The following is a 57,671-nucleotide window of genomic DNA, read 5'->3' on the forward strand; positions in this document are numbered from 1 at the left end:
ATTGAGTAAATCTCCACAATTTAAGGAGAGCGTACTTTACAAAATCATTTAAACTCTGTCACACAGCCTTGCCGGAAGGACACGATAATATGCAGTATATATACGCATTTATGGAGCTTATGCATGACCTCATCATCAATGGATATGAGTTTAGAGGAACGACAGAAAATCTTAGAAGAATGGAATCAAACCGAATCTAAATATCCGTACGATAAAATCATACCCGAACTGTTCGAAAAACAAATTGAAAAGGTCTTCCATCAAGTAGCGTTGATCTATAAATCGAATACACTGACCTACAACGATCTTAATGATCAAGCCAATCAGTTGGCGCATCATTTAAGAGAAATAGGTGTGAAACGAAATACCTTAGTCGCAATCTGCATGGAACCCTGTTTTGAATTATTAATCGGTATCTTGGGGATTTTAAAATCGGGAGGTGCCTATATTCCATTAGATCCGAACAATCCTGCTCTACGTCAAAAAATTATATTATCTGATTCATGCGCAAAAATTCTAATTACTCATTCCCAACTCGCGAATCAATTTGAAGAAATAACAACATCACAAATGATCTGTTGGGACGCAATTAAATCAAAGTTAGCAACATATCCAACTACCAATCCAAAACATGTTAACCAAACGAGTGATTTAGCTTATGTAATCTACACGTCCGGATCGACTGGAAAACCTAAAGGCGTAATGATTACCCATCGTAATGTAAATCATTTTATGCATTGGTTTGGTAAGGCCATTTCAATTTCATCAAAAGATATTTTTGATTTTTCATCTTCCATTTCATTTGATTTTTCAGTGGCATGCACCTTATTTCCCTTGATAAAAGGAATAAAAATAGCAATTTGTTCTGAAACGGATAAAAGAGATCCCTATTTATATATAAATCATTTGCAAGATACACATGTTTCGATCATTAAAATCACCCCAAGTCGTTTCAGACAAATCAACGGTATTGTCTTGGGCGAGAATAAGATACTGAATTTAAAATACATTGTCTTTGGTGGCGAGACTTTGTTAGCACGAGATATCGAGGATTGGTTAAAAAAATTTCCAAAACATAAGTTATTTTGTGAATATGGCCCCACGGAAGCCACTGTTGCGTCATCATGGATGATCATTGATAAAAATAATATTGATCAATATAAGCATCGAATTCCAATTGGAAAACCTGCATTAAATACGAGCTTGTTTATCTTAGATAAAAATATGCATCCAGTATCTGTTGGAGTTTTGGGTGAGTTATATATTGGTGGTGATGGTATTGCTAAAGGATACTTAAATAAAAAAAAACTAACTGAGAAAAAATTTGTTAAAAATCCTTTTAACTCAGGCAAATTATATAAAACTGGAGATTTATGTTGCTATTTAAAAGATGGAACTATTGAGTTTGTTGAAAGAAAAGATCATCAAATTAAAATTAGAGGATTCCGAGTTGAAATTGGTGAAATTGAAAAATGTTTGGCATCATATACGGGTATTCAACATATTGTTATTCTAGCGAGATCAGAACGTGATGAGTTTGAAGAAAAACAATTGGTTGCCTATTGCGTTCCCACCGGGTCTGCAAAATTAAATACAAATGATTTGCGTGATTATCTTAAAAATCGATTACCTGATTACATGGTACCCGCATTTTTTGTGATTTTAGATGAACTTCCCTTGTCCGCAAGCGGTAAATTAGATACCCATAAATTACCTGAACCTGGGCCCGAAGCGAAGGAATCCAATCAAGTTATAAAACCACGAAATGAAATTGAAATCACTCTTAAAAAAATTTGGTCAGAAACATTGAATTTAAAGCACATTGGTATCCATGATAATTTTTTTGATTTAGGTGGTAATTCATTATCAGCGGCTCGATTGATCACAAAGATTCGAAAAGTCACGCATAAAAATATTTTATTACAGGATTTGTATAATACAGAAACGATTGCTCATCTTGCTAATGTTATCCATAATGCAGCAGATATTTTCGAAGATGAAAATGGAAATCATCGTCCGCCACCTTTAAAAGCAATGCCATTAAATGAATTGCAATTCTTATTCTGGTTAATGAAATTATTCTACCCCAGGTCGAAAGTAACCAACATAGTGACTCGAAAACGTATCGCGGGAAATTTGGATAAAAAGAAATTAGATAGTGTCTTTGAATTATTATGTAAAAATCATCCAATGCTATGCTATCGCATAGCAAGATATTCACCTTTGCAATATCCACAGAAAATATTCTTCAATTTAAAGTCATTGAAAAGGACCTTAGTGACTTGAAATTGGAAGAACAAGAACACGAATTACATGCATCGTTAGATGAATTAGAAAATCGCAGGTGGAAGAATAGATTACCATTAATTCTATTTAAATTATTCCAACTCGGAAATAATTCTTGTGAAATACACATCGCGTTATCCCATTTTATCAGCGATGAAATATCAGCGGAAATTGTGTTGAATGAGATGTCTCATGCATATGTTGAGTATAAGGCAGAATCTGAGACAGTCGGACAACAGGAATTAGTTTTTTATGATTATATTCTCCATGAACAAAAAGATCTTAATAGAAATTTATCAAAAAACATCGACTTCTGGGATAATTATTTAAAAAATATTCCCTTGCTGGTTTTTCCACAAAATCAAATTTTGAATCGCATGAATTCATCGTGTACTACTTATTTTGAGATACCAGAAAATACCTTGAAAGGATTACGTAGCTTTTGCAAAAAAAATCGAGTCGGTATTGGAGATACATTAATCGCAGCGACTGGTTCTATTTTGTCTCCATATATCAATGATAAAAATAAAATAGCAGTCATTAATTTTGTTAAATCAATTCGTGAAAATGAGACCTATGATAATGCGGTAGGGCTTTTTGTTCGAAATGATGTGATTAAAATCAACTTAAATCAACCGAACACCTTACTCGAATTAACAAAGCAAGTACAGGATTCGCGAATTGAAAATTATTATTATCAATCATGTCCCGCTATAATAAAAATTGCTTTTCTTTTGAAAAAAGATTGGAAAAATAAAAAACTCGGTAATTTCCTTATAAAACTTTTCGCAAAAATATATACCCGTGTTTTTTATAAATATAAATTAAATTATGAAATTTTATTGATGTTTGGTCGAGTTTTTTTAGCACGTAAGAAACATAGTTTTTTTGTTAATATCAATATCCTGAATCATTTTATTTATGATAACTCTGAAACAAAATTGTTTGGGTTTCAGCAAAAGCCACTTAAAGCGTATCATAATGATAAGTTAGTTGAACGAAATGTACTCAATATTTGGTTTGATCGAGACGAGCATGGTAAGTCATATCTCATAATATCAGGCAATTTAAGATCTGAATTTCGAAATGTTATTGGTTTCAATTTATTAAAACTACTTGATTCGCGCTCATTACAGTGAGCTTTAAACCTAGAAAAAGCAGTTGAGTATGATGTTTTGGCTATCCATTATCCCTAAGTAATTTTGCTTTACATTGTTTGAAATAATCTATGTACTTAAATAACATGCTCCAACATTCTGGACGAACATTCGAGTCATTTATATTAGCTGGATAAACTGCATCTAAATCAGTAACTTTTTCATGAGTAACATAGTAACATTTGTTATCCTTCAATGAAGAAATAACCCGCACTAAATTAAAATTCTCAAAATGGAGCATACAATCATCTGGCACAGCAAAACCTGATGGTAATAATCCTTGTTTCACTGCAAAGATGTAAGCATCCATGCGTTCTAAATATTGATTATCACTATAAACGCAAAGCGACTTTCTTTTCGAATTAGCATGTGGACAAAAACTTTCTTTAAACCAACCTAAGCAAGATAATGCCTTATATTGTCCAGGTGTCGCATCGCTTAATCCTGAATGAAAAGGATACATTCCGCCAGCACTTACACCGGCTAAAATGGGTAACCGTTTTTCGGATTTCAATTTATTTAGGACAAAAATAAATCCCGATTTTTCCCATATTTCCAACATTTTTTCTGTATTGCCCCCACCAACAAAAAGGATATCTTGTTGCGTAAGATGGGTTTCAAGTTGTTCTTTTGTTAACCGGGATTTTGTCAAAACTAATTTTGAAGTAATGGCAGTTTTTCCAAATTTTGCACGAACAAATCGAGTAAAGAAAACTCGTTCGATCACGCTGTCGTTACCGGCTGTGCCTATATAACAAAAACGAATACTCGACTTTTTAATTAAATCAAAAGCGTACTCCATAAATCGATTAAGCGTACGATTTAAGTTCATGAAATTGCTATCATCAAAGCTCATTAACAACATATGACTCATGCTGGACCACTCTTAGAGAAGGGAATTAATAGGAATATATGTAATTTTTTGCGCATACATGCTTCACTTATAATTATAGCATGTATTATATAAGACAGCTCAAAGCGGTGGGGTATTACTCATTTTTGTCAGTCTGCTAAATCAAAGTCAAATGTTTTTTTTATAAGCATTTTCTCATCAGGCAAATGAGCTCTCCCTGAGCCAATAAGGGATTACCAGCCATCTTTTCAGCTAATTCCTCGTGCCCCCAAACAGCGATTTGTTCAAAACCCAGCGGCTTAATCCAGGCAGAAAGATCCGCCCTTGCGATTCCCCATAAAAAAGGCTCTTTGATTACTTGGATCCAGCGATTAACAAAAGGATGGGCTGTTTTAAATTGAATGGGCATTCCTTTTTCTTTATTCATAAAGGTAAAGATACAAGCAAGCTCATTAGAGGTAAGCATCGACAGATTAACAAACAGTTTCTTAACATCGTCTTCCCTAAGATACATCAGCACACCTTCAATTATGACTAGAGTCATTTTAGTTGGGTCAAAAATTGAACATTGCTGCAGCACCTCCTTAATACTTTGCTGTCTCAAGTTAGCATTAAGCCAATAAAGATTTTCCGGTTTTTTAATTGATTGCAATGCAGCGCATTTATGCTTTGCTGTATCAGGATGATCGATTTCAATACAGGTTATCGCAGACTCGGTCGCGGCTATTCGAAATCCCAAAGTATCATACCCAGCACCCAAAATAATAATTTGACTTACCCCATGCTCTATTGCTTCTCTGCTTAATTGTTCTATGCATTGTTTTCTGGCAGCGACATGAAGAAAAAATCCGGGATTCGTTCTTCGTTCAAACCAGGCAATAACAGCTCGACATTGTTTATTTTTAATAGCAAAACGTAATAACCCAGGATACTTAAAAAGCGATTGCACAAATATAAGACTGAGTCGTGTTGATTCACCAGGGATCATTTCTGCATATTGCTTATCATATGACACAAAAAGAATGGCTTTTAAGATAAGCAAAGCCGTTGAACTGGGTTTATTTTTTTTCATTCTCTAACTCTTTTTTAAAAAGATTTTGATAGTAACGATACCAATCGGATTGAAATACCCCTGTTGGATCATATTTTTGTTTTAATCTTAAAAAAGAAATAAACTGGGGATAAGCACGCAGCACCTGATCCTTGCTCGCCCAGCGATGATATGTAAGAAAGTAACTTCCACCGTAATGGAGTGCCCGGTCTATCAGTAATTGAAAATCCTGTTGTGCTTTTGCTATTCCTTCAGGGCTATGGTCAACATGAAAATTAACAACGATTGAGGCATAATCAGCTTTTGCCCAAGGCAAGTAACTTTGATTGTCTTTGAGAATCAAGCGAACCGTACCGTATATCAGATTGACTTTATTTTTTCTAAAATCATAACGCAAATCAGCAAAAAGAGCGGCCAGTTTATTTCGCGGAACATAAATTTCACTGATCATTTCTGAAGAGTTGGGATCAAACTTATCATGATAATTATCGATATACACACTCAATTGAAAGGTGTCTGAGCGATAAAGTTGACCATTAGAAGTCAGATAAAATTTTGAATACTGCTCAAACGCTTTTGTTTTATCGGTATGGGCTAAATACAACAAGCTGCTCCAATCTTTCTCAGATAATTCTTTGATGGCTTGATTTGAAGTTAACTCGGTGTTGACTGGCTTATAAAATGAAGCAATCCCCTCGTTCATAAACGCATCTGAGTCAGCATCAATGGCGAATTGAAAATCACCATAAGTAAATCCCTCTTGAGTACGTTTTGTTACCAGAGGAATAAAATCATTAATCGTAACCAGTTGCACATTTCGCTGGAGAGTAACTACCGGTGCGAGTCTGATTTTGACTGTAGCAATTATGCCAAATAAACCATAACCTCCTATCACTAATTTAAAAAGCTCAGGGTGCTCTTTTCTACTGCAAAATAGAAGCTTTCCATTGGCATCGACAAGGGTAAACGCTTCAATATCATAAATGATTGGTCCCATATTTAAGCCTCTGCCATGCACATTTGATGACAAGGCACCGCCAATACTTAATGCATCGGCGCCCGTTTGTTTTTGTTTAATTGCCCAAATGTATTTATTGCCTTGTTGATGCGTTTGTAACCAATGGATTAATTGCGGCCACTGTATCCCTGATTCAACCTCGACGATACCTCGTTGGGAGTCGAGAGAAAGCACTTTATTATACTCAGACATATTGACATTGATCGTTCCTGTACCAAATTGCTGCCCTCCCATCGAGTGCTGCCCGCCACTAATACTAATGGATTGTCCATTTTTTCTTGCCTGGTGAATAATCGCTTGAATCTCAGCAATCGAACGCGGCTTGACTACTTTTAACACTTGGGTTGCATTTAATTTGGAATGAATATCGTTGAGTTTTACACCGGTTTCAATTGCAACAACTGCATTGCTATACAGAAGTGAACTAATCCAGAGGCTAAGGAAAGGTAGCGTATTTTTTTTCATCTAATTCCTTGATATAAATTATTTTTTTGCTCCGATATAAATTAAAAACAAAGCAATTCCCTCTAACAGGTGATATGTAGAATTATAGTTGAAATAATAGGGGTTAATTCCAATTTGTGCTTGTTGGAACACCGCAGCAACAAAACTTAAGATAATTCCCAGGGTAATTAATAAAAAATTATAATCCTGTGTTTGGATATATTTTCGACTAACGATAATAAGTAAGAAAATCAAAGGTGGAACATAATTAATGATGGTAATAAGAAAATTTTGTGAAACGAACAAAAGAATCAAGGCATAGATCATAAACAAGACGAATACGCAAAGACTCCAAAGACCCAACTCCTCCTCACCACGCCAAAGTACCACACCAATCATCCAACAACTTGCTGCAGTGATCCCTATTGCCAGTAAAGAGCCAGTCCAAAGTATTTGACAAAGACGCGTCTCAGCAGAGCATATACCATGGACAGTGCCTCCCATTACTGCTCCAACTGCGATAGAAGAGAAAAAAAGAACCCACAACAGATTGAGTGTTTGCTTATTTTTTTTAAAGAGTGATACGGCAAAAATACTGCAGATCACCGCCAATATATAATCAGTCACCATGACATCAAATTCAGGCATATTCCATCCCTCCAGGATCCAACCAAATTACAATTAATTACCAGCGAGGAAGCCTGGTTGCTTACAACTGAATCTTCTATACAATTCACCGAAAGCCCACAACTGTTTATTACGATCAACAACATAAACCGTACCATCATTGAACGCGGGAGTAATTGTATGGCTTTTCGAGCGATACATGGTTTTAATAATTCAGAACTTGTTATCAGATCATAAAAGCTAAAGTACCAGATAACCACTTTCTTTTGCTATGGAAAATCCAGGTAAATTTAAGATAAGATTTTGTTTTGACACTTTAGTTTTCTTTTGATCGTCAAATTAAGAAGTTAGATTACACTAATCTAACTAAAGTGCCCCTAAATTGGCATAGAGCCTGTGAATAAGCTTAGACCAATTTAGGTGCACTATTTAGGCAGTAATCGCGACGCATCGCAAGGCCTTTATGAAAGAGAAGGGGATTATACTCGGACAGGACTTTTATCAAACAATAAACAGCGTAACGATCTCTTGCTCCTCCTCGTGCTGGGGCTTATTAGCAAAATGGTTATTGGCCTTGAAGAACTTGTTCTTGTTTTTTTCGACAGAGACATTCGCCTTTGCAAAAGAGCTTATTTCTACTGCATGAACCCCAGTTTCTTTCTCCAAAATCAGATTAACCAAAACCTCGGGTAACGGTATATTTGTTAGTTGTGCATGCGCTTCATTAATCCATGCGCCCATGTGTTTTTGCAGCTCTTGCGTTTTTGCATGCTTGCTGGGTTCATTGTTAGAATCGACAATTTTAATGAGGGTATGCGGTAATGCCTTTCCCAGGTTAATAAGCTCCGTTGCAGAACGATTTACAATATCTCGTTCAGATAAAGTAATCGTTGTTACTGTAGCTGGAATTGCGACTAAAGCTTGGATTAGTTCAGCCGTAGTTTTCTTATAAAAGTCATTCTCGCGCAAATTAAGTGCGGTCACGCCGGCTGGAATTGCCGCGAAAATTTGGGCTAGTTCGACGCCGGTTTTGTTGTAAAAGAGATTCCAGCTCAAATCAAGTGAGGTCACGCCCGCTGAAATTGACGCAAACGCTTTGGCTAGTTCGGCAGCGGTTTTTTTACCCAAACCATTCCAGCCCAAATCAAGTGAGGTCACGCCTGCTGGAATTGCCGCGAAAATTTGGACCTGGTCGGCATTGATTTTTTTGTAAAGGAAATTCCCGCACAAATTAAGTGAAGTCACAGTCGCAGGAATTGCTGCGAAAGCCTGAGCTAGATCAGCGCCGGTTTTCCTGTAAAGGGAATTCCAGCTCAAATCAAGTGAGATCACGCTCGCAGGAATTGCCGCAAACGCTTGAGCTAGTTCAGAAGTAATTTTCTTGTAAAGGTCATTCTCGCTCAAATCAATCGTTGTCGTGTCCTCTGGAATTGTGGCGAAATCCTGAGCTAGTTCGGCGGCGGTTTTATTGCCAAGATCAGTTAATAGGTAATACATCATTTAGCGTCTTGTTTAAATTAAAATCTAATTGTATTTTTTGAGTTCTTATATTTGAATCGGTGAAATTCACGCATTGACATATATTCATAACTCTGAAAGCAGGTTGATTGGGATTATTGATAATGACGTACGACAGGGAGATAAAGTCTTGTAGGAATTTTAATTTTATCTAACTTTGGAAAAGATAGGGTATTTGAGAGTGTCTATGATTTTATTCGGCAATTGGTGACAGAATCTAGAAATAATTTATTTTTTATATCAGTGAGTTGGGATGCTTTTTCTATCAAGTCACTTCGATGATAACAATTTAATTTGGTTTTAGCGTTATTTATATGATGTTCAACCGTTCGGGAGGAAATTTGCAAAACATGAGCGATCTGTTTTAAAGCGAATCCTTTGATTAAATAATAAAGACATTGTAACTCTCTTTGAGAAAGCATACCGTTGTTAGAGATACTGGCCAAAGGAATTTTGCTAGTAATTTTTATAAGAATTAAAACACCATTTACTTTATCCCTTATATAAACAGGCGATTTAACTGCTGTACAAGTATATTTATTGTTTTGATGTACCATGTCCTCAGTAAATTCTATCGACTTTTGTGAGGACATCACTTTAAAATCATTTTCACGCCATTCGGCTGCGTTTTCTTTCCAGGGTAAATCAAAATTTGTTTTGTACAATAACTCATCTTGTGACAGTTCCAAAAATTCACACGATTTTTCATTGCAATTGATATATTTGCCTTCTAAATCTAAATGATAAACATGCCAATTCGGTAAAAAGAATAAACTTTCCATGCTAATAGATGGTACTAAGTCATTGATTTCAGTTTTATTCTTATCACTCAATAGATGCATATTAATTTCGCTGAAGACTACAAAGAATAATTAGAGCTATTATAAATTAAGAACGATTAATTGTCCATATATTGCCCATATTGTTTTTATTGTATCACATGCCCGATACCGTTTCACTTAATCGCCAATATGAGGAAGAGTCCAAATATCTCTTGTTCAAGCATCATTGCTTTTGCTAACTTTAGGGTATGTAAACAGACCCTATTGTTTTTTACGTTTTTTAATTCATAGATTCTCCTAAATCAACATATAATAGAGAGTATCCATAAAATAAAGGATGATTGATGGAAATTCAGTTCTTAGGTGCTACTCAAACAGTCACAGGTTCAAAATATTTAGTACAAACTGAACATATGAAAATCCTTGTCGACTGTGGTCTTTTTCAAGGTTATAAAGAACTTCGCTTAAGAAATTGGGCTGCAATACCTATTAAGCCTCAAAATATTAATTATGTCTTGCTTACACATGCTCATATTGATCATAGTGGATATATTCCGCTACTGGTAAAAAATGGATTTCATGGAAAAATAATTTGTACTGAAGCTACATATGATTTGTGTAAAATATTACTACCTGATAGTGGTTATCTTCAGGAAGAGGAAGCTTTTTATGCAAATAAAAAAAGCTATTCGAAACATCATCCAGCCCTTCCTCTTTACACTCGAGAAGATGCCGAATTATCACTTAACTACTTTCATCCTATAGACTTCAATAAACACTTTAAAATGCATGATGATTTTTATGCAAGCTTTCATTATGCGGGTCATATTCTTGGCGCATCTTCTATACGAATTTGCCATCATAATGTATCTGTACTTTTTTCAGGAGATCTTGGGCGAGTACAGGATCCCATTATGAATGCTCCTGAGGCTCCAGTAGAATCAAATTACCTAGTTTTAGAATCAACCTATGGCAACCGTTTGCATGGTACAACAAATCCCGAGGAACAACTTGGAGAAATAATTAATCGTACAGTAAAACGTGGCGGTATCGTTTTAATCCCTGCTTTTACGGTCGGTCGTACACAATGTTTGTTATATTACATTCAACAATTAAAATCAAAAAAAGTAATTGCAGATATTCCTGTTATTGTTGATAGTCCGATGGCTACAAATGCGACAGAAACCTTCTCTCGTCATGCAAATGAAAATCGCTTAACCGCCCAGCAATGTGCTGAACTTTGTGGTATTGCTCGCTATGTGCGCAGTACAGAGGAATCTATTGCACTAAGTCAACAAAAAATGCCCATGATTTTAATCTCTGCTAGTGGAATGGCCACCGGGGGTCGAGTGATACATCATATACGAAATTTTGCTCCCGATTATAGAAACACGATACTCTTCAGTGGCTTTCAGGCTGGAGGGACACGTGGCGATAGAATGATTCGTGGCGAGAAAGAAATAAAAATGTTTGGGCAAATGGTTCCGATTCGTGCTGAGGTAACACAGATGGAAAATATGTCCGCACATGCTGATTATACTGAAATACTGTCCTGGTTAGCATATCTAAAAAATGCGCCCCGAAAAATTTTTATTACTCATGGGGAAAAAGAGTCAGCCGAATCTCTTAAAATGAAAATAGAACAGCGATTTGGTTGGAGTTGCATGATTCCTAATTATTTAGATCAAGAAAAATTAAGATGAATAATAAATCACATAAAAGATCAAATAAATTAAAATTAGTTAAATTAGGTATTGATACGAGACAAGAGTTTATTCTTTTTATACGTTCAGATTGTTTTATTTGTATCTCGGAAGGATTCGAAACACAAGCCCGGGTTATCGTTCAGTTAAATAAAAAATCGATAATTGCAAACTTGAATATTATTCATTCTGATATTTTGCAAAAGCATGAAGCCAGTCTTTCCGAAAGTGCTTGGGAACAAATTGGTGCAAAAGAAGGTGACTTGATTAATATATCTCACCTGCTTCCTGTAACATCAATAAACTATGTACGCTCTAAAATATACGGTAATACACTCACAGCATCCCAATTTTATGAAATTATTAGTGATATTGTAGCCGGTAAATACTCCAATATTCATTTATCAAGCTTTATTACTGCTTGTGGCCATGACAATCTCAGCATTGAAGAAATTATTTACCTCACACAAGCCATGGTGAAAACAGGCAAGCAATTGCATTGGAACCATCCTATTATTCTGGATAAGCATAGCGTTGGAGGTATTCCTGGTAATAGAACAACCCCCATTGTTGTAGCTATTGTAGCTGCAGCTGGACTTATTATTCCCAAAACCTCGTCACGATCAATTACGTCTCCTGCAGGTACTACCGATACGATAGAAACAATGACCGCAGTAAATCTGCCTCTTTCAAAAATTCAAAAGGTAGTAGCACGTGAAGGAGGCTGCATGGTTTGGGGTGGTGCATTAGGTTTAAGCCCGGCAGATGACATCCTTATTCGAGTAGAAAGAGTATTGGATATTGATCCTATGGGACAAATGATAGCATCTGTACTGTCTAAGAAAATTGCGGTTGGTGCTACGCATGTGCTTATAGATATTCCCGTGGGGCCGACAGCAAAAATTCGCTCTGAGCTTGAGTTTTTAAAATATCAAAATTATTTTTCTTTAGTAGGTAATGCTCTTAAACTGAATGTTATTACTTTAAAAACAAATGGAGATCAGCCTCTTGGAAAAGGTATTGGCCCAGCTTTAGAAGCAAAAGATATCCTAGCAGTGCTGCATAATGATAAGGATGCACCTATCGATTTAAAAAATAAAGCAATTGCACTTGCTGCGATCTTGCTTGAATTGGGAAAAAAAATACCCTCTCAGCAAGCCACAGAGCTAGCAATTAAACTATTGGAAAGTGGTACTGCATTAAAAAAATTCTTAGCCATTTGTGAAGCCCAAGGTGGTTTTAAAGTTCCCCCTACTGCATCATTTACACATGAGGTTGTTGCAACCCAAAATGGACTTATTACTGAAATTGATAATAGGAATCTAGCTAAAGTAGCAAAATTGGCAGGAGCTCCTTATGAGCCTGCAGCAGGCATTGAATTTTTTGCAAAATTAAATACTCCTGTAGAAAAAGGGCAATTGTTGTATCGAATCCATGCAGAGTCAAAAGGAACATTGGATTACGCCTGTGCCTATGCTTTGTCTATGCCCAGTATTATTAAAATCACACCTGAAAAAACATAAGGGTAACAATATGGACAATCCCATTCTTTTTTCATTACCGGGCAACAAAGAACTTACTCAAGCGTTAAGCAACAAACTATCTTTTGAAATTGGCAATGCAGAAATACATACGTTCCCTGATAGCGAATCTTATATTCGAATTAATTCAGCAGTTAAAAATAAAACCGTTATTTTAGTCAGTACCCTTGATCAACCTAATAGCAAAATACTACCACTGATATTTATGTCTAGAACGCTTAAGGAACTGGGAGCAAATAAAATTTGCTTAGTAGCCCCTTATCTCCCTTATATGCGGCAAGATAAACGTTTTCATTCTGGTGAAGCAGTTACATCGACTATTTTTGCTCAATTACTCTCAAGTTGTATCGACGGAATGATTACTATTGACCCGCATTTACATCGCATCCATCAGCTCTCTGAAATATACAGTATGCCCTCGCTGCTCACACTTCATGCTACAAAAAATATTTCTGAATGGATATCTTCCCATATTAAAAATCCTATTTTGATAGGACCTGATGAAGAAAGTAAGCAATGGGTTTCTGAAATAGCCAATTTTAGTAATCTTTCTTTTGTAATTGCTCAAAAAAAACGTCTAGGTGATAAACAAGTTATTGTATCTTTACCTAAGATAAAGAACATTAAGCATACCGCTGTTCTTGTTGATGACATCATTTCTTCAGGAGTAAGCATGTTAGAAACGTTAAAGCAATTAACAAGCTATGGTTTTAAAAATCCAATATGTATTGGTGTACATGCCCTTTTTAATATCCAAACAGAAAATATGCTTTTACGTGCAGGAGCAAAGCAACTAATTACCTGCAACACTATAATACACCCCACGAACCAAATAGATATTTCCAATATTCTTGCAAAAGGAATTGTTGAACTATGTTAAAAAAATTACTTAACTCAATGGAATATGATGGCTTCGATTCAATATAAATACCAATGGCAATCGTATATTGCATTTTTTTCATTAATTGCTATTAGTGCACACCTCTTGATGCGTTTTTTTGCTCCCTCATCCTCATTGATTCCACTGTTCTTTCTCATCATTATCGGTGGAATACCACTATTTTTACAAATTTTGTTTAAATTATTACAGGGCAACTTAGGGGCTGATTTATTAGCAGCAATTGCTTTAATAACCAGTGTTATTTTAGATGAATATCTTGCCGCTTCCCTAATTATCTTAATGCTAGCGAGCGGTCAAACTTTAGAAATTTTCGCAATGCGTAAAGCCTCTTCAGTGTTACACACCCTAGTAGAACGTATGCCATCAATTGCTCATCGAAAAATAGCAACAGGTGTGGAAGATATTCCATTACAAGAAATTCAAATTGATGAGGAACTATTGATTTATCCTCATGAAACGTGTCCAGCGGATGGTATCGTTATAGAAGGACATGGCTCAATGGATGAGTCCTACTTGACTGGTGAGCCTTATCAAATATCAAAAGCACCAGGCACTCACGTTTTATCTGGGGCTATTAACGGGGAATCTTTGTTGATAGTAAAAACAACCTCCCTACCCTCAGATTCGCGATTTGCCTCTATTGTCAAAGTACTCGAAGAGGCGGAACAAAAACGACCTTCAATTAGGCGTTTAGGAGATCAAATTGGGGCGATTTTTGCGCCAGTTGCACTTACTTTTGCATTTGCTGCTTGGTATTTTACCGGCGACTCATTACGTTTTCTTTCTGTTCTGGTGATTGCCACACCTTGCCCATTATTAATAGCTATTCCGATTACGTTGATCAGTGCTATCTCAAGGGCCGCGAAACAAGCAATTATCGTTAAAGATCCAACTGTTTTGGAACGATTAATCACCTGTAAAACTGCTATTTTTGATAAAACAGGTACTCTTACTTACGGAAAACCTACTTTAACAGATATTATGCCTGCCCCAAATTATCAATCAGCAACAATTCTACAATACGTTGCAAGTATAGAGCGATATTCTAAACATCCTCTAGCGAATGCTGTATTAAATGCGGCGAAAAAAGAGAATATAACATTACTTAGCTCAGTAAATGTTTCTGAGGAACCAGGACAAGGATTGCAAGGAACTATTAATCACCATCTCATTCAAATTACCGGACGAAAAAAATTATTAGAAAGCCACCCTCAATATGTCAATTTACTTCCTCCTACAACACCTGGTTTAGAGTGCATTGTCTTAGTTGATAACGAGTATGCTGCCGCATTACACTTTCATGATGCTCCCCGACCAGATAGCAAATCATTTATTAGTCATCTCGCACCCTATCATCAATTTAAAAAAATTATGCTCGTATCAGGTGACCGTGAATCTGAAGTGAGTTATTTAGGTAGCTTATTAAATGTGACTGAACTGCATGCATCCCAAAGTCCTGAACAAAAACTTGCTCTTGTGCGGCAGGAACGATTAAAGAATCCAACGGTTTTTATGGGAGACGGCATCAATGATGCACCCGCATTAACAGCTGCTACAGTTGGAATTGCTTTTGGAAAAGCCAGCAGTGTCACAGCTGAAGCCGCTGGGGCGGTAATTATGGGCAATACATTAAGCAAAGTAGATGAATTAATACACCTCAGCTTAAATACACGTAAAATCGCCTTACAAAGTGCTCTTGGAGGAATGATTCTGAGTCTTATTGGTATGATATTTGCCGCAATGGGATTCATTAATCCTGTAACCGGTGCACTTTTGCAAGAACTAATTGATATTCTTGCAATTCTTAATGCATTAAGATTGACCTGGGGCACAAAAATTAAAATCGATTTAACTAATAGCGCAGAATAAGCCTTTCATAAAAATTTTTAAATTGTAATCATGTGAACTATATACTGCTGAAAAAGAAGAATAATGATGCAAAAAACACTCTGGCTTTCTATTATAATGGCGTACTTTTTAGGTGTTCGCCATGGTTTTGATCTGGATCATTTGGCAACTATAGATTCTATGACACGAATCGTTGGCCCCAATCGGAATCTCTCAAAAGTTGTGGTTTTTTTATTTTCATTGGGACATGGCATGGTAGTCATTTTAATCGGTCTCATCGTAGGTAATGGATTTACACCATCATATATTCCAGAATGGCTAAATGGAGTTGGAGACAGTATCTCCATTACTTTTCTCTTCATATTTGGCTCCTAAACTCTTTGGAATGTTTTTCAATCCCCATCAAAATCACCGCTACCTACCAGCTTAAAAAATTATTTATCAAGAAATTAATCAAAAAAAATATGAATCCCATCTATATTGTATCTATTGGAATACTCTTTGCCATTTCTTTTGATACAGTAAGTCAGGTTTTTATTTTCACTTTCAGCGAAAGCAATGGCAGGATTTTTATTTTCAGGATAATTAGGTATGGTGTTTATGTTGGGAATGATGACATCAGATGGACTGAATGGTTTATTTATCTCAACGTTGCTACATCGCGCTGATAGAATGTCTTTATTATTGTCACGCATGTCGGGTCTAATCATTGCTTTTTTTACTTTCATTGTTGGCATAATGAATTGCCTCACAATATATTGTTCATAGAGTATTGATATGCACGAATTATGGTTTTGCCAAAACATTCTCGAGATTATTAAGCAAAATACAGTAAAAAAAGAGTGCGCTCATGTAAAAAAAGTGATTTTAGAAATTGGTCAGCTTGCTGCAGTTAAAAAAGATGCTTTAATTTTTAGTTTTAACATAGCAAGTAAAGGAACAGTGGCGGAGGTATTAGCTCCCCCTTTGGGGACGATCAGGCTGGATGGAAAGTAATAGAAATCTTAAAGCAGCAAATCGCCTTACCTTCTAAGATCGCTCAATATGTGATGATAGAAAGTCACGACCGACCGGGATTCGTCTGATTGAATTAATAAATAATGCGAATACGGTGTTTCTCATTGATGCAATAAAATCAAATAAAGAAATAGGAACGATACGTCAGTTTAAAAAAGACGAGATCATTGCCCCAGAGAATCAATTCTCAACACATGGTATAGGGGTTTTGCAAGCACTCCAATTAGCCAATGCTCTTAATGTCTTACCCAACAATATTATATTTTATGGAATTGAAATAGATGTTATTGTTTTAGACTCTACTCTTTCTCCATGCGTCCAAAATGCGGTTGAGCAACTTGCTGCTCAATTAAAAAATGAATTAAATAATTATAGTAACTAAACACCTCAAATTCACTCTCAAATTTAATACATCAATCATGAAACTTCTGGATTTTGCTATAATAAGCCTTGGATAGTCACTACGGTTACAGTACTCAATTTAGACTATTATTTAATATAATTAGTATCAGATTCTGGACCATTTATGATATTCGCTATAAGTGACTTAGAAAAGGATATCTATCTTGAAGCGAAAGGACCGCTTGCGCAACGTATTGATTTTGCCTGGGAAGTATACAGTGATGAAAAGTCCAATGAGCAAAACAAGAAACATGCACTAAAATTTCTCATTTACGCATTTGATCTTACAAAAACTGAAGATATAAATAAGCACCTGATATCTTTGATGGAAGATCGAAATAAATACAAAGATCAAAACCCACATTATATCCCCGGTAAAGCGCCAAAATCACTAAGTCAGCTACTCGAGCCAGGCCAAAGAAATCTAGAGGATGCTGAAAAGCAAGATGCTGCTATGAGAAAGGCTCTAAAGGAAGCAAGAGCTAAGAAGGAGATTCTTAGCATAAATAAAGAATCACAAGAAGCAGATCGTGAACAACATATTAGATATCTTTCTCCAGAAGAGCGAACTCAACATAGGATAGTAATAAGAGATAAACGTTTCCTGCAAAATGCTGAACCCGTTAATACAAGCAGAATGATTTCGCATGGTAAACGAGGATATGCTGCATTTACCTTGAATGCAAATGGTGAGCTTTATCTATTTGAACACAATGAAGGTGCCGATCATATTGCCCATTCATCCATGACAGCAGGCTCTCCCGTTATTGCTGCCGGAGAAATTAAAATAGAAAATGGCGTATTAAAAGCAATAACGACACATAGTGGACATTATAGACCCTCTTTATTTAATATACATCGAGCATTAGAATATTTTTCACATAATAATGTTGATATCTCACAGGCAGTTGTAGTTACTTTTACAAACCCATCCCTTAAAGGTATTGAAAGTAAACCAGTTACGATGTGGATGCCTGGCCCGGTTACCCGATTTGAAACTCCAGCCGATAAAGTTTATAAGTCTATAGACACGATTCTTGATGAAAATATTCAATCGATTAATAAAGACATAACACGTTATCGATCGAGCATTGTTACTTCAATATATAAAATAAAAGACAAAGCATTTGGCTCAACTTTAACTGAGGATAGGGCTAAAGTAGCTTCGGATTTTGTAACAAAACTCACTGAATTTAAACAAAAATTAAATACTGATCTCACTTCTGCAGAACTGAATGATACCATTAAATCATTGAATAAATTGATCACCGACCATGAGGAACGCAATAGAGCTTTAGCAAAAGGAGGACGATTAGAATCCAAATTTTGTTCATTTAAAGAACACTTATTGCAACTTCATTCAGAATATACAGGCAGGGCTGAACAAATGAAATTACGAAGTTAAGGGTTCATCCTCTGTCAGTAGATTTTAAATTAAGATCCGGTTTTCATTTTATTCACCCAAAGCCCACAATCGTTTATTACGATCAATAATATAAACCGTACCATCATCGGCAATGGCTGGTGATGAAATGCCACCAGGTATACTCGTGTTTTTATCGACATCATCCAGATTTAAAGAAAATGAATGGAGTCCTTCTTGAGCGTTGACATAAACACGATTTCCTGAAATGGCTGGCGATCCCAGCGCCGCCCCAAGTGAATGTTCACTCATTTCAAATTGACGCAATAATCTCCCTCCTGCATCTAAAGCGACCACCCATGTACCCGCAGTAAAATAAATTTGACTAAGAAAAGATGCAGGGGGTGATTGTATGGCTTTGCGCGCTTTATACCATGGTTTTAATAATTCAGAACCTGTTAATAGATCATAAAAAGCTAAAGTACCGTCTTGTTGACCTGCAGCAACCATACTGCTTAGAAATATAGCCGGAGAAGCCCTTAATCTTGGTTTTGTTGAACGCTTATTCCATAAAGGCTGGAATTGTCGATTTTGCCAGCGAAATGCTGATAATTGTTTGTAATTATCATCAACTACAATTACAGGTCTCGTGGAGAATGGACCAAAATCAGCGATGGCAATTGATGGCTCTGCCCACCCAAACAGTTGTTGTAGCGTTGGGCCACCCCCGCTTGGCTCAAATTCCATGCCATTAAGGAAATCCCAAATGCCGCCAAAAATACCTCCAAGAGTTACTCCTCCGCTCGTTTCAATCGGAGGAGGAGGATATTCTGAAACGAAAACATTATTTACTACTTGCCCCATTTGGTTGATAGCTAATAATTCCATTCTTGAGACAAGTTTAGTGAACAGTACCGGAATAAAAATGATTGGTTCTTGTGCATTCCATATTTTGGGTGATGATAGAGTATACCCATCCGTTATATTTCGATTTGGATTGATTGGAAAATTGAAAATCCAACGTAGCTGCCCATCGGGAGTTAAGCTATGTAATTTACTGTGAGCTACATAGGAAAATACGGTGCTGCCTCCTCGGTGATCACGAACTTTGGCTCTAAAAGTAGTAATCGCATAAATATTGCCATTTCTATCCACTGCGGGGCTACCAGCAATGATACTCCCGCGTTGATCCAGCATTTTTTTCCATCTTATTGAACCCGTTGGCGAAATCGCCACGAGTTCACCCAATAAATTGCCAATATAAATGGTCCCATCATTGCCAATAACCGGTGAAGCAAAGGCTACAGGCCCCACTTCTACCTGCCATTTTGCAGAAGATACAGGCATGTTAAAAAGAGGGGCAAATCCCTGACTGGCTGCATTTGCTTGAAATTGATTCCAATAAGCCATTTTAGTACCTCCTTTCACTAAAAACCTAAAAATCATCTATTACTTAATCTTCGGCTGGCTTTCATTATCCATACTGTTTTTATTTATACTATTACTATCTTTTGTGTAGAAAAAAGAAGTAACTTGAGTGAATAATCCATATGCTACACTTCTCCATGAAGAGTCGGGCGCTTTAGGTTGTTTCGACTTTTCATTTTCATAATGTGATTCATATTCCGTTATGACTCTCTTTAGATCTCTATCAGGTCGATGGTATGCTAACTTGGAATGCATGTGTTGGAATGTTACAAACTGTGTCAAATAAGAAGATACAGTTTGGGGTGTAACTTCTTCAAATTGGATGTCATAATGATTCGTCTCTAATTCTTCTGCATTTTCATGATCTCGCTCGTGCAGTAATGCCTGATATGGGCCTTCGTATCCTTCTATAGCAGATAAGAAACTATTATCTATCGTGCTCCATTCGGTAAGAGCTGCTTTTTCATGTTCAAGAGCAGTTGCCAATTTTTTAATAGCCACTTGATCACCTGCAAGAGCTGACGCCCTATTTTCAGGAGTATTATCTCGAGCAACCGCAAAAATGGTTAGAATGTTATTTGTAACTTTAATTTTAATTGTTATTGGATACATTGTCGCCTTATGTACTATTGACAAATCTGCAGTGAAAAACATTTTTAATTCTCACAAAGAATTGAAATATTTACATTATAGTTCAAATAAAATATTTATTGTTAAAATATTAATCCATATGATTTATTTATATCAAGATAATCTGTATAATTCATCGCTTGTTTATTATTTTTCACAAAAGGATAGAGCATGGCACTGTCTAAATTAGAAAGTTTGAACGACATGGAATTAGAAAATTGGGAAGACATAGAATGGACTAAACTTGGAGGTGGTGCATACAATGACGTTTATAGAAGTGGGGATGGGAAACATGTTTTTAAGATTCAGCACGCTGAATTAGATGATCTTGCTCGTTATCCTGATGTCCCCGAACGCTCAGTTAGATTATGGAATGAAATAAATCCTGATCTGCCTGCCTTTCTTGCTGTTACTCAATATGGTAAGGGGTGGATTTGTCCTTTTGTTTATGGCGTAGAACCTTCAGATGAAGAAATGAGTCGCGCCGTAATCGATATATTTAATAAAACAGGAAGAATTCTAGCCGATGCACCAGGACAAGATAATTTTAAAAAAACTCCCGATGGTCGAGTAGTCTGTATTGATATAGGTATGGCTTTGAAAATAGATGCAAAAGACAAGCAACTTACTATAGAGCAACTTTTTACAAAGCACCTTACAGGAGTTAAAAGTGAAACAAGTGCTAAAACGTGGAGAATTACACGTTCAGGATTTGAAACTTTTTTTCCCGCTGCAGCATTTAGAAAACCTATAACTGTAAATACGATTCAGGCATTATACTTTATAGCGTTTTATCGCCCCAATATTTCTAACGTGAATTTCTTTAACAATTCTCCAGACCTTGTTCTCCAATTAGCTAAAGGATATAAGGGAGAAAAAATAGCGGACGCATTAGCTGCTTTAGACAGAGAAACAACAGTCAAAGCTTCTGCAGAAACACCTATATCTACTAAGGCTGGCGATAATTCTGAAAAGATTAATATAATTCAGTCTCCGGATGCTACGAAGACTCCAGTTCCTGGCTCATTATCCTTAAAAGAAAAAACCGAGATTACTCGAACATCGACAGGCAATTATGGCATGTTTAAACCGCAAATACCGAATGTTAACCGCCCAGCCCCAACTCCTGAACATAAAAAGCAAGGGGTAGCATTTGAAGATGACCCTAACTCACCATCATCCTTCTGGGTTTAAAAATTTTCTAATTATGGGTTAAAAGATTAGAGTGTTTTTATTTTCTTAAATTGCGGCTGACCACCAGGACATACAGTACCTACTTCTCATAAGCCGCCCTCTAATTCTAAAGTGGAAATAAGTTACTCCTGAAATACACTATTAAAGAAAATCCCTAAAATGGATGGATTCAGAATAAAATAATTAAGTGACTCTTTTGAGGATTAAATAATAGAACAAAAATTGAATAATTTTATAAAATCCACTGGCTCAAACTCAACATGAGTGCAGCCATTTTTATGATAGCTGGGTTAAATTTAAATTTTTTTGTCTTTTGATTTGTCTGCTGTAGTACTTAATTTAGACTAATATTTAATCTATGTAGTATCAGATTCTGGATAAGCAGCTGATATCTTTGACGGAAGAACGAAATAAATACAAAGATCAAAACCCACATTATATCCCGGGTAAAACGCCAAAATCACTAAGTCAATTACTCCAGCCAGCACAAAGAAATCTAGCGGATGCGTGTTTAATTCATCCCTTTGATGCCTGGTTCAATAGTCTATATAATCCTATATAAACTCAAATCAATGGTTGAGCAAAGACTCAATTATAGCTAGGTTAAGGATGCCCATGTTCCGATCCGCTTTAATAATTGCCCTAATGACTTTTAGTATCATCACTCAAGCAGCCCTCCCCGCTGATCCAATCCAGCGCTGTTTAGATATTAGAAGGTTCGCAGACTTTACCACAAGACAGAAAATGGCTGCCAAAGAACCCGGGGTGTTGCGCTTTAAATTTCATAAAATTTCAGCATCAGAGCTTCCGTTAAATAACCCTGTGGGCAATATGGATGAAGTGATTAAAGCATTAAATAACCAGATTGAAAACTGCGATAAAAACCATGGTGAATTTCAGACAGTGACTCTTGCAGGTCGTCAATTCAAGCGCCAAGAATGGTGCCAAAATACCAACAAAAAAATGCTTGCTCTTGCAAAAGCTGCTCATGGCAATTTTCAAAAATATTTATCGAGCATCAAAAACGAATTTGACTGGTATAAAAGCGATGGCTGGCCTGAAAATCATGCCGGATTTAAACAGGGTGAGTTTCAATTTACCGCCTATTACGCGCCAGCAGCTGTTGAGGCTCGTACGCAACGCGGTGGGGCATTTTTATATCCTCTCTACAGCAACCCCGGTGTTGTAAGTGTCGCTTCGGAATGCAAAAAATTTAATTTGAAAGCCCCTCTTTGTGGCGTTGATCCGCTTACCAAAATGGTGCGCGGATTTTGTCTGAAAAATGCCAATGGCACATATTCTGTAGTGCCAGACCGACAAGAAATTGAGCACGGGGCGTTACCTCCAAAATATATTATTGGCTATGTTAAAGACCCCAATGACCCTGCTTTTTTAATGGTTCAAGGCTCTGGATCATTAATTCTTGACGGCAAAAAATTTCGCATCAATTATGAGAGTTCCAATGGCAGGCCACGCACCATGCTTGGCCGGATAGTCCAATGCGCGCAAGACCCAACCTGTGGTGGCAACCTTAATGCAATGGAACGTTGCGCTAAAGATCCTAAATGTCATGATGAAGCAAAATTACGCTGTAATGTGTCTAAAAAAATTAGACAAAGTGGCGCATCAGAAAAGCAAATTCGCCAATATCTGGATAATCTACTTAACCGTGATAAAGCCGACGATTTGCGAAATCGCGACCAAAGTTATGTTTTTTTTGCTAAGGAAGATGGGGGTCCTTATGGTTCAGAAAATATTACTCTAACACCCCATGCATCATGCGCCACAGATCATAAAGTAATTCCTATTGGAATGAATTTTATCTATAGCTACAAAAAATCTACTTCCTGGTGTGTGGCCCAAGACCGAGGTGGCGCCATTATGGGGGCCCACGTTGACGTCTATAAGGGTGAAGGTAACCAAGCGGGTTTGGAAGCAAATGCGCTAAATCACCCTGGCTCATTATTTGTGGCTCTGCCAAAGCGTGAATAAAATGAGATAGAATATTTCATAACTGTTGAGTCATTTTGACTCAACAGCTAATCTTTACTTTCTAATTTTGGGTAAAAATAAACTAAACCATATACTTACTTCGTGTCTGTTGATATACAGGATGTATTTTTATAGAAAATACACATTGGGATATGTACCCTATTTAAACATAGAAATTTTCGTCACAGGGATTTCATGATGATTAAACGTGAGCAAGAAATACTGGAACAGATAGCTAGAGCATTTATGGACGAATTATCCAAAGAAGTTCGCTTCGATTTAGTCTTTTCTGCGCTTTTTGAACTGGATAAAATTCAAAAAGGTCAAACAACCCAACTTTCTAAGGATCAGCGTGCAGAGATAAGTAGCGAAGAGGCTACAAAAGTACTACTCAATCGCATTGCAACCACAGAAAAAACAAATAATGCGGATATAAAAGCGGTTCGAAATATCCTAACTCAAATAATAAAAGACCCTGAAGCTTTTGGTTTAAGTGGAAAAATACGCTCTTTTTTTCTTTCCTACGTTAAAACTTCCATCACTGCTATAGGAGATAGGGTAGAAGAACAAATTATTCTTGCACACATACATCAAAAAGATTGGAGCATACGAAAAGTACTTTCCATTCAAGATTTAGGTACAAATGCAGAAAACGCACAAATATTTGTTGATGCACTAAGAATGGGTAATTATGCGATCACCTCCAAATTTTCCCGCTGGGTAATCAACAAATACAGCGATGTGACATTAAACCCCGCGCAAAGACCTATTGGTGCAGATGATATTTTACCACTTATTGCCTATGAGTTAGGACAAACTGATATTCGTGCCGAGGATATGGCCTCTTTAATGTACTTATATGATCATACTAAAGAAGATGATCAATATACTGCTTCCCTTATGTTTTCAGGGATACAGATTTCGCTTAATCGACAATCAGCACTTCAAAAAGCGCATCCAAAAGACAATCCATCACAAATTTTGATGAGATTACGGGCTGAACATGCAGCGTTCTTAAAGATGGATGATCCTGTGGGAAGTTTGATTCAATGTGGAGTACCCTATGATCATGCAACCGATTCGGTTAATCTAAAAGAACATTATGAAGTGAATAAAATCAAAGCTTTTGCAAAAAGAAACAGAGATTCCATTACGGCTCATTTAATCCTATTGAATATCAAAAGAGCCAGCCCTGACGATATTAATACCTTATTAGCCATCAAAAATCATATTATTAAATACATTAACTATTCAGAAACTCATCCACCCGAGAATTCACAGCAAACCTACACTAACCGCTTAAAAGCAGCGGAGGAGATGCTTGAAATACTTCAAAAAGGCGAAACAATAAAAGATGACATTTTTCCAGGAATAAGGGCGCAAGCACATATCATTGCAATCAATAAGCCTGGTTTGAGGGAGTTGGGTTTTTTAGGTTGGTTACATAACTTGACGGATAATCATAAGCCCCAAATCAGTATAGAAACCGCTGCGACTCTAAAAACCATTGATTTAATTATAGCACCTCAAGTGAGTGAATTACCCAAAGAAAATCCAGTAAAGCAAATAAGTCTCAAGCCTCCTCCTGGCGATGAATTAGCTAAGACGCATGCAATTCAATATCGCTGATGCACGAATTAAAAAGGTTTAATAGTCTTCATGATTTTACTTATAAAGATGTCGGAGCAAAGCCCCGACTTACGTTTATTCCTATAAATACTATTTCATAAAATCAACGGGTTGTGGGAAGCTTAGGTAATTCTTAGTCAATTGCTTTTCTTTTTGTTGGTTTGGATTCGCATTTTGACACCACTCGTTTGATTTAGGATGTTTCTCGCCATTACTCTTACTTACAATGCAAGATTGCTTATTGACAATTTCCGTTTTATTCGTCGGACATTGTGAAGACTCCATACCATCCGGACATGGCGCAAACTGAGTATTGACGACAAAGGTATACACATTATCATTTAAATCAGTAAAGCGTACCTTGATAGGATATGAAGCGACCGTACCAACCCTGAAGCCAGCGATTTGACTGTTATCCGGCATAATCACGTTTTGTTTGACTTGCTGACAATTCAAATCCCCAGCATCTTGATTAAATACACATACCCCATATTTTTTAAGCAAAGGCTTATTCACCTGCTCAACCATAGATTGAGGTACACCAATTGCCACAGAAAAGCCATCTGCATAGTTAAACTGCTCTTCATTTTCAAGACCCTTAGTCCCGCCAACAGTAAAAATCAACCCATCCCCTAGCTCGCTCATGAAGCCAACTGCATCGTCAACAGAGAATCCATAAGCGTCCATAGCAAGATAGTCTTTATCATGAATCAGTTGGACATAAGGGTTGAACAATAATTCGGGGGTAATATTGGTTTCGTTGTAATTATATTGTAAATCATGGATGTACATAGATTGTATCTGAGCATGATTCCATCCTGGAATCTTGGTATCAGCCAATGGGTTAGCCCCAGCACCACATCCCTCGTTGAAAGGGACCCAACCATAGATGTGCTTAATCGCTTCCCAGTAGTTAAATGGTACAGGATCCACGCCAGGTGTTAGGTTACACCTCTTATCAGCATACATTTGCAAGTATTGCTGATGATTTTGCTTAAAAAACTGCTGTACCGCGCCAAGTTTATCTTTTAAAACTCGCGGACAATCTATCTTTTGGGTGACGTATTTACTTACATCTTCATCCCAGTTGACACAAGAACCCCATAGATTTTGCATACGCTGAACCGATTCACCATAATGCAGTGATTTTTTTTGTTCTTCACTACATTTTCCATTAATACAGGACATCACAGTCAATACAGGCGGAAAACCATCATTTGGCTTGACCGGTACATCATCCTCAGGGGGCAAAGTACCCGAACGCTGCGCAAAAATATTGTAGCCTCCTGGTAATTTCAATTCATTCAAATTGTAGACTGGCCAGCCTTGTCCTATAGTGGTTTTTAGAAATGAATCAAGATGGCTTCTAAATGCAGTCAAAGACTGTGCGGATCCACTGTATCCAATATAGGGATTATTCTTAGGACCTATAGCGACTGGCATGTACACATGATCCACATACGAAATGTTATACCCCACATTCTCTGGTTTTAATATCCGCACTGATTGCCCAGAGGGTATAATCGAGTCGCCAAAAGTATACTCTGATAACTGCGCGTATATATTTTCTGGAAATTGGACATCGCTTGAATAAGTGCTCAATTTACAGTCCGTGTTTTGTCCCTGACACGTAACGCTGGCAGGAGTTGCCAATGACGCATCTTTTTCGTTGCGCAGTCTGTCGTTTTTATCAGCTAACACAACACGTCCACCATTCCACCAGGTAATGTAACGATCTTTCGCTAACTCACTATATAAAGGTAATGTAATCGTTACCGATGAGCCGGGGGCTATTCCCGTGCCTTCGTTAACATACAATTTGTAAACATATTTTGTTGGGTAAAGTTCCGTAGTCCGAAAACATCCCTGAATCCACTCATTTACCTCATTTTTACTTGTTGCCAACACTGGATAAATCGTCGTATTTTCAGAATTGTTATAAATGGTTATCGTCTTTGGTTTGACCGTCATTGACTTTCCGTTGTAGTCTTTGCACACAACGTTCTCGGCAACAGAAACTTCCGCCCCCAATGACAAAACAACAGACCCTAAAGTAACAATCAGCGTTTTCAACATAAATGGTATTCCATTAATTATTTTAGGGAAAATATAGCACACGCTTTATTTTTTATGGATTCACACGTGTGAATTTAACAGTTCTTTAACAAAAACAGATGCGGTAAATTAAGAAAATACGAGTTTCTATGCATACTTGTACTTCTTTAGTCATTCAACTATTATTATGAAGCTGTTTCCTTGGCTGTTTAATTAGCTGTTTTTTATTATATGGAGATTGAAAATGGATAAACGAAGCTTACTTATTGCCGCCACAGCTGCCGCGTTGTTTACTTCAGGCGTTTATGCCTCTTCCGCCCTCGACAGTAATGGGGCTAGCTCGAACTCACCTACCAATCTAGCTAAGAACAACTGTAATGGTAAGAACAATTGCAGTGGCAAAAACGGCTGCAAGGGTAAAGACGGTTGCAAAGGCAAAAATGGCTGCAAAGGCAAAAACGGTTGTAAAGGTAAAAACTGCTGCAAAGGTAAAAACGGTTGTAAAGGTAAAAATAAATGCAAAGGGAAAAATAGCTGCAAGTCATCATAATATGTAACCCTGAATTGATGTCTTGCTTGAGACATCAATTCACCTCTAACAATAGATTCTCCCGTCTAGGAAAAAGACAGATGGAAAAAAGCACACAGCCCCACCCTAAAAAATATTTGTCTCTAGGAATGGGATTAGGTTTACGAGCAGAGCATTACAGTTATATTTTAGAACACACCCCGAAAGTAGAATGGTTTGAAGTCCTCACTGAAAATTACTTGTTTGATGGGGGAAATCCTCTTTATTACTTAGATAAAGTGCGTGAAAATTATCCTGTTGTGATGCATGGTGTTTCACTATCAATTGGTAGCACCGATCCTCTGAATCTTGAATATCTTAAGAAAGTAAAACAATTGGCAGACAGGATTCAACCAAAATGGATTTCGGATCACTTATGCTGGACAGGTGTTCATCAACGAAACATGCACGATTTATTACCTCTATCTTATACAGAAAAAACCATTACTCATGTTGTTGAACGAGTTAAATACGTACAAGATTTTTACCAACAACAAATATTACTCGAAAATGTATCCAGTTATATCACGTACAAAGAATCTGAAATGACGGAATGGGAGTTTCTTTCTGAAATAGCCAATCGTGCAGATTGTTTGATTTTATTAGATATAAATAATATTTATGTAAGCTCCTACAATCATGGCTTTAATCCTGAAACGTATTTGCAAAACATTCCGATTGAGCGTGTACAACAATTTCATTTAGCTGGACATCAAAATTGTGGCGATTACATTATTGATACACATGATCATCCGGTCATAACAGAAGTATGGAGCCTGTATGCCCAAGCGATTAAACGATTTGGGGACGTATCAACGATGATTGAGCGTGATGATCGTATTCCACCGTTTGAAGAGTTATGGCAAGAATTAGAATATGCAAAAGCAATGAAGCTCAGTTTATTGAATAAAAAAACGGATTTAGCATATGAAACTTACTGAATTACATACTTTATTACAAGACTCTATTTTAACCTCCGAGCCTCTCATTAATCCTTATCTTGATTCTCCACCTAAAGGCTCGATTGCAGACAGAGTAGCTATCTATGCCGATGGCTTTTATGCGCGGTTAGAAGAAGCATTAATGAGTGACTACAGCACATTGGCTGAGGTAATGGGTGAAAATCAATTTAGCCAAATGAGTCAAAGTTATACTCATGCGTATCCATCATACAACTATTCACTCAATAATTTTGGGGAAAATCTCAATCAATTTTTAACTGAAACGTTACCTTATAAGAAAAAACCCCATTTAGCTGAAATTGCTGTATTTGAATGGGCTGAATATCAAGCCATTGTGGCTGGTGATGCAAATTTACTCTCGGCAGCTGATTTGCAATCTTTGCCATTAAATCAATGGCCAGAAATGAAATTCCATCTGCATCCTTCATGTAAAATACTCACCATGCATTGGAATAGTCTTTCGCTTATTAAAGCATCACGTAGTAATAAATCCATTCCCGTACCTAAGAAACTTAAGACGCCACAATTTATAATGGTCTGGCGTCGTCAACTCGAAGTACGATACCGTAAGCTAGACTATTCAGAACGAACCATGCTCAATGCAATAATACAGAAAGCATCGTTTATGGACATTTGTGAGATACTAAGCCATCAGATGCCTGAAAATGAAGTTGCACCTTACCTTGTAAAAGAATTGCATGCATGGATTCAAGAAAATTCCCTTATAAGTATCAGTTAACAAAACCAGTCTATTGTTATACCTAAGTCATTCATTTTGATTCTAAATGAACTCTAAGTAACCCGGCGAAATGACATATTTAGTCTATAATGTACTATTAGAATTGTCTTCAATTGAGAATTTGTAACAATTTTGAAGGTCTAGTGGTTGTACTATTGGATTTCGTACGAAGCACATTTGATATTTACTGTATCTATTCGTATTTCATAAGGAAGGAAATAATGAAAAAATCAAAAATGGTAAATGAATTTGCTATGCCAGCACCACGATGGATAAGAACCTATCCTTGTGGACCTTATCGATTTATCAATCGAGAGTTTTTTATCATCACTTACGAAACCGACCCTGGCTTGCTTAAAGATATATTACCTCCTGGACTGGAACTACTTGAACCTTATGTGAAATTTGAGTTCATTAGAATGCCAGATTCAACAGGATTTGGTGATTATACAGAATCTGGACAGGTGATTCCGGTTCGATATAAAGGAGAAGAAGGCGGTTTCACAATTTCAATGTTTCTAGATTGCCATGCGCCGATTGCAGGTGGTCGAGAAATCTGGGGATTTCCAAAAAAACTAGCCAAACCCAAATTATTTGTTGAGGAAGATGTATTAATCGGTTTGCTTGATTATGGCAGCTTACGAATTGCCACAGCGACTATGGGATATAAACACCATGAACTGGATTCCAAAGCAATATTAGATTCGATGAAAAAGCCTACCTTCCTTTTAAAGAACATACCAGGCGTTGACGGTACGCCTCAAATTAACCAGCTCACGAAAACTTACCTAAAGGACATAACAGTAAAAGGAGCTTGGACTGGACCTGGTAGCATAGAACTCCATCCCCACGCATTGGCTCCAATCGCTGAGTTTCCCGTTAAAAAAATTGTATCGGTGATGCATTTTGTTACTGATTTAACCTTACCTTATGGCACGGTGGTCGAGGATTATTTGAGTTAGGTTGTCCACGCATCAGTAAAAACTTTGCTATGTCGATAGGGAGATTGAAATGTCGAAAAGAAAAAAAATAAATCTGGCCCTGCAGGGTGGAGGCGCTCATGGAGCGTTTACCTGGGGTTTATTAGATAAATTTCTTGAATCAAAGTTATTTACTATCGAGGGCATTTCTGCGACCAGTGCCGGCAGTATGAATGCAGCCGTTCTTGCATATGGTTATCTTCATGGAAAAGAGGAAGGAGCAAGACAATCATTGTATGATTTTTGGCTTGCTATGAGTAATTATGGAAAATCATTTGGTATTACGGCGAAAACACCCATCGATTATTTCATGGCGCCTTTCTCAAAAACACCATTTAGTTTTTCTCTCTTTAGCTCGATAATCAGTCTTTTATCTCCCTATCAATTCAATCCTTTTAATTTCCATCCTATTCGAGATGTTTTGGAAAAAATAATTGATATAGAGCAAATCAAAACTAAAAGTGATATTAAGCTCTTCATTTGTGCCACGAATGTTCAGACCGGTAAAATCCGTATTTTTGACAACAGTGAATTATCTGTAAACACTCTTTTAGCCTCCGCCTGTTTACCCAAATTATTTCAATCCATTGAAATCGATGGAGAATTTTATTGGGATGGAGGATATTTGGGGAATCCTGCTATTTTCCCTTTGATTTATCAAACAAGTTGTAGAGATATCTTAATTTTTCATACAGTACCTATTGTACGTAACGAAATCCCTATAACTGCAGCAGAAATTGATTCGCGTTTAAGAGAGGTATCCTTTAATTCTTCTCTGATGCGTGAAATGCGAGCCATTGGCTTCGTTAGCAATTTAATTTCAAAAGGACAGTTAAAAAAAGAATTCGAAAAAAATTATAAAAAACTGTTTATGCATTGTATTCGTGCGGACGAGGATTTGCGCGATTTCCCACTTTCAACCGTATATTCTCCTGATTGGGAGTTTTTAGTAACCCTGCGTGATTTGGGGAGACAAGAAGCAAGCCATTGGATTGAAAAAAATTACGACAATATTGGAAAAAAATCCACTATTGATTTTGCTGAATGGTTATAGAGAAAATCAGGCTATAAGCAATTACAAAATGATAGGATTAATTTTTAACGATGCATGTTATCTATGTTCAATAACAAACCCTTTATGGTAGAATACCAACAAAAATTTATCATATACCCAGATTAAGGAGAATACGGTAAGAAGAGTTAAAGTTATATGACATCAACACGACCTTTTTTTTCTTATAAGGCCCCTTCTGCCAAACCATTAAGTGAACGAAAAAATAGATTTCTTAAAGGTAAAGAACATGCCGCATACCAATTGGTAGTTGAAGACTATCAGCCAATTATTCAACATTACATACACAAATATGGGCTTGATAATCTCGTTGTTCTAATTAATGGTACAACCGAATTTGGTCAAAAAATGGTATCTGAGAATATCGCAGATCTCCAAAAGGATGTCGATTTATTTGAAAATGAAGACATACAATACGCCATTTTAGTTAGGAATTACTGGGTTCGGCCCTCGTCTACAATGCCCGCTCCGTTCTACTTAAATAAAGTAGATCATAAAAGTACGGATTTCTCACCTCATTATGAAGAATTATATCATGCGATTAAGGAAGAGTTTCTAGACGACAATGACAGAATGAAAGAGCTAAGCCGGGAAGAGCTTAAACGATTAAATCAAATATGCTTAAATTTAAACTGTCGAAAAAAATTAGAAGAATATAGAGTGAAAATACTCGAAGATTTAAATCTTCGAAAGAAAAAAGTGTGTTTAAGCAAGGGACAAGCTCTAGAGGAAATAAAAAAAATCCAAGCCAACTTAAAAGAAGGTGAATCTGTCATTTATTTCTTTACGAATAATGTACGGGTTGGACCTGCACACTTTGAGTTTGTTCAAATTAAGAAAGATGAAATAATTAAGCCGATTCATTGGTTCTTACATAATAGCAATATTATTAACCAAAATGATCTCAAAAATATCTTTATTCCTGATGTATCTGATTTTGTTTCACCTTACCTCAAGCCGCAATATTTACAACCCCAAGTAGATGAGGTGAGCTGTGGCACACTGGGAATTTTATATTTAAAAGAACTCTTAAAAAATAAGGGACAGCAATTAGACGACTTTACATTAAGTTTCACTTTATACAAGATACATAATCGTGAACTAGGTAAAGGTAATTTATTTTTTCCTTCACCGCAGGTTCTACGCTATTCACAGTCCAGTTTTTATAACGATGTAATTTTAGCTATGGTCAAAAATGATCATGAGGTTTCCATTAAATTTAAAGGCATTAATTATAAAATAAAGCCATTAAAAGTGATTTTAGAGGATTCAATTAAATTCGCCCAAAGTAAGGGAGATTTGACCGTAGCAGAAGAAAATAAAAAAATACTTAAAAACCTTCCTGCATATCGGAAAAAATGGCTAATAGAATATGAAATTGCAATACAGAAAAGAAAGGACATGCAGGGAGATAAGTACAATGTGTATTTAGCCTACTCCAGTAAACGAATGCAAGCCCTGGCACATCATCCAGAAGGACTACAAAAAGAACGAACAGACTCTCCTGAGCTCGACCGTGAAAAGGCGGTAAAACGCCCTTCTCTTTTAGAGCGTATTAAAAACAATTTACACCAAGCAAAAGAGAAAAAATTTCCTAAATCCTATTTATTTCATCCTTTAGATGCAATCACCACAGTGGTTGATAATCCTCTCTACAAAGGGGGAAATACTCGAGAAAATCCACTTTATGAACCTAAAAGTACATTTTGATTAACATGGATTGGCTATAAGAATCCTATGCTAAAACATTTTTATAGCCTCTCGAAGAGAGTAACTGATTCTCCACCAACGCAGCCTAAGTCTAAAACCACGGATCAAAAAACTCTCTTCTTTCTTTATTTTTTGACTTATCCTTTGTAGACTCTTTGTCTTTGCCATCTTGGTTTGCATCTGTTGCGGTGCTCTGTTGATCATTGGTTGCCAATTGCATGGTGTATCCTTTTTTAATCTGTCCCTCGCTAGAAAAAAACACCATCTCGGCAGCTAGCGCCTTAGGAGAAGTGACAACTTCAGAAACTGACACTTTTTGATCTCTAGAGACAATGTCTTGAAGTTTTCTGCCAGCAAAATTGGTATTAACGGATAGTGCAAAAATGATTAATCCGTTAAACATAAAATAAATAATATTTTCTATAAGTGAAACACCAAATTGCATTAAAATGGGAATGATTATTAAGAAACTTAACACTAAAGCAGTCCATTTTTGTGGTATCATAAATTCAATCCACATTGTATTTGCAATGACCATAACCACACTTCCAGCGACACCGGGAGTCAACATTGACCGTGGGTTTAAAAAATCTTTCCATTCCATGTTTATGTTCCTCTAAATTATCCAAATCTATAGTTTATTATCGATATCAATACGATACCTCCTCGATAAAAAATCTAACTTATTCCGAACATAGTGAAGATCTCTCTCAAATTTGCAATAACCTCTCACCACATTCGTAATACAACTTCTTTAAAAACCATACCATTAAAACGATCTACTATTAAATATCCAGATTCACCCAGAGGGCTGCATGGTCTGAAGCAGCATCGTTCTCCATTTCTATAGTAGGTAAATGCGGGAATAATGTCCCATGTTTTCCACCCCAGACTCCTCTACGTTCGATACCGCCTTCTTCCACTTTTTCAGAAAGTTTAGGAGACATCAGAATATAATCAAACTTGGCTGACGCTGTACCATTGCCATGTGTGCCAGGACGACCATCTCCTAAAAACTTGGGATGAACCATAATGTCAGTCAATGCCGATCCTCCCCTAATAAGTGGATCCATTTCTGCTTCATGGGGGGCCGCATTCAAATCTCCCAATACAGCGATGTAATCATATCCTTTGGAAAGACGCTCTTCATAGATATCACGTACACGCCTTGCTTGACGGAGTCGTTTCGCTGCTGTTGCGCTGCCATACCCTTTGCTTTTGAAATGATTGACCAATAAAAGCAGAGTATTTCCTTGTGCCGTTTTAATTTCATATTCAGCGCAGTCCCGACTGAATATAGTCCCTTTTTCATCTGTGTCATCGATATGACTGTGTATGTCTGTTATTTTAAAAGAACTCTTTGTCATAATGCCTACATCGATGCCTCGCTTATCATTGCCATCAATGAGCATGACATGTTCAAATGGTGTTATTTCGACATACGGTAATACATCATGGTTAAAATGATCCAGGACAATTCGGTCTTCTGCTTCCACGACGCACAATACATCGGTATCAAGAAGCCCTATGACGCGTCCTATATTTTCAATTGCTTTTCCCTTAATAGTCTCTTTCTCAAGCTCAAACCAACCAATCCACTCGCTACGACTTGAAACAGCAATTTCAGGCGGTTTATTTTGTTTTTTAACAAGCAATTTGCCACGAATCTCCCTTAACCGGATGAAGCTGCTTTCTCCTGTTGTAAGAAGCCCTTTATGACGCTTCATAATTGTTAACAACTCAGACTTAATTTCTGGAGTGTAATGATCGTTTTGTATTAGATCGTTCAATTGTTTGAAATCTTCAAGAATTGCAGATCCCATAGCCCAACTGCTTAAATTCATTGCTTTAGCGCGTTCAAACAAGTTCTCTACATTAAAAGTTGCCAACCGCATAGTCATCATCATCTCCTTGAAATAACAGATGGGACTCATAAATTAAATTGTTCTAACTACACGTTCGCATGGGCCTCCAAATGATTAAGAATATAAGGATAGACATCTTTCACTGCATTTTTCCCAAAAATACAGTCTATATGACCATAGTCTGGTATTAGATGTCGCTCATAAAAATCAGTACCATTTTTTTCTTGAAGTAGCTGATAAGTTAGTGCGGTACTTTCTGGAAGAAAACAACGATTTTTCTCTCCATGGATAAACGTAATAGGGAGCGCCAGACGTTCTAGATAAGGGAGGTAACTCTCCTTACCCTCTTCATTCACAATATGTCCTTTGCGAATCATTAAAGCCAAATGTTCAAAGGACTTAATGTTAGCAAACCCAAACATTTCATGAAGAGTATCGTGAGTCATTTGATTCAATTGCGCATGTTCATACAAGGGTCCATATAAAAATGAGATTCGCCTGCAAACGGCACTTTGGCACTGCTCTTTCAAAAATGGATTAACCCATTTAAGCGCACTATCAGCAAGGTGTTGCTGCCAGTTCTCATGGGTATCAGCGTAAGCAGTTAAAGAAGAAATACCCAATTCTTTTAAAACGGAAGGTAAATAGATACCCGCCTTTATTTTCGCAGATTGAGGCGCAACGATATGAGTTGCAATTTGCGAGAAGAGAATTGAACGAACTCCTTGTAACCCTGCTAACATAGCCATACATAATGTAGTAGCCCCAAAACAATGCGCTACCATTTGTACCTTTTTTGCTTTGGTGACCTCAAGAACTTTGGTGACTGCAGCCGGATAATCATAAAGTGCAATATCATCAGCGCTAAAAGAAAGGTGTCTTGTTGGCAAAGCAATGCTCGCACGATAATCAAGTAACCATACGTCATAACCCGCAGCAAAAAGATACTCCAAAAGATTTGTTTCAATTGTATCGATTGAAAAAATTAGGCTTGATACGCCAAGTCCATGTAATAAAATGACAGGTCCCTTATCCCCACCCTGATAGCGGGTCAGGAGAAGGTGTTGTTTATCTGTAGTTAGTACAAAGTGGAGTTCCGGCTTATCCACACTCAATATTCTTTTTTGTCGAGGAGGCACGTTCGGATCAAAAAACGATGTTTTTGCTAAAACTCCACCATAAATCGGGTAAAGTGCTCCCGCAAAAAAATGGCCAAATCGTGCTTTTCCTGTAAGCACTGCGACAGGATCACGCGTATTTAAAATGCGAATTGTTGTTAATTGCTTTAAAAAATCTGCAGGTAAAATCTTTAAAATACCTTTACCGCAAACATGCTTTCCCTTATTCAGCTCATATAACGTAACATTCAGCGTCGTAGTGTCTTGCCAAATATCAAATCCAGGACCATTATGAATCAGTTTAAATCCATCTAATTCATAGTGATTTCCCTCTACAGAGTTAAGTTTAAGCTGATAAATCATTTTTTTAGTAGCCACATCGCTTTGCGAATCAACAAAAAGCTGAAATTCTCCTTGTTCTACCACTAGAGGCTCCTTAGAAAATGCTGGAATTGACACCTCCCCAATGATTTTTGCTCGATGTTGTGAGTCAGCCAGCATCTTATCCAAACTCTCAGTAACAATGGTGACTGTAAATTCAATAGGTAAAGAACGCTCATCCACATAAGCGTTATAATAATCATCTAAGACCGTCGTTGATAATCGACCACGCATCGTTTCAGTAAATAACAAACCGACTTCGTCAATATCAGTTGGAATCGGTTTTTGTGTCGGAGAATGCAGTGCATAATCAATCATCCAAAATCGATCTTTAGCTAACAGAAAAGCAACACGCTCTGCTAACGCTGAGATAGTTAATAAAGGATTTACGCCAAGCGATCGGGGTATAATGGATCCATCACATACATATAAACTGTCGTAAACAGCATCTCCTACTGTGTTGCAAAATACCTGTCCTTTATGATTTACCACCCCTTTTGTGGCATCATCGCTCATCACACAGCCGCCAAGCGGATGCACGGTAATAAGCGTATGTTCCGTTGTTGCACTCCATACAGGATTTGCGATAAACGTCCCTCCCAAAGACTGACTCGCATTTTCCAGGATTTTATTCACATGAGAAAAAATCGCTTGCTCCCCTACTTTTGGCCAGAAAATACATAATTGATCTTTATCTAAAAGCAACTTTCCATCTCTATTGTCATGAGACATCACTAAAAATATTTGCGTATGATCCATTGCATTAGAATACGCGCCTTGATTTAGTTTACCTGCTTGTAATTGCGCAGAAAGTGCCATAACTTGAGGTAAAAAAGTAGCCAAGCCTCCTGGTATAGCCCCCTCTTCAATCACGAGTCCTTCATTCAACTGAGAGCGATGACGCATATCAATAATGCCCGTAATACAGGGACCAACCGGTATTCGCTCTTCGGGTGAATCTGCTCCAAAACCAATACCATGGATAGGTTCTTTATTGTTGTAACTGAAAGCAAGAACATCGCCATTGCCAGTAAAATATTCCCCAACTCGTTCAGAAAGTTGTAATCCCTTTGTTTTTGATCGCAACAAGAGCTCGGTTGAACCCAATGCCCCCCCTGCCAAGATAACAAGATCAGCAGTGATAAAATGGTGTTTATGTAAACCATCCTCTTCCACCAGATCGTGATAATAAATAACCCATCGTTCCGCTATGCGTTCTATGTAATGCACTGCGATTTGCGTAAAGATAAATGCGCCATGGTTTTTAGCATCAGGCAAATAATTCATGATTAGCGTATTTTTTGCAGCATAATTGCATCCCGATACACAATCACCACATAACGTGCAGGCATGTTGTATAACCCCAACATGATTGATTCCCTCCTGGAAGGTAACATTTATGGGGGGTCGATAAAACGCCTCTTTCAGAGTAGACGCAGATTTCTCCAGAGCTTTCATTTTAGAGAGTGACGGAAATGTCTCTGGATAAGGCATTGGTTTGAGCATTTCTTCAGCGTACTTATATCCGTCTTGGAGAAGAGTAGGTACATCATCTTGTAATGCTTTCGGCCAACAAGGATCCTCAAACACGCGTTTTTCCGCGCGCAAAGAAACATTTGCATTAACAAGAGAGGTACCGCCTAAACCACAACCTACAAATGCACTGATTTCTTTATCAAAATAGATGTGATAGAGACCTGTAGGTGACCCACAGCAATCTGGCAAGCCACTGATTTGGAGATTTTTCAGGATGTCTAACTCATTATTTGGGTATTCCCCCACCTGAAATTCTTTACCTTTTTCTAAAAGGCATACACATTGTCCCGCGCGAGCAAGTCGTGAAGCAATAATGGAGCCCCCATATCCTGATCCAATCACCACAATAGGGTAATGGCTTTGCAATGTATAATGAGCAGAAGAAAGCCTTGACATCACGAGATCCTCCTGCTTATTCCACTTAATTTTATGGGTTTTTCGATAAGCTCCGGAGCAGTTGCCTTGGAATCATCAGGTATCAAATCAGGCCCTGCAGTATTTGATTCTTTCGCTTTCCATTTACGAGGTACTTTTCGCACACCAATTGGATAAATAGTCACCTCGCCCGTAGGTTCAATTTTTATTCTAAGAAAATTCTTCCAGTCTTGAATGGCAAGAGAAGAAAAAGCCTCGTTACTATGACGACCAAATCCATTAAGTGATAGAGACAAATAAATGCCCATGATGCAGGACCCAATGATCCACCCCCCTATAAAAATGAGTACCCCTGTTAAGAGCAATTGAAGCGTCGAATCATATGGAAGCCCGAGATAGGCACAAAACACAATTGCTGCCCAGCCTAAAAGAAATGCAGCAAATAAATGAGATATGCTATGGAGTGTACCTGCAATAATACGGTAGTAACGTGAGTGCGTGTCAGTAAAAACTATGAATCCCAAGATAACAGCAACAATCCAAAATAGCCCCATAGGTGTTTTTAAAGCCTCATTGATTACCTTACTCATCACCGTTCCAAAATCACTTAGGCCATAAGGACTTAAGTCAGTTTTTACCGACCAATTGGTTAGCACATAAAATAAACCGGTGATGATTCCAAAATAAGGATTTAAGAAAAGAAAAGCTAAGTTTCGCCAACATAATTTTCTTGATATGGCTGGCTCTGGAAAACTTTTTTTCAGGTTAAAATTCCCTGGTAAAACAGATACATCTTGGCCATGGGTGGATGAAGAAATGCCCCTCCGCCGCCTGCAATAATTTTTTGAACCTTATCAGGATTTTCATGTCGGCGGTAATGATGCAAATCACCGGTAAGAAACATTTGAACTTTATTTTTGAATAAAACCGTCTCTAGAAAAGCGAGATTATTTTGATTGTATTCCGGATCAAGATCACCATAGGATTTTGCATAAATCCACTCAGGTTCAGCAGCACAAATGATCACTTTGTCCTGTTCATTCATTTGTGATGCAACCCATTTTAAATATTTTATTTGCATATCATCGATTTCTGAACTCAGCTGAATATCAGCACCAATGATCCACCAATGGTAAGGTAATTTTATAGCAAAATAACTTCGATCCTGCTGAGTACGCCAACCTGCAAACCAGCGCTTTGCACAAAATAAACGGGTAAAATTAACAAGACTGTCATACCAATCATGATTACCAGGTATGACATAGAGATCTGGATGTGGTTCTGTTGTTTCACGAAGTGCCGTAGTATAAGGAGTAACCAGACGGTTTTTATACTGGCTACGACCAGCTACCGGATATACCGAATCTCCTCCAAAAATTAAAACGGAACCGCGCTCTGTTACATAATTACTCCCGTCTTCATCGTGCACTGTTAAAGAAGGTTGAGAAATATAATAGGCAACTGTGTATGTTGAATTCCACCCATCACCTAAATCGGCAACATAATCTATCCAAAATTCTTTTTGAGCTTCAATCTGTGTGTAATCATAGAAGTTCTGACTATTGGATGTTGAAAGGGCTTCAATTAAACGGTAATCCGCATGCCTACCAAATACTAATGAAATAAAAACATCGATTGCAGTTTTACAGAGCTGAACAGGATCATACCATGCCACCATTTTTTGCGGTGGAGGAGGTGGCTGTGGGTGCGCATTTGTAGACATATCCTTGTCTCCTTCATGCATCTCAAGTAAATCTCTTGCATGGCAAATAAACGCCCAATTTGTACTTACTTTGTTAATTTTAGACGAAAATTGCTAGAAAATCAAAGAAAACTAGCACAGGTAAAAGACCAGTCAGACGTTATGGAGCCTGACATTTTTTCTTATCTTAGGATACGGAGCGAGGAAACAAGAGGATACTCAAAAACCAAACAGTGCTGTATCTTTAAAAAGTAAGCCAAAGAGTTTAATCTCAAAGGTACTTGGGATGGGAGAAGAGCCAGACAAAACATCAATCCTGAAGCGTAGTTTAGGACCCTCTCACCATATATCAATCGGCCGAAGAGGACGGAAAACGCAATTCGTAGCTTGCTTTTCCTTACTATCAAAAAGGATTCTCTTTTTGAAATTTTTTGGAGTTTTTTATGTTCATTCGACTATTGGTTGTAGCAATTTTAGAATTCTTGTATTGCACTAAGGTACTTGCTATCGTACAAGTACCTCCTATCTCAGGGAAAATAAATCAGGTAATTTATATCACTTTGGATGGTGTTCGTTGGCAAGATGTTTATCAAACTCACGAACATTTTCCAAAATTTTGGCAAAAGCACGCCAGCAAATTTATTTTTTACGGAGATCCTGCAAGCAATACTCCTATGTATACCGCTTCAGTGCCAATCAGTCTTCCTTCTTATCAAAGCCAAATGGCAGGGGCAGTACAACCGTGTGCAGGAAATGAGTGCGGCAGGATTAAAGTTGAAACATTGCCAGAGAAAATTATTCACCAATTGCATGTACCTAAAAAGAAAGTGGCAATTTTTTCCTCTTGGCCTGAAATTGGCTATGCTGTGGAGCACGTTGCGGGGACAACGTTCAGTAATAACGGAAATGAATTTGTCTACGATCCTGATAATTTAAAACCTGATGATGTGATGAAAGAATTGAATCAAAAACAACTTAATGACCATCCTGAAGGCAAGGATCGTGATGATTCATACACTTTTGCACAAGCATGGCATTATTTTATTACCTATAAACCTCTATTCCTATGGATATCATTAGATAACTCCGATGAGGCGGCACATGCAAATGATCTAAAAGGATATCATCAGGCCTTATCCTATTACGATGAAATGTTAGATGAAATTTTAAGCTATTTACACACTCAGGGAATAGGCAAACAAACCCTGGTCATAGTAACTACAGATCACGGTCGCGGTGATGGCAATAATTGGGTAAATCATGGGCCTAAGTACCCAGAATCCAGGAAAATATGGGCCTTTGTGATGAACGGAGAATTGGTTCCAGTCGCCCAAGATAAGGAGAAAGGACAGTATAGTTTATTGTCGGTTCGTCCCACCATAGAAAAGGCATTAGGCTTAGTTGACCAGTAGTTAAGCAGGCAAAAAGATTAAGAGAACAGAAAAATACTTATTCTAAAGTTTACAGTGATCCCTAAAAGACTGTCATCCCTGCATAGGCAGTCTTTTTAACTTAAAAATAAACAGTTCTTTAAACAAAGTTTGGCGTGTTTTTTAGCGACAGTATCTACGCTTATTAAACTATAATGAAATGAGATAATGATTCCAGGAGCTTAATCTGAAGGTTTGCACACATATCGGTGTTGCACTTATAATTAGTGCATTTACCTTAATATTACCAACGTCAGGCAGTGCCGTCATTATCCTTGATAGCACCTTCAAACAGTTTGGCTTTAAAAAAGCGGAATCATTAGCATTGGAACCTCAGTTTTCATCCTTAATCTATCTTGAGGCTGATTCAGGATCTGGCTCTGGTGCTTGGATAGGTAATTATGCAGGACATGGTTATATTCTAACAGCTGCTCATCTGTTTTCCTCCGATATGAAGGCCAATAGCTATTCTTATTTGAGCCTGGATGACACCGAGTATGAGGGTGAGGCAGTTTTTCTACACCCGCTTTGGAATGGAAACCTAGATGATCGTACAGGTTATGATTTCGCTATTGTACGCCTAAAAGAAGAAGTTTCTGATGCCGGAACCCTGCCTTCCCTTTATGACGGTACGTCTGAAAAAGGAAAAATACTCACTTTTATCGGCTATGGCTGGCGTGGTACCGGCACAAAAGGACAAGATACCTCAATTGAAACAGGGGATAATCCAGCTGCCGCTGAAGGTTTAATCGAATCGGTTGTAGAAGCTGTTGAACCCGTTCCTTCAAAAAAGGATGCAGGTAATTATCTTGGGATATGGTTACCCAAAGAAAATGGGAAACTACCTAATCCATTTAATGATAATGACGCGACCAAACCAGTATCTCCCTTATGCGGTATTCTGGGTTCAGGAGATAGTGGCGGCCCTGCATGGATCCAAACAAAAAACGGCTGGGCCATTGCTGGAGTGAATTCGAATGGCAATAACAATGCAGCTTACGGTGATTTTTCTTGGTTTGCTCGCGTAAGCCCGGCAAAGCAATGGATTAAAAGTATCGTGCCATCTGCACGCTTTATAAAATAATTTCAGTTAAGAAATGTAAGGTCTTTTTACACGAATTGAAAACTACAGCAAATTATCGCTCATGATTGATTTGTAAAAATAGTCCTATATTCCCCAAGATAATTTATTTAAAATACAATATCATCGTTTTATAGTTGTAGATGGGTTCTTGTCACAATGTACTCCATACCCACTACAACTGACTGGAAACGGATTAAAAATACTTAGAACGTACCTTCCGAGGATAAAAAAATGGATCCGGTTACCCATGCAGTCTTAGGGGCTGCTTGCTCTCAGGCAATTTTATACAAACACGATAAGCAGAATGCGTGGCTTGTAGGCGGCTTAGCAGCAATGGCGCCTGATTTGGATATATTCATTCGGGCATCAGACAACCCGATGCTCTTTTTTCTCTACCACCGCCACTTCACCCACTCTCTACTTTTTATTCCAATAGGTGCTTTAATCGTTACTTTAGCCTTACTCATTTTTAAACGCTTTCGAACCAATTGGCAATTTACTTTCTTCGCAGCGTTGATCGGCTATGCAACACATGGGCTACTTGATGCCTGTACTACTTATGGAACAGTTTTATTTTGGCCGTTTTCAGATGCCAGAGTAAGCTGGGATATTATTTCTATTATTGATCCTTTTTTCACAGTACCTTTATGCTTAGGGCTAGTCTCTACTCTTGTCTTTGATAAAAGACAGCCGGTGATCATTGGTTTAATACTCGCAGGTTCATTTATGCTATTTAATATAGCTCAACATTATCGGGCAATGGCAGCCTTTCATGATGAACTTGCCAAACTCCAGTTAAACGCAAAAAAAGTAGGTGTGTTTCCTAAATTCCTAAGTTCAACACTCTGGAGGGGAATTGCATTAGCAAATAATCGCGTGTATGTCATTGATGCTTCAGCTCCGCTTTTTAAAAAATCAAGCAGTCAGTTTATAAGAAGTTTTCCTCATTTTTCTTCACAAGAATTACCCGATTATGTTAAAAACTCCCCTACGTTATTGCGCGATTTTACTATCTTTAACTGGTTTACTGATAACTACCTCATTTTCGTAAATAATAAACCGCTCCTGCTCGCTGATGGACGGTTTTTAATCGACGCAAATGCTACGATTGCACTTTGGGGCATTCAGTTTTTACCTTCCCAACCGCATGTGAATGAACTGAACTCGATACATATAGGGAATTACAAACCATGAGCCAAAATACATCGTCGAGACAGACAAAAAGAAAAAGGCAGACTTACATCTAAATGTTCAGAACATTGAGCCATAGTTCGATTAATTATGGGTATAACTCAAAATAAAGTAAACCAATATACCTCCTGAAGCTTTGTTTAAACCTGATGATTAGAGATATAATTAAAGAATGTTCTGAAGTATTTCAAGAATGAAAGTAAAACCATAACCATTTTATTATTCATACAACTTATGTTTCATATTGCACTTTACCAACCTGAAATCCCTCCAAATACGGGAAATATCATTCGATTATGCGCCAATACTGGAGCAAAACTGCATTTAATCCACCCCCTTGGTTTTTCATTACACGAAAAAGCATTAAGACGTGCGGGTTTAGATTATCACGAATGGGCTTCCATCGCCCAATATGAAAATTGGGAAACATTCATCCAGCAACATCATCAAAAAAGGATTTATGCATGCAGCGCTAGGGCTAAGAAATGTTACTCAACAGTTCAATATGCTGCAGAAGATATGTTTTTGTTTGGACCAGAATCCAACGGGTTACCTAACGAATTGATACAAGAATACACCTCGCTCTATATTCCAATGCGTGAGAATAATCGAAGCCTAAATCTTTCGAATGCGGTTGCTGTTATTTTATATGAAGCATGGAGACAATTGGATTTTGATTGAGTATTAATAAAAATCCTTCCTACGCATATCTTTTCCAGGGTTCAGAAATCTTTACGTGGTTTATCATCACTTCCCATCACTTACATTGAACACATTCAATAAATCGAAATTGCATACATTTTTATTGACACGATACAAGCAAATCATTTATATTCAACAAATGGATAATTTATGAATACAGATTCAAATGAATCATTTTTTAAAACTTATAATACTGGTAGCAACTTTCTTTATATATTCATGCGAAAAAAAAGATGATGCGGATTTTCTGCATTTCGCTACCGCAGCAGAGTATCCACCTTTTGAATACAGCGATCATGGAGAGATAAAAGGTTTTGATATTGATTTGGCAAAACTAATTGCTAAGGAACTTGGAAAAAAAGCTGTTTTTGACAATATGCAATTCAGTACTGTTCTTCCTGCAATAAGCTCCGGACAAGATGACATTGCTATAGCGACAATCTCGGTTACTGATGCTCGAAAAGTCAATTTTGATTTCTCTGAACCCTATTATTTTGAAGGCATGGCCTCGGTGTATCACTCTGAGCAGCCCATTACAACACCCAGCCAACTTAAAGGAAAAAAAGTAGCAGTACAGCTTGGAAGTATTATGGAGATTTGGTTGAGAGAAAATTATCCGCAGATCGAAATTACTGCACTGGATAATAACAATCAGGCTGTTGAAGCTTTAATTGCAGGCCATGTTGATGTCGTTTTAATGGATGGAGCCCAAGGTAAGATCTTTAGTAAAAAAAATGCAAGACTCTCTTATTCTGTAATTGCTAAAGCAGATCATGGATACGCATTAGCGGTCAAAAAAGGATCTCCGTTAACAATACAGATTAATAAGGCGTTACAAAAACTTAGGGCAAATGGAGAAATACAAAAACTAGAACATAAGTGGTTAAAGGATTCATTATGAATAAATTAACTCAAAAACCTCTCCTTATTTGCGAAAGAATAGTCCTACCTTGGTTACATACAAAGTATCAAAGAGGTGCTATTTATTTACTGTTTTACCAAGGAGGCTAAATATGTCCCATTCCCCAGTTAAAAATACTTTAATTCAAAGTGATCATTCCGAACCTATTAGTGAAGTAACAACCAATACGTTTGTGATTAATCTACAACAAGCCATATTTGATCTTGAAACAGGGACCCATCACGCTGAAACGCTGGCCACTAAATCTTCAGAAACAATCAATACATCATCTACGAAAAAAATAAAGCATTTCCTTACAGGAACCGAATTAAGTACTGAGGAATTGAAGCATGTTTTGGAAAAAGCTAAAGTGCTGAAACAAACACCTTCCTTTTACAGTCAATCTCTACTCAGTAAAAGTCTTGCCATGATTTTTGAAAAGCCTTCTTTTCGAACCCGCTTAAGTTTTGCTATGGCCATTCAAAGTATGGGTGGAATAGCTATCGAAAGCGTGGGTAACACGCGAAAACAGGAAACTCCGGCAGATATGGCTCGAGTTTTAAACGGTTATGCTGATTTTATTATGCTGCGAACCCATGCTGATGAGACGTTACTGGAAATGGCAGCTTATGCAAAAGTACCCGTAATTAATGGTCTTTCAGCGTTACATCATCCATGCCAAATTCTTGCCGATTTACTCAGTCTATGGGAGCAATTCGACTCACTGGACGGGCTTACTGTCGCTTATATTGGTGATGGAAATAATATTCTTCATAGTTTGATGCTGCTTGCCCCTCAATTAGGCATAACGATTAATTACTGCTGCCCCCAATCCCGTCAGCCTAATGGCTCGATTATCAAACAAGCACAAGGTATTAAAAAAGATATGATTTATCATTTTTCTAAACCTGAAGAAGCGGTTAAAAATGCGGATGCAGTCTATACTGACGTTTGGACCAGTATGGGCTTTGAAGTTCAGGATAATGAGCAAGCCTTTCAAGGATTCCAGGTAAATGAAACCTTGATGTCTTATGCGAAGCCTGAAGCAGTATTTATGCATTGCATGCCCATGGAACGCGGAAAAGAAGTATCTGAGACTTTACCGGACAGCCCTTCCTCCATTATCTTTACGCAAAGTGAAAATAGGATGCATGTGCAAAAAGCATTGCTGTTATTTTTAAATTTATAATCTATTTTTACCGACAAGTACTCCCTGAGCTGCAACAAGCATAGCTACATGCAGCCAGGACTCATTTTACGAAATACATTAAGGACACCGAATGATTACATTATACGGAGCACCCGCATCAGTATTTGTCAGAAAACCACGAATTTTATTGCATGAAAAAAGTGTCCCTTTTTGGGTCGATCCAATTAATCTTTATCAATATGTCAATGAAGACTTCCAACAAGCAAGTCCACTTAACAAAATTCCTGCATTAAGAGACGCCTCTTTTACACTTGCTGATTCCTCTGCAATTTGTGCGTATATTGACAAAAAATACCCCACCCCCAGCTTTTATCCGCAGAACCCTGAAGATTATGCTAGGGCCCTATGGTTTGAAGAATATGCAGATACTGTTTTATTTCAGGCAATTGCCCCTTGTTATTATCAAACCATTCTTGTGCCGCTCTATTATCAACGTGAACCCGATTTCATGGCGATTGATCGCGCCATTACTCAAAATCTTCCGCCAGTTGCACAGTATTTGGAAACACAATTAGCAGGCAAATTGTTTTTTGTGAAGGAACAATTTTCCATTGCTGATGTCGCAGTTGTAAGCATATTCATGAACATGCACTTCTCAGGATATCCTTTAGATTCTAAACGTTGGCCCAATCTTTCTACCTACCTCAACACCCATTTCCAACGTGAAAGTATTCATTGCTGCATTGAAGAGATAGAAAGAGAACTAATTCGAACACCCCCTCCTTCTGCACCGTATCAATACCTTCATTGTTAATGGGGTTGGAATGACTTTTACTGCTCTTTATCTATAGTTTGGCTATTTAGCAGCTGTTTCTTGATCACCTCTCTGCCTAGGCCCCACGGACAAGCCCTGAGAGATCCTCACAAAATTTAACCAGGTAGCATGTCAATTGTTGGCTGTCATCCCTGCGTAGGCAGGGATCCATTCATCAAAATAGTTCATCGCTCAAATTAAGCCACTGAGGATGGTTTCACTCAATTAAAATTAATTTTCCATTGTCTTTTCACTTTTTTAATTTGCTTTTCCCGCGTACATTGTAAATGGATCCCTGCCTACGCAGGGATGACAGTCTTTTTAGGTATAACATAAGACGTAGAATATGTGTTTTCGTGTTTAAATTTTGTGAGGATCTCTCAAGGACAAGCCGCGGGACGTCGAAGTAGAGCTGGCCTTTTTTTTCAGCGATGTGTAGAAGATACACCTGCTTAGCAGTCAGGATCTATTGGGCTCAACAATCTTATAAATACATCCCTACATATCTCTTATAAAACAGGATAATATAAGGAAACTACTATAGCATCCCTATAAACCTAAAAGGAAAAATTCACATGGTAGTCATTTATTACCAAACTGACTCGCGCATAGAATCTAAAGAGCTTAATGATGAGAATAAGCATCTACTTCAAGAAGCGCTATGGATTGATTTACTCGATCCAACAAAAGAAGAAGAACAAACAGTAGAAACCGAATTAAAAATTGAAATTCCTACCAAAGAAGAGGTTGAAGAAATCGAGCCATCCAGTCGGTTGTATGTTGAAAATAATGCCTTATATATGACCGCAACAATGGTTGCCCTATCCGATTTACCTGAAGCAAAAACGGATGTAGTAGCTTTTATAGTTACTGAAAAATGCTTAATTACCTTACGTTACATCGAGCTTCATCCATTTAAATTATTTACTAAAAAATTATTGCGCTCTAAGGCAAAAGAATACAATGCAAAAGCTCTATTAATCGGTTTGTTAGACGCAGCCGTAGATAGGCTTGCGGATATTTTAGAAAAAATAAGTGGAAAGTTTGATGAAATATCAAAAATTATTTTTCATTCAAAAGATAACCACAAAACCGCTGAAACCAACTACAAACATATATTGCAATACATAGGTGCAAATGGTGATCTTGGTACCAAAGCCAGTGAAAGTTTAATATCGTTCACTCGTTTAATATCTTACTTGGAGCAAGTAAATAACTCAGATATTCCTAAAGAACTAATGACTTATCTCATTATAATCCAAAAAGACATCAATGCTCTTCGAGAACATGCAAGCTTTCTCTCTACTAAATTTAGTTTTTTATTGGATGCCACTCTAGGGATGATTAACATAGAGCAAAATAATACAATTAAAATTTTCTCAGTTGCAGCAGTTATTTTCCTACCGCCAACGCTTATCGCAAGCATTTATGGAATGAATTTTACTTATATGCCTGAGATAAGCTGGTATATAGGTTATCCTCTTGCAATACTCATGATGTTTATTTCCGCATTACTGCCATTCAGTTATTTCAAAAAGAAAAAATGGCTATAAATCTTGACCCCAAGTCAAAATTATCATTATTTTTGCAATGCTTCTATTCGTTTTTCAAGCGGAGGATGGCTCGAAAAAAGAGCAAGCCAGCCATCACGACTTGAGATTTTCATGGCTTTAAATGCAGGTGCACGATCATCTACTGGTGTCTTATCCATGAGCTGCTGTAAACGTTGTAAGGCTTTTATCATTTTTTCTTTACCGACGTATTGTGCAGAACCTCTATCTGCTCGAAATTCGCGATAACGCGAAAACCACATCACAATCATGGAGGCGAGAATTCCAAACAGCAATTCAAATATAAGGGCAACACCATAATAAACGAAACCACCTTGTACCCCTTCATCATTATCTCTTCTGAAAAACTGCATCACAAAAAACGCAGCAATACGAGCAAAAAAGATGACAAAAGTATTTACTACACCTTGAATTAAAGTAAGGGTTACCATATCGCCATTAGCAACATGAGAAATCTCATGTCCTAAAACACCTTGTATTTCTTCTTCATTCATTGCATTGAGCAATCCAGTTGAAACGGCAACAAGAGCTTTGTTTTTATTCCATCCGGTAGCAAAAGCATTGGGCTCTGGACTATCGTAGATTCCAACATCGGGCATTCCAATATTTCTTTTTTGGGCTAAAGATCGTACCTCATTCATTAACCACAATTCTGATTCAGTTGTTGGTTTCTCAATGAGTTGAACATTAAAAGCATGAATTGCCATCCATTTAGAAATAAAAAGTGAAATAAATGCACCTGTGAAGCCAATAATTGCGGCAAAAATTAATAAGGCTTGATAATTTAAACCATATTGCGTCAAGTATGGACTAACGTTGAATATACTTAGTATCAAAGAAATGACTATGATAATAGCCAAGTTTGTAACAAGAAATAAAACAATTCGTTTAAACATAGCGTTATTCCTCTTTTCTTAAACCTCTAATTGTTTTTCCTCTTTCTTATATTAATTATAGATTGTTCTATGATTTTGGTAGGTTTTTTTACAGTTCATCGGCATCACGATGAATTTGGAATAATGGAACTAATGTGCCATATTAATATGGGTCAGTTTACATTTCTACTCAAGCTAGCAAAATATAAACAGACCCTAACCTGTTGTATTTCCTAAATTAAAAGGAGTTTTTTATGAGTTATGTGGATGGATTTGTTGCTGCAGTGCCGAAAGCAAATAAAGCACAATATATTGAACATGCAACAAAAGCTGGGGCAGTATTTAAAGAGCATGGTGCCTTACAACTGGTTGAATGTTGGGGGGATGATGTTCCAGAAGGCAAAATTACCTCTTTCCCAATGGCAGTCAAGTGCAAAGAAGATGAGATAGTCGTTTTTTCATGGATTCTTTGGCCGTCCAAACAAGTTCGTGATGAAGGGATGAAAAAAGTCATGGAAGATCCCCGATTAGAACCCGATATTAATCCCATGCCTTTTGATGGCAAGCGTTTGATTTATGGAGGATTTAATATGGTTGTTAATGTCTAAGCGGAGAAACATCAGCTATTGCTAAGCCTGTTTTAATGACCGATTTTACTCTTACTTAATACATTTATTGGATAAGAAAATTTACTCATATTGTTCTAGGCAATTTTAATCTGTTTTAGAGTTTCATTTTTTTGAAAATATAGAAACAAAAACCTTAGTGTCTGTTTTCCATTTCGCTAGCTTGAGCCAAAACGGTCTGATTTTCTGCGTTCCGAAGCGCGGCATACACAAAGTATGTGAGCATCGGAACGCAGAAAATCAGGGCGGTTTGGCCAAGATAGTAGAAATGGAGACAGACCCTATATTAATCATTCATTTCTATTCGGAGAATTTAAATGCCTGGTCCCTACAATACCCATGTAATAGTGAATGTATTTCGCTCCATTGTTCAGCTAGTATCCCAAAATCCAGAATTATTAAATACTCCAGGGGTTTTTCGAGTCGCTGGAGCAAAAGAAGAGACTCAAAGATTACTTGACAAGCTTATCAGTGAACAATTTGATGTGGTCATTCTAAGCCATTATGTGATGGAACAAAATAAAGTAGATAGTGAGCGATTTCATAACATTTTAGGAATGATACCTGCTGTTTTTAAAGACAGTCAAATATTAGATTCTGCAGATAGCCACCGTGTTATCTTCACTAAAAAATTAAAATTTTTATTGAAGGATCAAAAGGAAGAAAATTTTATAAAAGCAGCTCAATTATTCGATGAGTTTATTCGTGATCTATTACTTTCGAAAAAAATAGCTCATCAACGTGTGGGAGAAATTCTTGATCATTACTGCTATTTAATGCATCAAGCGGGTATGCTCCAAGATGCTAATCTCATGACATACACTAATCTCGCTATTATTATGGCTCCCCGGTTGACCGAAGTTTTAGGTCTCTTCCTTGAAACAGACTTCTTGGGACTAAGTGGATTTATAAGTCAGTTAACTCCAGTGTTAGAAAATTACATTACGGATGAAAAATGGAACTGTGATTTTAAAGAACGTCATACGGATAAATTGGAGCATTTAGCACGCACGAGACATTCTATACGTGACCAATTAGAGCATATGAAAGAAGCCTCCAGAGACGCGGTAACGGTTCCCATGAACAGTTTGATGCTGCAAACAGCAGCACTCAATGCCCAGATTGAGGCTATAGAAAAACAACGACACAATCATTCCCTTAAAAGAAAAGCAAAGAAAGAATTAAGTAAACAGTTGAAGCAATTAAAAGCAGAGATGAATGAACTCAACCTCAGGATTTCTGAATTAATGCCGCAAATTTCAATGATGAATCGTGGATGTCAAAAAATACAGGAAGAAATCAATCTTATCACTCTTTCAGGAGATGGAATAAGGACAGTAAGAGGTCATCATGGAGAAAAACCCAATGACTCAAATCTAGCCCGATTCAGCATTTTTGAGTCCGGCAGCACAAACACATCTACTTTTTTATTTCCAATTACAGAAGAAGAGGAACTCTCTGGGAACGAGGAAACTGATTATGAGGATAAGCAGGCTGCCTATTCAGGAGTTCTGAAGTAAAACGTGTTTCATCTCTCAAGCCAATAAGGCTTGAGAGCGCTTTGTAGCTTAATCCCCTTTATTTAAGGACCTCCACCACGTAACAACAATACAAGAATCAAAATTACAAGAATTAAGCCAACACCGCCACTAGGATAATATCCCCATCCGCTACTATAAGGCCAAGTGGGTAGCACTGCGAGCAAAAGAAGAATTAAGATAATTAATAGAATTAAGTCCATAGTAAATTCCTTTTTAAATAATGGTGTTCTAACTATAGACTTAAATTTAACAATTAGATCATTTTTTAATCGAAACTAGCGGGGCTCCTCTTAAAAAATCATTGAACTACTAGAAACAATTTATTCCATGATCAATTTGATTTACTATACATTCCACCTCTCAGGAGGTCTGTGAGAAATATTGAATTATTTACATTTTTTCTATTTTTCATGGTTTTCAAATTGGTATTTCAAATATTATTTAAGGGGTTCTATAAATGCGTAAATTATTGATATCGTTTTTGTCTATCCTATTTACAATATCCTATGCAACTCTAGCTAATAGTTACGGTGTTCACGAAGACCACCCTTATGATTTTGTAGTTACAAAAGATGTTTATAAATTTTCTGAAATTTATCAGATTAAATCACTCCAAAAAGAAACCTATCCTGGATCAGTAAAAAAGAGCGCATTTCGTATCCGAACAAATTATGATTTATCCAATAAAGATGGATGGCAAGCAACAGGGATTACACGAGTTATTTCCTTAGGCTCTTTATATCCTTGGGCAAAAGAGATTGATATTTATGATACTCGTGGCGTGCAAATTGGCTTTATTGATGGGAATTTAGCAACTCTTGAATCTGCAAAATTTACTATTTATGACTATGATGAAACAGGAAAAGCGACTGAAATTGGCTTTGCTTATGCAAATCCAAGCTTTGACCGATTTGTCATTTTATCATCAACTAACAATCCCCACCCAATTGCCGAATTCAATCGAAACTTTGGCGACAAAAGCTGGAATGTTTCTGTGCACTATCCTGAAAAAATTGATGACCGCATCGTTCGGATTTTTGCCGGTTTTGTGATTGATTATGAAGATAAGTTTTTAGCAGATCCAGAAGATTCAGACGAAGATGAAATTGATTATTTAAATCACTAATTAAAATGATTCACAAGGTTGGGTAAATTACCCAGCCGTCAAGCAGCTGTCATCCCCGCGCAGGGGATCCATTTTGATGTTAGCAAAGCTCGATCATAGATGGATTCCCTGCTTTCGCAGGAATGACAACATCCGCTTTTTTTTATAATAACTCCATTCTGTCGTGCTCCAAGTCATTACATCAATGACATGGACGCATCTCTAACGTGATTTTTGACATCCCGATGTTCCAAATCCCTGTTAAAGGCATCACTTTGTTGTTTTATAATTTCGTCCATTTCTTTTACAAAGTTATGTACATCAGTCACAATAAAATGGCGCTTCTTATATTTTACATAACTAAGATACTGCAAAGCGATTTCTCTACATTTCTCTGGAGTGTATATTTTATTACCTTCAAGTCCTTCTTGATACATTTGTCTTATCGCTTGAGCTACTTTTGGGCCACTCTGTTTCCCTTCGGAAATATAACGAGCAATTGCTTGAGGATATGTTTTTTGCAGAGACTCTTCCGATTTTTTAAACAAAGTATGATGAGAAAATTGACTTAGAGAGCTCATTTGAGCTTGTTTCGAGATGAGTTCTTTATCAGATGAATCCTTAGAGGGTAATTCTTTGCTTTCTATGTTCATTGGTTTGTCTGCTAAAAATTTGGGGGTACACTCGATCAACGCAGAGAGAAAATTACCTAGTAGCAGTCTCCAAGAAGAATCAGACCCTAATTTCATTATTAACTGACCAGTAAGCAGAAAGACAGACTCAATCGCTTTTTCTTTCATTGCATAACTTGGCTTAGCATAAATTAAATCCATTTGTTTTATCAAAATGGATAGCAAATCAGGTGCCATCTTATCCTTTTCGAATGAAATCTTAGAATGCATCATGCGCAACTCATCAAGTAATTCGAAAAGCTTTTGCTCATTGCCTGTTAATTTTGTTGTGAATATTGAATCAGGAATTGTAGAAGTCCAATGAATATCACTTTGATTATTCAAAATCATATCCGGGCTTCGGGATTGAAGAAAAGGACTGCTTCCATTTCTATGAATATGCAACATGATCTCAGTATCGTAAAATGTATCGATAGTTCCCTTTTCGTTTCGCACCATACGCTCACCTTGTATTGCACGATGTAAAACGAGAAGTGTTTCTTCTGAGCCCCATACAGATTCTTTTTGCAAATGCTCTTTGTACAGGTTTAAATATTTTTCACTATCTGCTAAAAAGAAATTAACTGTTTCATCTCTTAAAATATGATCAAAAAGCTTTTCTTTATAAACTTTCATCTCTTTTTCAGTAAACTGTTTCTCTTCTTTTTTGAGTTCTTCTTGCTTGATGGTCCACAGGCGGATAAATTCCTCTATAACATGTGGCACTCTTCCAATTGCATACTCTGTCATCGCAAGATCGGTACCACTCATCTTATATATTTCAGCTGAGGTATAATCTGGATTAGTAAACCCATGATCAATTAGCTCATGCAGTTCTGAACCATTCTCTCGCAGTGCCTGTCGGAAACAAAACTCCAAGCCATATTTTGCTGAAGTAAATAATGGGGAATCATGAGGAGACAATTTAAACTCTCGAAGTGTATATTCAGCTGCCAAATCCCGAGTGGCTTTTCCAAGAATGGGTTCAATAATGGTTTTTATTTCACGAGATGTAAATTGATAATTTGGGTTCTTAGATACCAATGCGCGCAACAGAACTTTATCATCTTCTTTAAGCTTTAACTTGTTAAAAATATTTTCTGTAGTATCAGGAGCATTTTTAGCCCGTAAATAATACATTAAAGAAATGCTATAAGCGTAGTACATACAATTGCCTCTACCACTATTATCTACATCAAACATATTGACTCCTTTTTTGTTTTATATTCCTTGACGTTCTTATATATATTTACATTGGCGTTTGATCGTTTTATGAAAGAGAAGCCTATTTAAATCTAAACTATGTTCTTTATTGCTAATGGATTCTTAATCTTCTACACAAGTACAGAATGTTTTTTTGATTGGATAAACTATCCATTTGAATGGTGGGAACGAAACACTTTGACATAACATTAGTCCCTTAGTTTTTATTTCGCTTAACTTGTAATCTATACGATCAAAATGGCATGTGCAATACTTTATGTCATTATCAGGTCAAAAAGTATTAATTATGGTAGCTGTTGATTTTTATGAGAATTTTTTGACTGACACTGAGCGCGCGCTCATTAAAGATTGATGGCTTCCCCCACAATTCAAATACTACTGAGTGGTGATAATTGGCTCGATGATGTAGAACAATTGTCGCTGTCATTGTTATTAACCAATAAAGTTTCTGCATTATGTCCACTAAAAAAAAGCGACCTGTTTACCATTTGAGGTTTCACCACATCTACTTTATTAAATAGGACATTAATCAGGTGGATTGCTTCATTTAAAATAGTCGATTTTTGTGATGTATCAAATGTTTTTAGAGCATCATAGAGAATGATATGTGCTTGCTCTGTTAAAGAACAATTGGACAAACAGATCTTTACCGCACGGGTGTAAAAAATGCTTAATGCCTCAGTAGATTGGACATCAGTACATTCCATCCTTTTCCTATCATAAAAATTTTTTAAGACCAGCAGGTCATCAAGAGGCAATTCGTCACTTTGGGATTCTACTATTGCTTGCCAAAGGATTTTATCAGCTGAAATTTTTTCATAGAGTATCCCGTCCACAACCTCAGCCTCCATCTTCATTAAAGAATCGTTACTTTTTTCTAAAATGAGCGGCTTTTCGTTTAATTGCTCCAGTTCCTCTAACTCAAGACTATACCGGCGTTGCAAACTTCTAAAGCCATCCTGGATTTGATTTAAGATCGGTGCAAGCTCCTGCTGTAAAAATTCTGGCAGATTCTCAAAAAGACTATTTAATTTCTCCACTACAATTCCCTTTATAGCGAATTGAGATATCGATAACGATTCACTGGCCAAAGTTAAAAATAAGGTATAATTTTCATGATATTTTCGTAACTTAACAATGTAATCATCTATTTTCTCTTGGTAGAGTGCCTCGTATTTTTCAGTTAAAGACCGATTCATACGCTCCCAAAGTTCAGGATTTTTCAAAACGATTCCTATGAGCATACTGGAACTTATAAATTCCATTTCATTGAGACAAACTCGAGCAAGTTGTGTTCCAGACATTAAGAAAAGAATATCGTGCATCTCTTTCAAAAACATAATATAAACTGCATTCAAATCAAGTAGATACGTTTTTAAAGCATCAAACAGAAAATGGATGGCAGACCCTCTGCCGAGCATTGTAGTGGTTTGGGTACTTTGCAGCACTCTAATAGTAATAATGGCATTAAAGCCCGTAGTTAATACTGTTTCAACAAGTTGCCAGTGCGGCTTTTTACAAGAAATACCTGGCTCTGTATAAGAAGAACACGGTTTTAAATCCATGTCTAAAGTAAACTGATTTCGGAAAGAATAACTTATTGATAAAGGGTGCGTCCTATCCTCTACATGAGCGCACTCATCATGGTTTAGGAACTGCTCTAAGTGTTCTGCTTGACGCAATAAAGCCTCCATAAAAAAATTATATTGTTTGACTAATTGAGTGCGATCAATGCTGTTAAAATCAAAAATACTTCGTTCATCGGATAAAGAAAGTATATTCAACCAAATGCTCATTTGCTGACTAAAAGGAATAACGCTATTCACTGGTAATCCAATCGCTGTTGGCATGCTTTCTGCATACATCATTTGGGGTAAATCTGATTCATTTTCAGTAACCGGAAAATCCTGAAGAACAGTCATCTTTTCTAATCGATTGAATAAAATATGCGCCAAATCGTGTGTAAATTGCTGGTCTTCTTCACCAAAATTGATTTTTTCAAAAGACTTAATACTTAAATATTTAGCCAATTCTAACTTAGTCTTGTTATCAACTAAATCTAGTGGAAGTTGTCTTAAAACAGAGTTAATTATGTCAACAAACAATGTTTCATTTACTTTTTTTTGTAATAGACTCGCCTGTTCAGCAATGGCGGGAAACAACCCTTTTATTTTTCTGTAATTGAGAAAATACCCTTTCGTGTATCCTTTATGATTGAACCACCCTTGGTACTCTAATGGGTTCAAAAGATTTTCATTATTCTTTTTATGGCCGAAATTACGGAATGCTGCTCCCCAATCAATACGTGCAAATTGAATAAACATCATTTCAACTGCTGA

Annotated in this window: 50 protein-coding genes (1 of these 50 running past the window's edge); 31 read left to right on the forward strand and 19 right to left on the reverse strand. The window is 37.1% G+C overall.

Annotated features, from left to right (window positions below; genetic code table 11):
• The first annotated feature begins 123 nt into the window (after positions 1-123).
• On the forward strand, positions 124-2,286 hold the full coding sequence (locus Lani_RS14390) for a non-ribosomal peptide synthetase (protein ID WP_019235522.1): 2,163 nt from the start codon (positions 124-126) through the stop codon (positions 2,284-2,286).
• The gene (locus Lani_RS14395) at positions 2,283-3,425 is read left to right on the forward strand and encodes a condensation domain-containing protein (protein ID WP_019235523.1); all 1,143 of its coding nucleotides are present in this window, start codon (positions 2,283-2,285) and stop codon (positions 3,423-3,425) included. Before Lani_RS14390 ends, Lani_RS14395 begins: the two co-directional genes overlap by 4 nt.
• A gap of 40 nt (positions 3,426-3,465) precedes the next feature.
• Here Lani_RS14395 and Lani_RS14400 read toward each other — a convergent pair whose 3' ends face one another.
• The 6 genes from Lani_RS14400 to Lani_RS14425 form a co-directional block, all read right to left on the reverse strand.
• On the reverse strand, positions 3,466-4,317 hold the full coding sequence (locus Lani_RS14400; RefSeq protein WP_081595207.1) for a Type 1 glutamine amidotransferase-like domain-containing protein: 852 nt from the start codon (positions 4,315-4,317) through the stop codon (positions 3,466-3,468).
• A gap of 160 nt (positions 4,318-4,477) precedes the next feature.
• A complete protein-coding gene (locus tag Lani_RS14405) occupies positions 4,478-5,368 on the reverse strand; it encodes a class I SAM-dependent methyltransferase (RefSeq protein WP_019235525.1) in 891 nt (296 codons plus the stop codon).
• A complete protein-coding gene (locus tag Lani_RS14410; RefSeq protein ID WP_019235526.1) occupies positions 5,355-6,830 on the reverse strand; it encodes an FAD-binding oxidoreductase in 1,476 nt (491 codons plus the stop codon). Before Lani_RS14410 ends, Lani_RS14405 begins: the two co-directional genes overlap by 14 nt.
• A gap of 18 nt (positions 6,831-6,848) precedes the next feature.
• Entirely contained in the window at positions 6,849-7,457 is a 609-nt protein-coding gene (locus Lani_RS14415) for a DUF6962 family protein (RefSeq protein ID WP_019235527.1), read from the reverse strand.
• 480 nt (positions 7,458-7,937) lie between these two features.
• Positions 7,938-8,936, reverse strand: a complete 999-nt coding sequence (locus Lani_RS14420) for a leucine-rich repeat domain-containing protein (RefSeq protein ID WP_127908228.1) — start codon at positions 8,934-8,936, stop codon at positions 7,938-7,940.
• A gap of 203 nt (positions 8,937-9,139) precedes the next feature.
• The gene (locus Lani_RS14425) at positions 9,140-9,796 is read right to left on the reverse strand and encodes a LuxR family transcriptional regulator (RefSeq protein ID WP_019235529.1); all 657 of its coding nucleotides are present in this window, start codon (positions 9,794-9,796) and stop codon (positions 9,140-9,142) included.
• A gap of 284 nt (positions 9,797-10,080) precedes the next feature.
• On the opposite strand from Lani_RS14425, the gene Lani_RS14430 reads away from it, so the two are divergent.
• The 5 genes from Lani_RS14430 to Lani_RS20840 all read left to right on the forward strand — a co-directional run bounded on the left by Lani_RS14430 (position 10,081) and on the right by Lani_RS20840 (position 16,104).
• Complete coding sequence (locus Lani_RS14430; RefSeq protein WP_019235530.1) at positions 10,081-11,439, forward strand: MBL fold metallo-hydrolase RNA specificity domain-containing protein; 1,359 nt, start codon at positions 10,081-10,083, stop codon at positions 11,437-11,439.
• Positions 11,436-12,962: a thymidine phosphorylase family protein gene (locus tag Lani_RS14435; RefSeq protein ID WP_019235531.1), complete on the forward strand. Its 1,527-nt coding sequence runs from the start codon at positions 11,436-11,438 to the stop codon at positions 12,960-12,962. The genes Lani_RS14430 and Lani_RS14435 overlap by 4 nt, the downstream gene beginning before the upstream one ends.
• A 10-nt stretch (positions 12,963-12,972) precedes the next feature.
• The gene (locus tag Lani_RS14440; RefSeq protein ID WP_019235532.1) at positions 12,973-13,860 is read left to right on the forward strand and encodes a ribose-phosphate diphosphokinase; all 888 of its coding nucleotides are present in this window, start codon (positions 12,973-12,975) and stop codon (positions 13,858-13,860) included.
• Positions 13,861-13,887: 27 nt separating this feature from the next.
• A complete protein-coding gene (locus Lani_RS14445) occupies positions 13,888-15,750 on the forward strand; it encodes a heavy metal translocating P-type ATPase (protein WP_019235533.1) in 1,863 nt (620 codons plus the stop codon).
• 63 nt (positions 15,751-15,813) lie between these two features.
• On the forward strand, positions 15,814-16,104 hold the full coding sequence (locus Lani_RS20840) for a HoxN/HupN/NixA family nickel/cobalt transporter (RefSeq protein WP_019235534.1): 291 nt from the start codon (positions 15,814-15,816) through the stop codon (positions 16,102-16,104).
• A 74-nt stretch (positions 16,105-16,178) separates the two neighbouring features.
• On the opposite strand, the gene Lani_RS20845 is transcribed toward Lani_RS20840, so the two are convergent.
• Positions 16,179-16,466: a hypothetical protein gene (locus Lani_RS20845; protein ID WP_019235535.1), complete on the reverse strand. Its 288-nt coding sequence runs from the start codon at positions 16,464-16,466 to the stop codon at positions 16,179-16,181.
• Positions 16,467-16,506: 40 nt separating this feature from the next.
• On the opposite strand from Lani_RS20845, the gene Lani_RS14455 reads away from it, so the two are divergent.
• The 3 genes from Lani_RS14455 to Lani_RS14465 all read left to right on the forward strand — a co-directional run bounded on the left by Lani_RS14455 (position 16,507) and on the right by Lani_RS14465 (position 18,553).
• Complete coding sequence (locus Lani_RS14455; protein WP_019235536.1) at positions 16,507-16,725, forward strand: hydrogenase maturation nickel metallochaperone HypA; 219 nt, start codon at positions 16,507-16,509, stop codon at positions 16,723-16,725.
• A gap of 115 nt (positions 16,726-16,840) precedes the next feature.
• Positions 16,841-17,128 carry a hydrogenase maturation protease gene (locus Lani_RS21100; RefSeq protein WP_019235537.1) on the forward strand — a complete coding sequence of 96 codons (288 nt, stop codon included), beginning with the start codon at positions 16,841-16,843 and terminating at the stop codon, positions 17,126-17,128.
• Positions 17,129-17,272: 144 nt separating this feature from the next.
• The gene (locus Lani_RS14465) at positions 17,273-18,553 is read left to right on the forward strand and encodes a hypothetical protein (RefSeq protein ID WP_019235538.1); all 1,281 of its coding nucleotides are present in this window, start codon (positions 17,273-17,275) and stop codon (positions 18,551-18,553) included.
• Between the two features lie 48 nt (positions 18,554-18,601).
• On the opposite strand, the gene Lani_RS14470 is transcribed toward Lani_RS14465, so the two are convergent.
• A complete protein-coding gene (locus tag Lani_RS14470; protein WP_019235539.1) occupies positions 18,602-19,921 on the reverse strand; it encodes an outer membrane protein assembly factor BamB family protein in 1,320 nt (439 codons plus the stop codon).
• A 39-nt stretch (positions 19,922-19,960) separates the two neighbouring features.
• Positions 19,961-20,593, reverse strand: a complete 633-nt coding sequence (locus Lani_RS14475; protein ID WP_127908227.1) for a hypothetical protein — start codon at positions 20,591-20,593, stop codon at positions 19,961-19,963.
• Positions 20,594-20,740: 147 nt separating this feature from the next.
• Between Lani_RS14475 and Lani_RS14485 the strand changes: the two genes are divergently transcribed.
• From Lani_RS14485 to Lani_RS14495, 4 genes are all read left to right on the forward strand, one after another.
• Entirely contained in the window at positions 20,741-21,763 is a 1,023-nt protein-coding gene (locus tag Lani_RS14485; RefSeq protein ID WP_019235542.1) for a hypothetical protein, read from the forward strand.
• 394 nt (positions 21,764-22,157) lie between these two features.
• On the forward strand, positions 22,158-22,325 hold the full coding sequence (locus Lani_RS20265; protein WP_156415167.1) for a hypothetical protein: 168 nt from the start codon (positions 22,158-22,160) through the stop codon (positions 22,323-22,325).
• Between the two features lie 53 nt (positions 22,326-22,378).
• The gene (locus Lani_RS14490; protein WP_019235543.1) at positions 22,379-23,755 is read left to right on the forward strand and encodes an MltA domain-containing protein; all 1,377 of its coding nucleotides are present in this window, start codon (positions 22,379-22,381) and stop codon (positions 23,753-23,755) included.
• A gap of 195 nt (positions 23,756-23,950) precedes the next feature.
• Positions 23,951-25,384 carry a hypothetical protein gene (locus tag Lani_RS14495; RefSeq protein ID WP_127908226.1) on the forward strand — a complete coding sequence of 478 codons (1,434 nt, stop codon included), beginning with the start codon at positions 23,951-23,953 and terminating at the stop codon, positions 25,382-25,384.
• A 90-nt stretch (positions 25,385-25,474) separates the two neighbouring features.
• Here the strand turns inward: Lani_RS14495 and Lani_RS14500 are convergent, their stop codons facing one another.
• On the reverse strand, positions 25,475-27,460 hold the full coding sequence (locus Lani_RS14500) for a hypothetical protein (RefSeq protein ID WP_019235545.1): 1,986 nt from the start codon (positions 27,458-27,460) through the stop codon (positions 25,475-25,477).
• Between the two features lie 223 nt (positions 27,461-27,683).
• Between Lani_RS14500 and Lani_RS19825 the strand changes: the two genes are divergently transcribed.
• From Lani_RS19825 to Lani_RS14530, 6 genes are all read left to right on the forward strand, one after another.
• The gene (locus tag Lani_RS19825) at positions 27,684-27,989 is read left to right on the forward strand and encodes a hypothetical protein (RefSeq protein ID WP_081595209.1); all 306 of its coding nucleotides are present in this window, start codon (positions 27,684-27,686) and stop codon (positions 27,987-27,989) included.
• Positions 27,990-28,069: 80 nt separating this feature from the next.
• Positions 28,070-28,948 (forward strand): MNIO family bufferin maturase, encoded by an 879-nt coding sequence (gene bufB / locus Lani_RS14510; protein ID WP_019235547.1) that lies wholly within the window; start codon positions 28,070-28,072, stop codon positions 28,946-28,948.
• A complete protein-coding gene (locus Lani_RS14515) occupies positions 28,935-29,708 on the forward strand; it encodes an HvfC/BufC N-terminal domain-containing protein (RefSeq protein ID WP_019235548.1) in 774 nt (257 codons plus the stop codon). The genes bufB and Lani_RS14515 overlap by 14 nt, the downstream gene beginning before the upstream one ends.
• Before the next feature lie 221 nt (positions 29,709-29,929).
• Entirely contained in the window at positions 29,930-30,670 is a 741-nt protein-coding gene (locus tag Lani_RS14520; protein WP_019235549.1) for an acetoacetate decarboxylase, read from the forward strand.
• A 49-nt stretch (positions 30,671-30,719) separates the two neighbouring features.
• Positions 30,720-31,742: a patatin-like phospholipase family protein gene (locus Lani_RS14525; protein ID WP_019235550.1), complete on the forward strand. Its 1,023-nt coding sequence runs from the start codon at positions 30,720-30,722 to the stop codon at positions 31,740-31,742.
• Between the two features lie 156 nt (positions 31,743-31,898).
• Complete coding sequence (locus tag Lani_RS14530; RefSeq protein ID WP_019235551.1) at positions 31,899-33,470, forward strand: hypothetical protein; 1,572 nt, start codon at positions 31,899-31,901, stop codon at positions 33,468-33,470.
• Positions 33,471-33,561: 91 nt separating this feature from the next.
• Here the strand turns inward: Lani_RS14530 and Lani_RS14535 are convergent, their stop codons facing one another.
• From Lani_RS14535 to Lani_RS19835, 5 genes are all read right to left on the reverse strand, one after another.
• A complete protein-coding gene (locus Lani_RS14535) occupies positions 33,562-34,074 on the reverse strand; it encodes a hypothetical protein (protein WP_019235552.1) in 513 nt (170 codons plus the stop codon).
• Between the two features lie 181 nt (positions 34,075-34,255).
• On the reverse strand, positions 34,256-35,371 hold the full coding sequence (locus Lani_RS14540; protein WP_019235553.1) for an endonuclease/exonuclease/phosphatase family protein: 1,116 nt from the start codon (positions 35,369-35,371) through the stop codon (positions 34,256-34,258).
• A 50-nt stretch (positions 35,372-35,421) separates the two neighbouring features.
• Positions 35,422-38,766, reverse strand: a complete 3,345-nt coding sequence (locus Lani_RS14545; protein ID WP_019235554.1) for an alpha/beta fold hydrolase — start codon at positions 38,764-38,766, stop codon at positions 35,422-35,424.
• On the reverse strand, positions 38,766-39,335 hold the full coding sequence (locus Lani_RS19830) for a hypothetical protein (RefSeq protein ID WP_051045740.1): 570 nt from the start codon (positions 39,333-39,335) through the stop codon (positions 38,766-38,768). Before Lani_RS19830 ends, Lani_RS14545 begins: the two co-directional genes overlap by 1 nt.
• A gap of 170 nt (positions 39,336-39,505) precedes the next feature.
• Positions 39,506-40,468: a metallophosphoesterase gene (locus Lani_RS19835; protein WP_051045741.1), complete on the reverse strand. Its 963-nt coding sequence runs from the start codon at positions 40,466-40,468 to the stop codon at positions 39,506-39,508.
• A gap of 422 nt (positions 40,469-40,890) precedes the next feature.
• Between Lani_RS19835 and Lani_RS14560 the strand changes: the two genes are divergently transcribed.
• The 8 genes from Lani_RS14560 (at position 40,891) to corA (ending at position 49,272) form a co-directional block, all read left to right on the forward strand.
• Positions 40,891-41,859, forward strand: coding sequence for an alkaline phosphatase family protein (locus Lani_RS14560; protein ID WP_019235555.1), 969 nt, complete (start codon positions 40,891-40,893; stop codon positions 41,857-41,859).
• A 343-nt stretch (positions 41,860-42,202) separates the two neighbouring features.
• A complete protein-coding gene (locus Lani_RS14565; RefSeq protein ID WP_019235556.1) occupies positions 42,203-42,961 on the forward strand; it encodes a trypsin-like serine protease in 759 nt (252 codons plus the stop codon).
• Between the two features lie 231 nt (positions 42,962-43,192).
• Positions 43,193-44,155, forward strand: coding sequence for a metal-dependent hydrolase (locus Lani_RS14570; RefSeq protein ID WP_019235557.1), 963 nt, complete (start codon positions 43,193-43,195; stop codon positions 44,153-44,155).
• A 231-nt stretch (positions 44,156-44,386) separates the two neighbouring features.
• Positions 44,387-44,833: a tRNA (cytidine(34)-2'-O)-methyltransferase gene (locus tag Lani_RS14575; protein ID WP_019235558.1), complete on the forward strand. Its 447-nt coding sequence runs from the start codon at positions 44,387-44,389 to the stop codon at positions 44,831-44,833.
• A gap of 187 nt (positions 44,834-45,020) precedes the next feature.
• Positions 45,021-45,755, forward strand: a complete 735-nt coding sequence (locus Lani_RS14580; RefSeq protein ID WP_019235559.1) for a substrate-binding periplasmic protein — start codon at positions 45,021-45,023, stop codon at positions 45,753-45,755.
• A 112-nt stretch (positions 45,756-45,867) separates the two neighbouring features.
• Complete coding sequence (argF, locus tag Lani_RS14585) at positions 45,868-46,944, forward strand: ornithine carbamoyltransferase (protein WP_019235561.1); 1,077 nt, start codon at positions 45,868-45,870, stop codon at positions 46,942-46,944.
• Between the two features lie 91 nt (positions 46,945-47,035).
• The gene (locus Lani_RS14590; protein ID WP_019235562.1) at positions 47,036-47,719 is read left to right on the forward strand and encodes a glutathione S-transferase family protein; all 684 of its coding nucleotides are present in this window, start codon (positions 47,036-47,038) and stop codon (positions 47,717-47,719) included.
• Between the two features lie 575 nt (positions 47,720-48,294).
• Entirely contained in the window at positions 48,295-49,272 is a 978-nt protein-coding gene (corA, locus tag Lani_RS14595) for a magnesium/cobalt transporter CorA (RefSeq protein ID WP_019235563.1), read from the forward strand.
• A 26-nt stretch (positions 49,273-49,298) separates the two neighbouring features.
• Here corA and htpX read toward each other — a convergent pair whose 3' ends face one another.
• On the reverse strand, positions 49,299-50,186 hold the full coding sequence (gene htpX / locus Lani_RS14600; RefSeq protein ID WP_019235564.1) for a protease HtpX: 888 nt from the start codon (positions 50,184-50,186) through the stop codon (positions 49,299-49,301).
• A 233-nt stretch (positions 50,187-50,419) separates the two neighbouring features.
• Between htpX and Lani_RS14605 the strand changes: the two genes are divergently transcribed.
• On the forward strand, positions 50,420-50,773 hold the full coding sequence (locus Lani_RS14605) for a DUF1428 domain-containing protein (RefSeq protein WP_019235565.1): 354 nt from the start codon (positions 50,420-50,422) through the stop codon (positions 50,771-50,773).
• Between the two features lie 335 nt (positions 50,774-51,108).
• A complete protein-coding gene (locus Lani_RS14610; RefSeq protein WP_019235566.1) occupies positions 51,109-52,311 on the forward strand; it encodes a RhoGAP domain-containing protein in 1,203 nt (400 codons plus the stop codon).
• A 62-nt stretch (positions 52,312-52,373) separates the two neighbouring features.
• Here Lani_RS14610 and Lani_RS19840 read toward each other — a convergent pair whose 3' ends face one another.
• A complete protein-coding gene (locus tag Lani_RS19840; RefSeq protein WP_019235567.1) occupies positions 52,374-52,532 on the reverse strand; it encodes a DUF3309 family protein in 159 nt (52 codons plus the stop codon).
• 257 nt (positions 52,533-52,789) lie between these two features.
• Between Lani_RS19840 and Lani_RS14615 the strand changes: the two genes are divergently transcribed.
• Positions 52,790-53,458 carry a hypothetical protein gene (locus Lani_RS14615; RefSeq protein WP_019235568.1) on the forward strand — a complete coding sequence of 223 codons (669 nt, stop codon included), beginning with the start codon at positions 52,790-52,792 and terminating at the stop codon, positions 53,456-53,458.
• 176 nt (positions 53,459-53,634) lie between these two features.
• Here the strand turns inward: Lani_RS14615 and Lani_RS14620 are convergent, their stop codons facing one another.
• Both Lani_RS14620 and Lani_RS14625 read right to left on the reverse strand, forming a co-directional pair.
• The gene (locus Lani_RS14620) at positions 53,635-55,311 is read right to left on the reverse strand and encodes a hypothetical protein (RefSeq protein WP_019235569.1); all 1,677 of its coding nucleotides are present in this window, start codon (positions 55,309-55,311) and stop codon (positions 53,635-53,637) included.
• Between the two features lie 389 nt (positions 55,312-55,700).
• Positions 55,701-57,671: the 3' portion of a LepB GTPase-activating domain-containing protein gene (locus Lani_RS14625; protein WP_019235571.1), read on the reverse strand. 492 nt of this gene lie beyond the right edge of the window; 1,971 of the gene's 2,463 nt are visible here — the last part of the coding sequence; its start codon lies off the right edge, out of view; its stop codon occupies positions 55,701-55,703.

It is taken from the genome of Legionella anisa, assembly GCF_001467525.1.
Lineage (GTDB): Bacteria > Pseudomonadota > Gammaproteobacteria > Legionellales > Legionellaceae > Legionella > Legionella anisa.

What these genes read in the sequence shown, in the direction of transcription:
- Lani_RS14390 (WP_019235522.1), top strand. Translation starts at nt 124, where the DNA reads ATGACCTCATCATCAATGGATATGAGTTTAGAGGAACGACAGAAAATC.
- Lani_RS14400 (WP_081595207.1), bottom strand. Translation starts at nt 4,317, where the DNA reads ATGAGTCATATGTTGTTAATGAGCTTTGATGATAGCAATTTCATGAAC.
- Lani_RS14405 (WP_019235525.1), bottom strand. Translation starts at nt 5,368, where the DNA reads ATGAAAAAAAATAAACCCAGTTCAACGGCTTTGCTTATCTTAAAAGCC.
- Lani_RS14410 (WP_019235526.1), bottom strand. Translation starts at nt 6,830, where the DNA reads ATGAAAAAAAATACGCTACCTTTCCTTAGCCTCTGGATTAGTTCACTT.
- Lani_RS14415 (WP_019235527.1), bottom strand. Translation starts at nt 7,457, where the DNA reads ATGCCTGAATTTGATGTCATGGTGACTGATTATATATTGGCGGTGATC.
- Lani_RS14420 (WP_127908228.1), bottom strand. Translation starts at nt 8,936, where the DNA reads ATGATGTATTACCTATTAACTGATCTTGGCAATAAAACCGCCGCCGAA.
- Lani_RS14425 (WP_019235529.1), bottom strand. Translation starts at nt 9,796, where the DNA reads ATGCATCTATTGAGTGATAAGAATAAAACTGAAATCAATGACTTAGTA.
- Lani_RS14430 (WP_019235530.1), top strand. Translation starts at nt 10,081, where the DNA reads ATGGAAATTCAGTTCTTAGGTGCTACTCAAACAGTCACAGGTTCAAAA.
- Lani_RS14435 (WP_019235531.1), top strand. Translation starts at nt 11,436, where the DNA reads ATGAATAATAAATCACATAAAAGATCAAATAAATTAAAATTAGTTAAA.
- Lani_RS14440 (WP_019235532.1), top strand. Translation starts at nt 12,973, where the DNA reads ATGGACAATCCCATTCTTTTTTCATTACCGGGCAACAAAGAACTTACT.
- Lani_RS14445 (WP_019235533.1), top strand. Translation starts at nt 13,888, where the DNA reads ATGGCTTCGATTCAATATAAATACCAATGGCAATCGTATATTGCATTT.
- Lani_RS20840 (WP_019235534.1), top strand. Translation starts at nt 15,814, where the DNA reads ATGATGCAAAAAACACTCTGGCTTTCTATTATAATGGCGTACTTTTTA.
- Lani_RS20845 (WP_019235535.1), bottom strand. Translation starts at nt 16,466, where the DNA reads ATGCCAACAATGAAAGTAAAAAAAGCAATGATTAGACCCGACATGCGT.
- Lani_RS14455 (WP_019235536.1), top strand. Translation starts at nt 16,507, where the DNA reads ATGCACGAATTATGGTTTTGCCAAAACATTCTCGAGATTATTAAGCAA.
- Lani_RS14465 (WP_019235538.1), top strand. Translation starts at nt 17,273, where the DNA reads ATGATATTCGCTATAAGTGACTTAGAAAAGGATATCTATCTTGAAGCG.
- Lani_RS14470 (WP_019235539.1), bottom strand. Translation starts at nt 19,921, where the DNA reads ATGGCTTATTGGAATCAATTTCAAGCAAATGCAGCCAGTCAGGGATTT.
- Lani_RS14475 (WP_127908227.1), bottom strand. Translation starts at nt 20,593, where the DNA reads ATGTTTTTCACTGCAGATTTGTCAATAGTACATAAGGCGACAATGTAT.
- Lani_RS14485 (WP_019235542.1), top strand. Translation starts at nt 20,741, where the DNA reads ATGGCACTGTCTAAATTAGAAAGTTTGAACGACATGGAATTAGAAAAT.
- Lani_RS14490 (WP_019235543.1), top strand. Translation starts at nt 22,379, where the DNA reads ATGTTCCGATCCGCTTTAATAATTGCCCTAATGACTTTTAGTATCATC.
- Lani_RS14495 (WP_127908226.1), top strand. Translation starts at nt 23,951, where the DNA reads ATGATGATTAAACGTGAGCAAGAAATACTGGAACAGATAGCTAGAGCA.
- Lani_RS14500 (WP_019235545.1), bottom strand. Translation starts at nt 27,460, where the DNA reads ATGTTGAAAACGCTGATTGTTACTTTAGGGTCTGTTGTTTTGTCATTG.
- Lani_RS19825 (WP_081595209.1), top strand. Translation starts at nt 27,684, where the DNA reads ATGGATAAACGAAGCTTACTTATTGCCGCCACAGCTGCCGCGTTGTTT.
- bufB (WP_019235547.1), top strand. Translation starts at nt 28,070, where the DNA reads ATGGAAAAAAGCACACAGCCCCACCCTAAAAAATATTTGTCTCTAGGA.
- Lani_RS14515 (WP_019235548.1), top strand. Translation starts at nt 28,935, where the DNA reads ATGAAACTTACTGAATTACATACTTTATTACAAGACTCTATTTTAACC.
- Lani_RS14520 (WP_019235549.1), top strand. Translation starts at nt 29,930, where the DNA reads ATGAAAAAATCAAAAATGGTAAATGAATTTGCTATGCCAGCACCACGA.
- Lani_RS14525 (WP_019235550.1), top strand. Translation starts at nt 30,720, where the DNA reads ATGTCGAAAAGAAAAAAAATAAATCTGGCCCTGCAGGGTGGAGGCGCT.
- Lani_RS14530 (WP_019235551.1), top strand. Translation starts at nt 31,899, where the DNA reads ATGACATCAACACGACCTTTTTTTTCTTATAAGGCCCCTTCTGCCAAA.
- Lani_RS14535 (WP_019235552.1), bottom strand. Translation starts at nt 34,074, where the DNA reads ATGGAATGGAAAGATTTTTTAAACCCACGGTCAATGTTGACTCCCGGT.
- Lani_RS14540 (WP_019235553.1), bottom strand. Translation starts at nt 35,371, where the DNA reads ATGACTATGCGGTTGGCAACTTTTAATGTAGAGAACTTGTTTGAACGC.
- Lani_RS14545 (WP_019235554.1), bottom strand. Translation starts at nt 38,766, where the DNA reads ATGTCAAGGCTTTCTTCTGCTCATTATACATTGCAAAGCCATTACCCT.
- Lani_RS19830 (WP_051045740.1), bottom strand. Translation starts at nt 39,335, where the DNA reads ATGAGTAAGGTAATCAATGAGGCTTTAAAAACACCTATGGGGCTATTT.
- Lani_RS19835 (WP_051045741.1), bottom strand. Translation starts at nt 40,468, where the DNA reads ATGTCTACAAATGCGCACCCACAGCCACCTCCTCCACCGCAAAAAATG.
- Lani_RS14560 (WP_019235555.1), top strand. Translation starts at nt 40,891, where the DNA reads ATGTTCATTCGACTATTGGTTGTAGCAATTTTAGAATTCTTGTATTGC.
- Lani_RS14570 (WP_019235557.1), top strand. Translation starts at nt 43,193, where the DNA reads ATGGATCCGGTTACCCATGCAGTCTTAGGGGCTGCTTGCTCTCAGGCA.
- Lani_RS14575 (WP_019235558.1), top strand. Translation starts at nt 44,387, where the DNA reads ATGTTTCATATTGCACTTTACCAACCTGAAATCCCTCCAAATACGGGA.
- Lani_RS14580 (WP_019235559.1), top strand. Translation starts at nt 45,021, where the DNA reads ATGAATCATTTTTTAAAACTTATAATACTGGTAGCAACTTTCTTTATA.
- argF (WP_019235561.1), top strand. Translation starts at nt 45,868, where the DNA reads ATGTCCCATTCCCCAGTTAAAAATACTTTAATTCAAAGTGATCATTCC.
- Lani_RS14590 (WP_019235562.1), top strand. Translation starts at nt 47,036, where the DNA reads ATGATTACATTATACGGAGCACCCGCATCAGTATTTGTCAGAAAACCA.
- corA (WP_019235563.1), top strand. Translation starts at nt 48,295, where the DNA reads ATGGTAGTCATTTATTACCAAACTGACTCGCGCATAGAATCTAAAGAG.
- htpX (WP_019235564.1), bottom strand. Translation starts at nt 50,186, where the DNA reads ATGTTTAAACGAATTGTTTTATTTCTTGTTACAAACTTGGCTATTATC.
- Lani_RS14605 (WP_019235565.1), top strand. Translation starts at nt 50,420, where the DNA reads ATGAGTTATGTGGATGGATTTGTTGCTGCAGTGCCGAAAGCAAATAAA.
- Lani_RS14610 (WP_019235566.1), top strand. Translation starts at nt 51,109, where the DNA reads ATGCCTGGTCCCTACAATACCCATGTAATAGTGAATGTATTTCGCTCC.
- Lani_RS19840 (WP_019235567.1), bottom strand. Translation starts at nt 52,532, where the DNA reads ATGGACTTAATTCTATTAATTATCTTAATTCTTCTTTTGCTCGCAGTG.
- Lani_RS14615 (WP_019235568.1), top strand. Translation starts at nt 52,790, where the DNA reads ATGCGTAAATTATTGATATCGTTTTTGTCTATCCTATTTACAATATCC.
- Lani_RS14620 (WP_019235569.1), bottom strand. Translation starts at nt 55,311, where the DNA reads ATGTTTGATGTAGATAATAGTGGTAGAGGCAATTGTATGTACTACGCT.